Genomic DNA, 57671 nt, shown 5'->3' with positions numbered 1-57671 from the left:
TGATAGCTCGAGAACTCATTCGATAGGGTATTTTTCCTTAAAATAGAATTTTTCTTACTCTATAATGCGTGTTCAAAGCGAATACGCATTATTTTTTTTATTTTTTGGAAACTTTTATAGTTGTATTAGTTTTGTACAAATTATTAGTTTTGTGCAACTTTGTACAAACCTATGTTTACGGAACACTCCATTCAGCTATGGAAGACTATAATAAAATTATCGAATCGTTGGGCGTAAAGTTTATTAAGGCCCGCAACATTCGGATTTTGCAACCGATCACCATCAAAAACTTCTACGATGTTGAAAATACATTGTTGATTTTGTATAGTGGTGAAGTATCGATCGGCGATGAAAAAATAAAGGTGGAAGTTGGTGATATGCTTTTCATTCCGGGCGGTAAACATGTTACCGTTACCTATGGCGATCCAACAAACCCGAAAACCGTCTCGAACGAAGAGTTCATGACGCATCGCGAATCGTACTGGGAAGGTAACCATGACCCAAAATTGATTGGGCATTTACCGAACTCATTCGGCTATGTATCGTTCGAGGCTAAGGTATTCGATTCGGTTAACTTCTTCAACTCACTTGATGTCCCGCCTTTCATTATTAAGCGGGAAGAACATTTAGCCATTACCATCGACCAGATTCTGGCCGAGGAAATGACTGATCTGGCCGGTAAAGGTCGGATTATCAAGATTAAAACTGAAGAAATCGTTATCGAGGTTGTTCGGTACATTCTGAAGAATCACCTGTTTGTTGAGCAATTGGTAACGAACAGTACGTACTTCAAAGATCCTCGCCTGATCGACATCTTTGCTTACATCAAAGAAAATCTGGGTGGCGATCTTTCGAACAAAGTATTGGCTAACGTAGCTAACGTTTCGGAAGATTATGTGGGGCAGTATTTCAAAATGCTGACCGGTATCAATCCACAGGATTATATCGAATATCAGCGAATGGAAGCGGCTGTCGGTCTTCTACGAACAAGTAAGAAGAGCATTCGGGCTATTGGTGCCGAAGTTGGTTATAAAGACACTGCCTACTTCTGCCGACGCTTTAAGATGATGTTTGGCATTCCAGCTGGCAAGATGCGCCGTCGGGAATCGCTGATGAATGTATAAAAAGAGGGAGAAACGGGAAGAGGGTGGAAAGGACTGTAATTATTTTCCTTTCCACCCTCTCCTCCTTTCTCCCTTTAACGTACGTTTACCTCAATTGGTAGCGTATAAAACACGGGCACACGTTTACCACCAACTTCGCCAGGTTCCCAGCGGGGCATTTTTTCAATGGCGGTAATAATACTAGCCATAAAATCTTCCATACCCTTCTGTGTTTTTTTGTCGAGAGGTTTTGTCACTACGCGCACATCGTGTACATAGCCTAGCTCATCGACAATAAATTTGGCGGCTACCTGTCCAGTATTGTAATTTTTGCGCACCAATACCCCCGGCACCTTTATGTTTTCGGCCAGATAGAGGCTCAAAGCAGGTTTCCCACCTGGAAACTCAGGCTGTTGCTCAGCTACGGTATAAACCTTTTGGTTTTGGGCCTGTGCTGTTGACCAAACTGATGGTGCTATATAAACTGTGCCAGTCAAACACAGGGCTGCAAGAATAAATCGTTTCATGAATTAAGCGCGTACATCTAATTGATTAAACTCTCGCACTACAGTTGATAATTGCGGCAACAGATCGGGGTCTTGCTCGATACCATTTCCAATGACAATCATATCGGCGCCAGCTTTTAAGGCCTGATAAGCCTTTTCTCCTGAATTAATACCTCCGCCAACGATAACAGGTAAATCAACCACCGCTCGAACGGCAGCAATCATTTCAGGCGACACAGGCCGACGTGCTCCACTACCCGCATCCAGATACATAAGTTGTAGACCCAGCATTTCGCCAGCCATAGCCGTACAAGCTGCCACACCTGGTTTATCGTGAGGTAACGGCATTGTTCCGCTTATGTATGAGACAGTTGTTTGCGTACCGCTATCGACCACCATATAGCCTGTTGGTAGAATTTCAAGGCCACTTTTTTTAAGCAACGGGGCCGCAATAACATGTTGTCCAATTAAAAACTCCGGATTTCGGCCTGAAATCAAAGACAGGAATAGAATAGCATCGGCCGACGGTTCAATATGAAGCGGGTTTCCTGGAAACAGGATAACCGGTATGTTGGTATGCTGGCGAATGGCAGCAATCAATTCTTTGTGCAGATAATCGGTCACTAAACTTCCGCCAACCAGAAAAAAGTCAATGGGGTACTCAATTGTGCGGGAAAGTAAGTTAACTAAAGCGTTCTGCTCGATTTTATCGGGGTCGAGCAGAACGCCAATCGCCTTTTGGCCAGATAGCCTATTATTGCGCAGTGTAGTCAACAGGCTCGGTCGAAGCCCGTTCGTGATATTGTGTTGGTTCGGCAGTTGGATTGATGGCATTATTTGTACGGATGCGGGCTAAAAATCCAGTTAGCTGCTCGCGAGCGATATTTGTTAATACAGAGGTGATAATCCCTCCAATTAATCCACTCGCAGCTGCCGACTTATTTACTTTTTTTGCTTGCTGCCGGATAGCCTTATGAGTCGACGGTTGATCATGCTCTTCGTCATCGTCATAATCCTCCTCATCAAATTCGTCTGGTTCGCCATATTTCTCAGCGTACCGATACTCATCAGACTTCGGCAGAATAGCATTAACCACCAAATATACGGCTAAAGCGGCACCCGCGACAAATACAGCTGATTTCCCAACCTCGGTTGCATCTTCTTTTATCGACTCAACCCCATCGGTAATTGATGACTTAAATCGCTCAGTAGCAGCCATCAATTGCGCCCGACGGGCAGTTGTGTCGGCAAATAACACTTTAGGATCTTCCATTTTTAGTTATAGTAAATGTGTACAGGAGCTACACTTTATCAAATTAATTATTTGTTTATCAGAAGCTTGGCAAAAATTCCTGGTTTAATTAGAAATACGATTCGAGTCATTTAACGACGAACGAGTTTGCGCCATCAACTCCTCAACTGCTTCTGTTTTCTCCTCTTTTTTCTTCTCCTGGCTCTTTTTCATAGCGCTATAAGCCGCCACACGAATTTTTGCTTTGAAGAAATCTTTAGCAGCTAGCCAGAAAATGGTCATTACCAGGAAAAAACCAGCCACAATCAAAAAGCCCAGATACTTACTGTCTGTCAGCTGATTTATGTAAGCCGCGAGTAAAATAAACAGGAATATAAGCGTCATTGTACTGAGCAGCGCCAGTACGATACCATGTATCCCAACTACAACTCCTTCTTCTAGTTTACCCCGACTTTCTAATGTAAACAGCTCGATACGGGCTTCCAGATAACGGAATATATTCTCCCGAATTTCTTCCAGATGTTCCAACATGGTCGTTAATAATTAATTATGCTCTCCGGTATTTACAAATAACCGCTCAATTTGTTCAAAAAACCGATAAAAATAAAAACAGCTTCGGCGCCTGGTGCGCCGAAGCTGTTTCGATACTACTATTGATTGCTAACCAGATCTTAAGAGGATAGGCTAGCGTCCAAAATCAATGTTCCTAATCTACCTTCTGTTTATGCCAGACATAAGGTCATACACAAACGGCAGTTGATACAAACACTAACTAGCGTGACTGACGCAATTTAGCTTCAATCGTTTGTTGTGTGTGTGGCACTGCCCGTAGGCGCTCTTTCGGAATCAATTTGCCGGTGTCTTTGCAAATGCCGTAGGTTCCGTTTTTAATCCGAACCATGGCAGCGTCTAATTGCTGAATAAACTTCTGCAACCGAGCAGCTAACTGGCTCAAATTTTCACGTTCGCTGGTATCGGCACCATCTTCGAGCAGTTTAGAGTTACCTGATGTGTTATCGGTACCACTGTCGTTCCGTTTGCTAAGCGTTTCTTTAATATAATTTAACTCACTTCGGGTTGCGTCAAGCTTCTGACTAATCAGTACTTCAAATTCTTTCAGCTCTTCCTCCGAATACCGTTTTTTCTCGTCCATAACCATAGCTAAATCCTACGTTAGGTGGTGTGCTCTGTTTCAGCCACAAAATTAATGTTTTGTATCCGGTATTTCAATGATTCGTCTAATATTGATCGTTTTTTTCTTAAATTTTATCAAATTGACATTAGAACGTTTCTCAAACTAATCTTTGGCCTTGTCTTTCTATTTATATATAACCCTTTGGTAAATAAAAGAATTTATTATGAATCATTTGGTTTATTAACATTATATTAATCTTAGAAAAAATATACCTTTCACAATATAGACTATGATTTATTAAGTTTGTGGGACACTTCATCATCAAATTTGTTTTAAAACTGAAGTTAATCTAACGTCATGGGATATATTGAACCAGCCCCAATAAAAGATAAAGAGAATCCACTCGAATCAATGATGTCGCGCTTCGATGCTGCGGCCAAATTAGTGGGCATTTCAGACGAAATGTATGATATCTTAAAAGTGCCAGCCCGGCAGGTCATTGTAGGCTTACCGGTTACGATGGATAATGGCACAATAAAAGTGTTTGAAGGCTACCGGGTTATTCATTCCAACATTCTTGGACCTGCCAAAGGGGGCATCCGACTTGATCCAGCTGTTAATCTGGACGAAGTGCGTGCGCTGGCAGCCTGGATGACCTGGAAATGCGCCGTTGTCGACATTCCGTATGGAGGTGCCAAAGGAGGCATCGCCTGTAACCCGCGCGAAATGTCGGCAGGCGAAATTGAACGGCTCATCCGGCAATATACGGTAGCTATGCTCGATGTCATTGGACCAGATCGTGATATTCCAGCTCCCGACATGGGCACTGGCCCACGTGAAATGGCCTGGATCGTAGATGAATATTCGAAAGCGAAAGGGATGACCGTTAACAACGTGGTAACGGGCAAGCCACTTGTACTGGGTGGTTCATTGGGCCGTACCGAGGCAACTGGTCGTGGGGTTACGGTAGCAGCCTTGTCGGCGATGGATAAACTTCGCATGAACCCATATCGAACCACGGCAGCCGTTCAGGGTTTTGGTAATGTAGGTTCATTCGCGGCTGAATTGCTCCACGAACGTGGGGTTACAGTAGTTGCTGTAAGCGACATTTCGGGTGGTTATTACAACAAAAGTGGTATCGACATTACAGCGGCTGTCAGTTATCGGAACTCGAATAAAGGAACGCTGGAAGGTTTTGGCGGAGCTGAGAAGATATCGAATGAAGAACTGCTTTCGCTGGCAGTCGATGTGTTAGTTCCGGCTGCGAAGGAAGATGTCATTACGGAAGACAATGCAGCTTCGATTCAGGCCAAAATGATTGTAGAGGGTGCCAATGGCCCGACATCGGCCAGCGCCGACGAAATCATCAACAGCAAAGGCATATTAGTTGTACCCGACATTCTGGCCAATGCCGGTGGCGTTACGGTTTCTTACTTTGAATGGGTGCAAAACCGGATCGGCTACAAATGGACGCTCGACCGCGTTAACCGCCGGGCCGACCGGGTTATGAAAGACGCTTTTGACCGTGTATTTGAAACATCGCAACGATATCAGGTACCACTCCGTCTGGCAGCTTATATTGTTGCTATCGATAAAGTAGCAAGTACCTATAAATACCGTGGCGGCTATTGATTTAGTTTAAAATGTATGATGTATACGGTATGATGTATAATTTTGCTCGAACTTGATACATTAAGAATACATCATACATTATATATCACACATCTTTCTATGCGTTTACATCGCGAAGGCAATACAATAATGCTAACCACAGGCCTGGTTTTACTAGCCCTGAATTTGCTCGCTTATTTCTACCTGTTTTCTGACAGCCCAACAGCAACGACCTTATTGGCCGTGGTAAGTCTGGTTCTGTTTATACTGGTTGTGCAGTTTTTCCGGATTCCAAACCGGCAACTCACACTGGGCGACACGCAGGTGATTGCCCCTGCCGATGGCAAAGTTGTGGTGATTGAAGAAACCACCGAAGGCGAGTACTTTAAAGATCGTCGGCGGCAGGTATCCATCTTCATGTCTCCCCTCAATGTGCACGTTAACCGTAATCCGGTATCAGGCATTGTACGCTATTTCAAGTACTTTCCGGGCAAATATCTGGTGGCCTGGCATCCAAAATCAAGCACAGAAAACGAGCGCACAACGATCGTCATTGAAACCTCAACCGGTGTACAAGTACTTTTTCGTCAGATTGCAGGTGCCGTTGCCCGTCGAATTATCTGGTACGTGAAAGAGGGCCAACCCGTAAAACAGGGCGATGAGTTTGGCTTTATAAAATTCGGTTCGCGGGTGGATGTATTCCTGCCTTTAGATGCTGAAATTAAGGCTAAAATCGGCGACATTACCAAAGGGGGCGTCACGGTTATCGCCGAATTGAAAAGCTAAATTCAATATTTCAGGTTTCAAGTTCCATGTTGATCGTAGTCAACTTTAAACATGGAACTTGAAACCTTGAACTATACGATGCTTAACAGTTGCCCTTTTTCGGTTTCTGTTACAATTAATCCCAATTCTCCCGACGGATCATACACACAATTCGAGGGATTTTGGCCAGGTAGTGAAATATCACGCACAAAGCTCCCATCCGCCGAGAATACCCGAATAATACCTGCTCCAAACACAGCAACATAAAGATTCCCGTCGGGGCCGGGGGTCATGCCATCAGGACCCGGAATCGATGCACCTACAGGCGTATCGATTACATCTGCCCACACCCGAATTGTTTCCCAGCTCAATGACTCGGTATCCCAATAACCACTCCAGATGCGTTGCTGGTGCGTTTCAGCGATAAGTAACGTTTGATTATCTGGATAAAAGGCAAGTCCATTGGGGTAAAGTAAGCCATCGGCAATAATTTCAACCAGCCCATCGGCCGAATAAACCGCCACATAGCCCTGCTGGCCAGCGTCGGGCGGTCCCGGACAGGTAACGATTAAATTGTTTTGCTCATCGAATAACAAGTCGTTGGGCATATTCAGGGGCTGACCGCTAACATGACTAATCACTGTTTCGATTGTTTCATCATCCGTATGCAAACGCCGTATACAGTTCTGCCCTGAGTCGCAGAACCATAAGTCACCCCTGTTGAAAACTAATGAATTGGGGCGCCCACCCGTCTGAACACGTTTTGTTTTCCCATCCTTATATCGACAAAATAATCCTTCTCCTTCCTGCTCTACGCACCATAGGTTTCCATGAGCATCAAATGCAGGACCTTCCGGAAAACGTAAGCCTTCTGCCAGTACACGTATATCATCCATAACAAACTGTCGTTGAGTCCTTTTACTTTAGCCTAAATAGCCCTACTATCTATCTCAAAATCGGACTTTAGTCAAGCTCGATCATTCAGATTAAAGAGTCGTATGGGATTTTTGTTCACAAATTTTATCATACGAACACATAATCAACGACCGGCAAGTAAGCATTTGGCAGAGACGAACAACAGCCCTTACAATGAGTAGGCGACTTTGTAAGGGCTACGTTTTGTATACGGAAATTGGCAATCTGGAGTCACTGCTAAAAACGAGTTTATCAGTTTTTTCATACTCTCCCGGTTAGAACTCGGCGCAAAAAACACAGCATAAATGACCTGTGCCGGGTTTTAACTCGGGGAGTATGAAAAAGGGAAGGAGATATTTCGTCGATCAATTAGTTCAGCTCAACAATGCAATTGCTAGCCAGACTTCTTCACGCTATAGAAGCGCTAAATAAGCTAAGTTTCGCTCAACAATCTCAAAAATTACAACATCTGGCTTTTCAGAAAAAACTAATTCATCTGAGATCAAATTACTCCGCACGAGGTAAGATTTAAAAAAATAATTGGGGACAAATTGCGCCAGTGAGATCGTAAATGAATCGCCTATGAACAATAGGCTCGGCGATTTTTTATTCATACTTACGAATCGCTGAGAGGGCCACCCGCCCAATTCTGTATTATGAATACGGCCTGCTTCCTTAACTTGCAAATAAGGTGGGGCATCTATCTGATAATTAACCGTATCCGAAATATCCCGATTAAGTGCCATCATGGTGACTAAATCGCCAGAATAACCCTTTTTAGCACAAATAGAGTAGTCATTTTCTTTGGGTAAGGGCATATCAGGAAAATCCTGCCGAATACGATTAGCTAAAGACAGCGTAGCAATAAAAGCCCCATAATCATTCCAGTGCGTATCCGTTTGCATATACGTTTGGTGCCTGGATTTAGCAGCTAGTAAAGCCGGACGAACGTCAATAAGCGGGATGGTCGTATTTTTTAGCAAATACTGTTTTAAACGATCATAATTAGATATGACCCGATTATTTTGTAGGTAGTCAGGCAAATTTTCGGGGTAAATCGTGTACGAATCAGGCGGTATAAACAGATAAAACTTTATGCCCTGAGCAGCTAGCTTCCGCTGTTTGGCCGTCAATTTTTGTACAATTGTCTGTAAAGTCTGCAGCTCTATCGGCTGTAATCCCTGATGCTGATCGGCTACATTATTTAAATCATTACCAGGATAAAACCAGTTGTTCTTACCGAGAATGACTTTGTAAGGTAGTGGCGAAACGCCCAATACATCATATTTAAGATGGCTGTACTGATAAAAGAGCGCATTGCGCCAGCCAAAATTTTCTTTATAGTATTGATTAAACTGACTGATGTACGTGTTGACGTGGGGAAATTTGAAGGTTGGAAAAGGCGCCAGTATATGTTTTTCTGTGCTCTGAAAATCGGATGAAAAGCTAAACCATTGGTCAAGACCGGGCAAAATCAATAGGATAGCAAATCCGAACCCTGTAAGAAAAAAACGATATCTGGTTAGATTTTTTGGTTTAGGCGTATGGTGGGGGTCATTTTCCATAGAATTTGGGTGAACATCAAGAGTCGTTTTACTAGTTTCGGTGGAGATCATTGTCAAAAGCGGAAATAAATAAATGGATTATACGTATCCGCAGCTAAGTACATAACAGCCATAATAAATAAACCATACAGACCCAGAACATACACCGTATTCATTATGTATAACGCAGGTGTGTATACTAACCGTGCCTGTATACGAGACCACCAACGCTGAAAACGGAGATATACTGGCGTTGCCAGTACGAAGCCAAGTAGTAGTGTTGACCTCCTCCCAGGAAACTGGACCAACCTAAAGTAGAGAGTTCGGGCGATTTTTGATACCTTAAACCAATCAAACAATCGCTTATGAAGAAGACAAAATTCACCGAAGCGCAAATCGTTTTTGCGCTTCGCCAAGCCGACACCGGTACGGTCGTCGCAGAAGTTTGCCGTAAGATGGGCATCAGTGAGGCCACCTTTTATAATTGGAAAAAGAAGTACGGAGGCCTAGGGGTTCCCGAACTTCGACGGCTGCGTCAATTAGAAGAAGAGAACCAGCAACTAAAACAGTTGGTAGCGGACTTGAGCTTAGACAAACAGATGCTTCAGTATGTGGTCAAAAAAAAAGCTCTAAGGCCAGTTCAAAAGCGAGGGCTGGCCCAAAGCCTAATGTCTGACTATCGGATCTCGCAGCGTCGAGCCTGCGCAGTGCTTCTGCTTCGACGCTCGACCTGGTTTTATAAAGCCCATCGGCGAGACGATTCCATATTAAGAAAGCGCATACGCGAGATTGCCGAAACTAGGGTTCGATACGGTTGCCAACGCATTTTCACCTTGCTCCGACGTGAGGGTTGGCGGGATAATCACAAGCGTGTGCATCGGCTGTACCGCCTAGGAGGGCTGAATCTACGCAGTAAGCGGCCTCGACGCAACCGGGCAGCGGCTCATCGGCTTGAACGTCCCCAACGCTCCACTATTCATCAATGCTGGAGCATGGACTTTGTGGCTGATCAGTTGTTTGATGGTCGAAAAATCCGGGCCTTAACTATAGTGGATAATTATAGTCGCCAGTGCTTAGCCATCCATGTCGGCCTGTCATTAAAGGGTGAAGACGTGGTGAGAGTTATGAATCATTGATGTTACGCAGGCCATCCTTAGATTGACAGCTTACTGATTAAATTTAACAAAAATTACCTATGCACTTCGTATCGCCCGTTTTCGATCTGTATTCGGACTACCTGTTGGTTAATCAAGGCCAAACGACGGCGACCGGCTTGTCAGCTTTAGTCGAAGGCAAACTTTCCCACGATGCCATTACCCGAAGCCTCCATCAACTAAGCTATGGCTCGGCTCAACTCTGGCAAGTGGTGCGCCCCTTTATCGAACAAATTACCGACACCAACGCCGTGTTGACCCTTGATGATACCGTTGAAGCCAAAGCGTACATGAACCAAAATGCACTCATCCGCTTTCATTACGACCACTGTCAGCAAAAAGCACTTAAAGGCATCAACCAACTCACAGCCCTCTACACCGGCCAAGTTCATTCCCTACCCGTTGCTTATGAACTGATTGAGAAAGACCAGGCCATCCTAGACCACAAGACGGGTAAAACGAAATGGGTCAGTGGAGTCAGCAAGCAAGAACGTTTTCGCCGGTTGATCCACCAATGCTTGGTCAATAAGCTCATTTTTAAGTATGTACTGGTAGATTCCTGGTTTTCCTCTGCAGAGAATTTTGCTTATATCGCCGAACTAGACCAGCACTTTATTATGCCCTTGAAAAGCAATCGCAAGGTGGCACTTTCAAGGGCTGACCAACAACAGGGGCTGTATCGGTCGATTGAGTCATTAGCTATCGAAGCGCATCAATGCCTTGTCGTCTGGGTAGCCGGGGTGGATTTTCCCCTCTTGCTGACCAAGCAGGTCTTCAAACCGGGCCGCCGGAGCGGACGGGGATCGTGAACAGGGGGTGCTCTATCTGGTAACCAATGACTTGACGGCCGATACAGTCAGCATTCAAACGCAATATGCCCGTCGTTGGAAAGTAGAAGAATTTCACAAATCGATCAAGTCAAACACGGGTTATTCCCGCTCACCTGCCCACACGGTGCGCTCTCAGAGCAATCATCTTTTTCTATCCATGTTGGCCTTTGTTAAGTTGGAAGCCTTGCGGTTATCCACGTCAAAAAATCATTTTGCCTTAAAAAGTTTGCTGACGCTAAACGCGATGAAATTGGCCTTACGAGATCTAAACAGTCTCAAAAGTCAATCTACTCTATTAGCTAAGGCTGCGTAACATCAGTGAATCACTTAAAAATCGTAGATTTGGCTGTACCCGAACGGATTCAAGTGGACAACGGGAGTGAATTTATTTCGAAGGCACTGGACTTATGGGCGTATGATAACGGAGTAATGCTGGATTTTTCTAGGCCTGGTAAACCCACTGATAATCCACTCATTGAGTCATTCAACGGGAGTTTTCGTGACGAATGTCTGAACGCTCACTGGTTTTTATCACTGGAAGATGCTCGAGAAAAAATTGAGCATTGGCGGCAAGAATATAATGAGTTTCGACCTCACAGTTCACTCGGCGGACTGACGCCGGATGAGGTCGGAAAGGGCATTGAAAGAAGAACAAATGAACGTCCGATCCTCAATCTTTAAGCGGTCCAATATTCGGGGGGACCTCATTCTGGAGTACTAATGATTCAACAAGGCAAATCATTACGGGTAACGCTGATGTATATTCAGCTAAAGTTAGAGATGTAAATGGCTGCCTATCGGCACAGGCAGCTAGCACAACCGTGGAACTGCGTCCATTACCCGCTCCACCAACTGTAAATGTCATAGGTACGTATACACGGGAAGCTGTCAGTTCTTCGAACGGAACCCAGTTTCGCTGGTATAGAGGTTCCGATTCGTTATCGCTTCAATCGGCTATTATTAAAGCCAACCAGTCTGGATTGTACACGGCTCGCTCCTCCACAATTTACTCCCCAACCTTAAGTTGCTTTTCGCATCCCTCAACGCCTATTTCATTCACAATCGATTTAAGCAACAGAGGGCTTAGCATTTATCCCAATCCTACTCTTAATAAGCTTATTCTCTTGGAGACCCAAGAGAATCTGACGAATGCTACCGTAACAATTTTTAGAATGTGTTTGGGAATTGAGAACAATTGAGAGTCGTGCCAACTTTGTATCGACCAAAATGCAAAGCCGTGACCAAACAGTTCTCAAAACTGACCGACTCCCAATGGGACGCAATTTCGCCTTTTCTTAATCTCAAACGCAAACGAAAGCATGATTTACGCCAGATAATCAACGTCATTTTGTGGCTCCTACGAACTGGCGGACAGTGGCGTAACCTGCCTGAAGAGTGGCCTAACTGGCAGGCGGTTTATTATTACTTTGACCAATGGAAACAAGATGGCACCTTCGAGCGAATCAATACAGCCTTGAATCAACTGGATCGCCAACGAGTTGGGAAAGAAGCTTATCCTTCCGTCCTATGCATTGATTCACAGAGCGTTAAACTAAGTCCTATGATCTGTGAGTACCGGGGCACCGATGCCAACAAACGCGTCAACGGACGCAAGCGACAATTGGTAGTAGACACGCAAGGTCGCCTTTGGGTGGCTAATGTGCATGTGGCCAATCAAGCCGATGGCCCCGCTGCCATTTCGCTCATTGGTGATATTCTTTGGCGGGCAGGCGAGCGCTTAGAAAAAGTGTATGGCGATCAGTCGTACAATGGCGTTTTTGCCAACGCCTTATCGGACTGGTCAATTGACTTTGAGAAAGCATCGCGTCCCGAATCAGCCCAAGGTTTTGTGCCCGTTGCCAAGCGTTGGGTAGTCGAACGCAGCATTGCTTGGACTAATTTCTTCCGCCGAATCGTCAAAGATTACGAGTATACGTTATTATCTTCGGTGAGTTGGCTGTATTTGGCCAATATTCAACTAATGCTTCAGCGAATTTAACTTAGTTACCAAAGATAATTCCCCAACACGTTCTTAGTTTGACTGGCCAACATATTTTCACAACAACTGTAGCGGTCTTCGACGAGCGTAAACAGTTTGTTTTAACGGGGTTGCAGTCTGGGCCTTACATAATACGTGTGCAAGCTGCTAGTTTTGACGTTTCTAAGCGAATTTTGATTGGGCAATGAATTTAGTTTATATGGTTAATAAATAATCTGAGCCGTTTGAGTGATTTCTGCCTTGAATTATCGGAGAGATGGTCTTTATATATCTGTTCTCAAAGTTGCTTAAATTCCACTTATGAACCCATTGGGTACGTTTGGGATGCCGGCCAAATCCCAGTAGCCATTAATCGATTAGCCTTTTTTGAGGCAACTTTCAAGACATCCTTTTTGATAAATTACTGACTATCAATAAGCCGACAATTTAAACTATAAAACTCACCGCCCGCCGTAGCGCTTGCTTATCATGTAAATCGGCCTCCTCCCCCTTAGAAGTAGATTGCCTTACTCCACGAGCTTGTATGATCAAATAAATTTGATTTTGTTCAGGGCAAAAAACGTCATTTTTAATAGGAGCCAGCCGTGTTTGAATCGCGAAATATTGGTTTCGCCATACGTACGTGCACGGTAGCGAATTGGAATTTCAACGAACTTAAGATTAAGTTTTGCTGACCCAAAAATAAGGTCGAAGTCGCCGAAGGGATCAAAATCGCCGAAATAAGACCGGTTAGCAATAAGTCGCTCGTAGTTCTTTTTTGTTAACACTTTGGTACCACAAAGTGTATCTTTAATACGTTGGTTGAGCAACCAGGAGAAGGCAATAGAAAAGAATTTGTTCCCCAAAAGATTGAGGGTTCGCATGGCTTCTTTTTCCATTGGATATACCAAGCGGGTTCCGTTGATATATTCGCCCTTACCGCTAGCAATCGCTTCATAGAATTTAGGCAAATCTTCCGGCGGAACGGTCATATCGGCATCTAGAATCATTAGTATATCGCCTGTTGCCATGCCAAAGCCTTTTCGAACGGCATCGCCTTTTCCCTTGCCGTCCTGCTGAACGCACTTAATGTCATGGGTAGCACTATAAAGTGCTGTAATCCGTTGAATTTCAGCCCATGTATCATCGGTTGAATTGCCTTCTACGAAAATCAGTTCCGTATGTTTTCCCATCGCTGGAGTTCGGCGGACAATGGCATCAATATTTCCTTTTTCGTTCCGGGCCGGTACAATTACACTCACTGTCCGCTCAGTAGCAAAACGTTGATCCTGCATACTCCGAGCTACAATGTATGTACATAAGCCCAGGCGGTTGAACAGCGGAAGATTCGCGATGTATTTGTTGAATAAACCGGAAACAAGGGGTACGTAGCGAGGCAGTAGGAATTTCCGGCCATTCCGGACAACATCGAAGCCTGTTACATCTAGCAAATTTTCAATGTCGCCCCGATCTAGCCAATTTTGACGCTGTTCCGGCATTTTTAACCCAATCGCTTGAGCGATATTGAGTATAGGTGTCCACAACTGATTTCGGTAAGTAATCAAAATCCGGGTATCAGGATGGCAAACGCCGTGAAGTTGTTTGAATACTTGCTGAACATCGTCGAAGTGGCCAATTGTGTCACTGATCAGAACGATGTCGAATGTCTCGCCTGCTAAATTTAAGTGGTTAGCATCCGCAACCTTGAGTGTAAGATTGGGGTACTTTTTACGACCGTAATCGATTAAAGCTGACGAACTATCGATACCAACGCCCCGGCTGGGTTGTAATTGGTTTAATAGATACCCAGTGCCGCAGCCTAACTCTAGTATAGAGCTATTCGCGGGAATAGTATAGTTTAGAAAGTCGACTAAAATACGGTAATAATAGTTGTTACGTTGAATCCACTGTTCGCGTTCAGCCCCCTGTACGGATGATTGGGTAGTCGCTAAAGGTTCATCCTCAAGGTCAATGATTTCATTCATAATAAGAAAAATCCTGTGAAAGAAACTTAAAACTGTTGATAAAAGAGGCAAATAAAGCCTACTTTCGCAAGGAAATGAAGTCATATTATTGATATTCTTAGAAAACGATCCTCAACGCAACTGATAAATAGGCTTGTCCTACACTAGTAAATTATGCTTAAAAGTAACTGGCGATTGCTTGTCGGTTTTGTTATCGGTGTGTGTTTTTTTCTTTTTAAGGGCCTTCGCTTCCAAACGTTAGGCTACACATTTAATGACATGTATGCGTTTATTCAGATGTCGTGTAGCTATCTGGATGGCCGTCCATTTATGTACGACAACATCTGGGGATTTCACCATCGAATCCATAATTACTATACCATCCTGTTATGGGGACCGCTTTGCTATCTATGGGGAGCTTATGGTTTATTTCTGGTGCAAGCGAGCTTACTAACAGCTAGTTATTTACTTTTAAATGAGCGATTACGCATCCGGGACATTCCAGCTTGGGCACGCTATAGTGTCTTGATAGTTATTTTATTAGGACCTGTGGCATTCTGGCTCAATGATCATCCGAATATTGGTTGGCATACAGAATTGACGTATTTGCCCTTTGCTTTGTTCTTTGTGCTTGCTTTGTTAAGTCAGTCAGCATATCGGTCGATTTTGGTTATTCTAACTAGCTTATTGCTGGTCCTGGTAAAAGAAGACGGTGCTGTTTTGGCGGCACTCATTCATATAAGCTGGTTTGCCATGTCGTATTTGCAGCAATCGGGGCGCTCGTTACTAGGTTTGATTAAGCAATGGCGTTTTTGGGCTATTGGTCTAGGGTGGGTAGCTGTTTTCTTAATCGGCATGTTTTGGCTTTCAGCAAAGAATAGCGCTCCTGAACCTCGTTTACAGATAGCGCTTGCGCAGCTAGCTCAAAATGCAGGAACGAAGGCTTTCTGGAAGGAAATGCTCAAATTGTTTGGTGCGGTTGGGTTACTAATTAGCCCAGCGGCTGGATTGCTGCTCGTGTTAGCTCAGTCGCAACGTCGTTCAGTTGTGGTCAGTTGGGTGATTGTCTTTGGGTTAGGTTTGGGGATATTGATAGCCCTAAATTTTGTCCAGAGTGCTCTATATTACGGACAAACCCTATTCTATCTTGTATCGCTCACCTGGCCACCACGATTTGTACTTCTATGGGCTTTTGTAAGTGCTTTTTTGACCTTATGTATCGTATTTTCTGCTAATCGTTTGCCAGATCAGATTAGCTCGACTACACGAGTTACATTGATGGTACTCTGGTTAATACAGATTCCAATTTTGTATTGGGCGCGTCCTGATATTCCACCTTTGGCAGATTGGCTAAGTTTACTACGACATCAATTGGCTCCTGAAAAAAATGCTACTCTACTTCAGTCGGCTGATCTTGCAGTTGCCCAATGCATTGCCGACCAATTACCTCCGCGCTCGAGCGTATTTGTATCCGATTATCTAGTACCGTATTTTGATCAGCATTATGAAATCTGGCCAACAGGAAACGCCTATCGTCCCGCCGACATTGCTATTATACCAACAGCTGACCCGCAGCATTTAGCGGAAACCTCCTCAATGCCTAAAACCGATACATTGTTTCAATTGAACGCATATACGGTCTATACGAACCAATCCTTTACGCCCAAAATCAGTTCATGTTTGCCTATAAAAAAATAGGCGAAAACGATTGACTAATTTTATACTGGTAATCTTTACTAATTTTTCCTTTTGTAGAAAATGTCAGGTTACTTTTTGTCATTCCGACGCATTAGTAATCATCACCATCTAGGAATAAATCATTTAAGAAACGGGGATTTTGAGGTAATTGAGACCCTACCTTGTATATCTACTACAGTGATCGGATTACACCTAGTCTACTCGTGGTCTTGAAGGTTACCTTAACCACTTGGTACTTGACTCGATAGTAGATGTTGGTTGGGCATATGTAGACTCATCAGAGCGATTTGTTTGCCGCAAGGTACTATTTTGGAGCAAGTTACCAAAAGTTGAGCATCGCATCCGTCTCATTAAACGCTTGTGGCTGTTGCACAACTATTTTGAACCATGGTTTGCCGCAAATCTGCTTGCGGATTAGTTCAGAAAGCAGCCATTTTGCTAACCAAATGCCTCGTGTCCTGAACCCCTAAAAGTGAGCCAGTGAAAAGTAGAGTAAAACACTTAAATTTCACTGGTAAACAAAGGGAAAATGAAAGCAGGACGATTCTAGGAATCGCAGATTGTCGCGATTCTTAAGCAACAGGATAGCGGCCAAACAGTTGCTCAGATCACCCGTGAGCATGGAATCAGCGAGGCCACATTTTATAATTGACGAGCTAAATACGGCGGCATGCAGGTTTCGGAAGTCAAACGGCTGAAAGAATTGGAGGACGAAAACCGGCGGCTCAAAAATGGGGCCGCCCGAGCGGATGTACGCCGAGCTAAGTTTACAAAACGAAGTCATCAAGGAGGCTCTGGCAAAAAAGTGCCGGTCCGCCGTTGCGGTAGGGCCCGCTGAGCGTCGAGTAATGGTCAAGTGGATGGTTAATCAGAAACAGATTAGTCAACGCAAAGCCTCCGGGCCGCCGGTGCGGTCGTTGGGTGGGTCTAAGCCGTAATGCGCTGGCAGAACCAGTGGCCATTAAAGCGGAAGGCAAAGCACTGAGTAGTCGGATTGAGTAGTTGGATCGACGATACAAACAGTGGGGCGTACTGAAGATTTATCGCCGGTTGCGCAAGCAGGGAGAACTAGTGAATCATAAGCGAATCAGACGTTTGTACAGAAAGTTAGGATTAGGTTTACGGCGACGAACTAAGAAACGACTACCCGATGCTGTAAGTAAGCCGCTAACCAAAGCAACGGCTTGCAATCAATGCTGCCGGGCCGCCCTTTAGGTTTGTGGGCTGGTAATATTCTAAGATTTGGTAAGTTGCCAGTAGTCAACCAGAGTAGGGTACCCTATCGGGTCGCCGAGGACTCAGACCTATGCTCCGATTTAGTCCCACTCTGTTTTCCATTGCTGTAGACTCGGATAAAGAATTGGGTTGGTGGCCCACAAAAGGCGGTCGGCCGCTGCCGGTCGAGTAAAAGCAAGGAGTTGACGCTTCACTCAAAACTAACTAATCAGATGGACTTTTATCACTTCATCGGTATTGACATTGCCAAAGACACGGCACCGGCCGCCCGGCCTCGACTGGGCGGTTTATACCCAGCAACACGGTATCATTCTGAATATGCACACTGACAATACCCTCAAGGGAGTCAAAGAAGCTTTGATGCAGGTAAAGGCATTACCGAACTGGAACTTACCTCAGGCTGTGTTTTGCATGGAGCACACAGGAATCTATAACGCCCATTTGTTGGAGTTGCTCTACGAGCCAAAGCTCGCAATTTGGCTAGACGGGGCCGCCCGTGCGGTCGTCCTTGCAAATCAAACAAGCCGGAGGGATGCAACGGGGCAAGACCGACAAAGTCGATGCTCAACGCATTGCTCAGTATGCTTATGGCACCAGCCACCCGGCGTTTTCGCGATCAGATGCGGCTTTGGCAACCACCTCGGGAGGTAATGCAGAAACTGGCCGCTCTCAGTGCGACTCGTCAACGGCTTAACCAAGCCTACAACCTACTCGCAGTTCCTGTTGCCGAGCAAGATTCCTTTATAAGCCGTTCGCTACAAAGAACTTTGAAAGGTAATGTCAAAAAATCACTGGCCGCTCTCAAAGAAGAGCAAAAAGCAGTCGAACGACAGGTACATGAACTTATCCAGGCTGATGCCCGACTAAAAGACGGGGCCGCCCGTGCGGTTATTTGATTTAATGATATCGGTACCAGGCATTGGCCCCGTCATTGTTACCGAATTGCTGTTGGCCACTAATGAGATGCAGGCCATCAATGATCCTAAAAAACTGGCCTGCCATGCAAGGGTAGCTCCCTTCGCCTACCGCTCTGGCAGTAGCATACGAGGCCGGACGAAAGTGAGTTATCAAGCACGTAAACGACTGAAGGCCTTGATCCATTTGGCCGGGCGGCCGGTGCCGCACCATATCGACCATCCAGGTAACGGGAGACCTTCAGGACTACTATGCCCGCAAGTTGAAGGAGGGCAAGCCGAAAATGTTAGTCATTAATGCTGCTCGCAACAAGTTGATTCATCGCGTTTGTGCTGTTGTATGCCGGGGTGAAAAATATGACAAAAATTATACAACAACCCTTGCTTAATCCATAGAAATCGGAGCGGTCGCTGGATTTTACGTCGGATAATTTAACCGGTGGGCGCAAGTTCCGAACGCTGAATGTAGTTGACGATTACAATAGAGAGGCCTTGGTATCGAGGTGGATTATTCACTGCCAGCTCAGCGGGTTATCCGATTATTAGCTCAACTGGTTGAGCGGTATGGTAAGCCAGAGCGGCTACGGAGTGATAATGGTCCAGAGTTTATTAGCCAAGCGTTGCAGGATTGGTGTAAGGACCACACCGTTGATTTATGTTGGATCGAGCCGGGCAAACCCACCCAGAATGCCTACATTGAACGATTCAACGGAACGTTTCGGCGAGAAGTTCTAGATGCACATGTTTTTAGCAGTATCAAGCAAGTAAGACAAATAGTAGATGGGTGACTGTTGGAATACAACACTGAACGGCCCCACCAAGCATTAAAGTTTATTACACCAGTCGAATACCGACAGGCGGCTTAAAATCCAGCCAAAACTGGCTCACCGAACGGGGTAAGGACACGGCGATATATGGATAGTTGAAATTCTCTTTGAAATCAAAACCGAGCATCTTACCCAACCCAATGGCCATATCTGAGTAGCCCGAAAAATCAAAATAGATTTGAAGTGAGTAAGCGACAATGCCCAACCAGGCCGTTTCGGCAGCATAGCTATCAGCAGGAGCGTTAAAAATTGTATCGGCGACGCTGGCAAATGTATTCGCCAGCAGCAATTTTTTAATAATGCCAATAATAAATCGTTCGGCCCCCATACCAAATTTCTCGGGGGTAACAGTTCGCTCCGTTAATTCGGGAGCAATGTCACTATATCGAACGATCGGTCCCGCAATCTGGTGCGGAAACATAGCCACGTAGGTGCCATAGTCCAGAAAGCTCCGATTGGCCCGGATACGTCCCCAGTAAATATCAAGTGTATAGGAAATACCCTGGAACGTGTAGAAACTAATACCAATAGGGAGTACAACGGCTGGTATTGTCAAGTTCTCAGCCATTGGTATCGCCAGATTTTCGGCTAAACTGCGTATCGAACCGACAATGAAATTAGCATATTTGTAATAAAACAGCAGGGATAAGCTACCCCCTAACGACACCCACAAACCAATACGGCGGTAACCATTTTCAATAAGACGCCCTGCCGAAAAATTAATACATATGGATAGTAGTAAGACAAGTACAACGATATTCTCACCCCATGCATAAAACAGTAAACTGGCAAAAAATAAAAACGTATTACGCCAATAATTAGGCAACAAATAGTAAACCAGACTAAAGACTGGAAAATAGAGAAATAGAAAAATAGCAGAACTAAATAACATTCTAAATGGACGGTGGATTTGTACAAATATAGGAGACGCATTAATAAATCAGGTGCTACATTTCCTGACACTGTCCTAACGATTTGGCATAACCTGACATAATCGGTCTTCTTTGCGTGTGTAATTTGCGTTAGTACTATATAACCAACAAATGATTGATGTTTACTCAACGAAAGTTTATGTTCTGGTTACCAGCAGGAAAAATTACAGCAATAGCCTATCTTCTAATGATAGTAGTGGCTATAAGTAGCTGTGTTAAAGACTATCCTGCACAGGTCGGAAATATTATTCCACCCACGAATACAGCCACGCCAACATCTACAACTAGCTGTTCCTGTACAGGGGTATCATCTACAACGCCTACTAGTGGTACCACTATACCTGCCTCATCGACAACAGTTGCCGTTGACACGTTAGATGCATCCCCTCCCCACTTTTCTCCTAATGGTGGTAATTTCTATTTCAGCACAATAGTGAAACTGGCTTCTGATACGCTCCCTCCCCAGGCCGTGTATGAGTTTTCGCTCGATAATGGAACTACCTGGCAAATTGGGCAGCAATTTACCTTAACAACTGGTGGAAAGATTTTAACACGTTTCCGAGTCGGAAATAAGCCCTCACGGAGCAGGGCGGCCTCTTTTACGCTTTATTATCAGCGAATGCTGATTGTTGGTAATAGTATTATGAGCCACGCACCTGCGCCTGAAATAGGCTGGACTAATTTTAATGGCATGGCGGCTTCGGCCCCCGAAAAAGATTTCGTCCATTTGCTCACAGCCCGGTTGCAAACCTTGAATCCAGATATGACCGTTCGACTCCAGAGTGGCGCGGGTATTGAACTTGATTTTGGTAAATCGACCTATACGATGGATGAGTTCACAGAACCCCTTCAGACATTTAAGCCCGATTTGATTGTCGTTCGACTTGGGGAGAATGTAGTTGATGGAGATGTCCAGACCCGCAATTTTGAAGGGCAGTTCCGCCAATTCCTGGAACGTCTGAAACAACTTAGCAGAGGCTATAATCAGCCAGTTCAGATAGTTATATCGACGTGCGTATGGGAGCATCCAGCCACCGATGCTATACTCAAAAAGGTGGCTGCCGAAAATGGCTATCCACTCGTTGATTTGAGTTGTCTAATCGGGCAGCCACAATATTTCGCCAGTCAATATGCAAATCCTGGCGTTGCTGCCCACCCAAATGACACGGGTATGCAAAAAATCTCAGATTTAATTTGGGTTAAAATTCAATAAAGACTATTTGTTACCAAATATCAAAAAACGTTACTAATAGGCTTAAACAACCTTCATTAGCCGGAAATAGTGATTTCGAGGAGAATAATACGAACTGTTCACGCACAGACACTTCTAATAAAGATGGCACAGTTTTAGCAGGAATCTATTAGTGACTATACAGCTCATGATAGTGAATAAATTATTCCCTTTTTTCAAAATTCAATTCTTTATACAGTGTACGATCTTAGGCTTGTTAGGTTGTTTGTGTACAACAAACGCTTTAGCACAACCCTGCGATCCTCATTGCGTACTAATTACAGTTCGACGCATACTACCAGGATCAGGCGGAGGGGCTGCTCTGGCCGCTCCTTCATTCAAGCAATCATCTAACGTAATTCCTTTTGGAGACACGCTAAAAATTACGTCTCCTAGCCTTCCTGCAGGGGCCGTTATAGAATATTCCAAAGACAATGGAAGCACTTGGACAACTGGCGACCAGGTAGTGATCGACAATAAAGTAAACATTGTTGCTCGCGTGCGTTTGAATCAACAACTATCACCTTTATTGCAGGGAAGTTTTACCCCTTCTTATCAGCGAATGCTTGTTATTGGAAATAGCATTATGAGTCATGGACCAGCGCCCGATTTAGGCTGGTACAACTTTAACGGCATGGCGGCCTCTGCCCCGGAAAAAGATTTCGTCCATTTGCTTACCGCTCGACTACAAACCTTGAATCCAACCATGACCGTTCAGCTTCAGTCTGGTGTTGGTATTGAGCTTGATTTTGGCAAACCAACGTATGCTATGGATGAGTTCGATCAGCCGCTGCAAAGCTTTAAACCTGACCTAATCCTTATTCGCCTTGGAGAGAATGTAGTCGATGGGGATGTATCATCACGTAATTTTGAGGGGCAATTTCGTCAGCTACTGGATCGACTAAAGCAGGTTAGTACAACGAATGGGCAGCTAGTTCAGATAGTTATAACGACCACCGTTTGGGATCGCCCTTTAGCAGACGCTGCCATTCGAAAAGTAACCGCCGAAAAAGCGTATCCCTTGGTTGATTTAAGTAGTATGGTCGGCAAGAGTCAATATTTTGCCAGCCAATATGCAAACCCTGGGGTAGCCGCCCACCCAAATGATGCCGGTATGCAACAGATTTCCGACTTAATTTGGGTTAAATTTCAGTAAAATTGGCGATTAAGTTCAACCTGTCTAATTCCGAACTCACGTTAATTCCGATTGGAAATAACCCCAGCAGTTCGTCATTATTTGACCTAATAGAGGATTTTTTACGATCGAAAAGCCTGATTTCAGTCAATCAAAATGTGGCTAGTTGGCTAATGTTTCGTTCAACAATTTCAAGAACAAGAATAGTAGGATGTTCCGTATGAATGGCTTCATCGTCCAGCTTACCATCTCGTACAAAATAAGACTCTCGAAAATAGGCCGGCAAATACTGCATCATGCTAATGCTAAACGAATCCCCAATGAAGAGTAGTCGATCGGTTCCTGATCCAGCGAAACGGTGAGAGGGAAGGGGATTTTTTTCGCGAGGCACAACGGCAGTTTCCCGACTAGTCAGCTTATGCATTGGGCGGATTTCATAGGCAATTTTTTCGTCCACGTTATCCTGCAACATCAACATTCGGGTCAGGTCGCCATTTATGCCCGCCCATTGTTTTATATGGTAATCTGATTGCTGCACTGATGGCGTTGCTGGTTTATCCTGTCGGATACGATTCAGAAGTGCTACACAACCAACCAGCGTGCCATAATCATTCCAGTGCGTATCCGTCTGATAGTATACCCGATGCGTGCGTTTGGCAGCCAGGAGCGTATCCCGAATATCGATAAAGGGAACCGTTGTCTTCACCATGGCTCGCTTCAATACATCAAGTCGCGACGACTCGTTGCTTTGCTGTAAATGATCGGGCAGATATTCGGGGTAGATCGTATGCGAATCGGGGGCAATCATGACATAAAATTTAATCCCCTGTTTGGCCAACTCTTGCTGCCGTTTGGTCAGATGCTCCGCAATCTGAGAAGCCTCTTTGTCGGAAAGAGGCACTAATCCCCGGTGCTGGTCAACAACTTTGTTATAGCTATTGCCCAGATAAAACCAACCCTCCTTGCCAACAACAACTTTTTCGGGCAACGGAGATTGGCCTAATACCTTGTATTTCAGGCGGCTATACATATAAAACAATGCATTTCGACCACCGAAATTCTCTTTATAGTGCTGATCAAACCACACAACAAACTGCCGAACATGCGGAAAATGGAATGATGGCAGAGGTGCCGGCTGTCTGTTTTCGGTACTTTGAATCCAGGCAGATAGGCCAACTAGTTTATCGATTGTTGGCAATAACAAGAGTATAGCAAAACTAACAGCGACTATACGTGATCGTATTTGTATCATTAGTGAGAAGCGCTATCCTGTCAAAACCTAAAATAAATAAATGGATTGTAACTATCAGCGGCCAGATACGCTACTGATAAAACAAACAGCCCAACGAGCCCGACCACCACGTAGATCATATTGAGCGTAATCTGAGCGGGTAGTACAACCGCGCGTAACAATAGCCGATTCCAAATAACCTGAAAATGGTGATAAACAGGTGTGACTAGTATAATCCCAAGTAATAGTGACACACAAACCTCTGTATTAAGAAAATAGTTTAGTGGAAAAGCCACCCGACTCACGGAGCCCAAGCCCACCATTTTCTGTAAATAAACCAGTGCCGATGTCAAGTCTTCGGCCCGGAAGAATACCCAGCCGATCAGCACGATTAACAACGAGTAAACATGGGCAATGGGTGGCCATACTCGTTCCAGTTGTTTACTCAGCCCTGCCCGTTCGACCAATAGCCAGAGACCATGATAAAGACCCCAAACAATGAAATTCCAGCTAGCTCCGTGCCAAAGGCCCGTTACCGCGAACACAATCAGTAGATTGCGATAGGTTCGGATTTTACTGCCTCGATTACCTCCCAGTGGAATATAGAGGTAATCCCGAAACCAGCTCGATAGAGAAATATGCCAGCGTCGCCAGAAATCCTGAATAGAACGAGCGATGTACGGATAGTTGAAATTCTCTTTGAAATCAAAGCCAACCATTTTTCCCAGCCCAATGGCCATATCTGAGTAGCCCGAAAAATCGAAGTAAATCTGAAGCGAGTAAGCGATAATGCCCAGCCAGGCCGTTTCGGTTGGATAACTATCGGCAGGAGCATTGAAAATTGTATCGGCAACGCTGGCAAACGTATTGGCTAACAAAACTTTTTTAGCCATACCAATGATAAATCGTTCCGCACCGATACCAAACTTTTCGAGGTTAACCGACCGATCAGTCAGTTCAGGAGCAATGTCGGCATACCGAACAATCGGTCCCGCAATCTGGTGCGGAAACATAGCCACGTAGGTGCCATAGTCCAGAAAGCTCCGATTGGCCCGGATACGTCCCCAGTAAATATCAAGTGTATAGGAAATACCCTGAAACGTGTAAAAACTAATGCCAATTGGGAGTGCAATAGGTGCTAAAGTCAGTTTATCGGCAACGGAAAGGGCTAAATTCTCGGCCAACCCGTGTAACAAATTAACCAGGAAATTGGCGTACTTATAATAAAACAGTAACGATAAACTACCAATTAACGATAGCAGAACCCCCGTCCGTCGTTGTCCTTTTTCAACAAGCCATCCAGCCAGAAAATTAATGCACACCGACAATAACAATACCAGCACAACTTGCCCTTCGCCCCATGCATAAAACAATAAACTAGCGCCGAATAAAAAAGCATTCGTCCAGCGTATACCTAACCAGTAACGGGGCAGTAAGTAATAGATAATCAGAAAGAAAGGGAGAAATAAAAACAAAAAAATTGCCGAACTGAAGAGCATATCGCATACAATAAGTCAGGCCAAAGTTAGCGAAAAGGACCAGAATGCGAAAAGGGGTCAAAGAGCGGCTATGTCTCTCTGACCCCTTTCTGTATTTCCTTCGCGAATGCCTAAAAGAACGATAGCCGGAGCACAAATGGCGTGCCTCCATACACCTGATAGGAGATCGGATCGCTTGGTTTATAATTTAAGTTATATAAAGCCGTCAGGTTAACCCCAAATCGTCGGGAAATGGGCTGCATATAGGTAACCCCTACGAGTGGAGCTGTAACGGTACCGGTATAGGCACCCGCCACCTGATCTGTTTTGCTCTGATACGTGGTACTTTGTAACTCACCATGCAGGTACAGGTTGGGTAGTATACTTGGAATAAACTCATACATTAGGAAGCCTCTACCGCCATACTGGTTGATGGTAACCCCCTGATTTGCATAAATGTACCCTGGCTTGTAGCGTGTGTACGTATATGTAGCACTAACGCCAACAATTAAATGCTCGGTAGCCTGATACGCTACAACAGGCGCAACCCCTATGCTAAATGGATTGCCGAATTGAAATCCATTAATCCCGCCCCCAAACCGGAGTCGTTGACCAAATGGCAATGGGCGCCCTTCGGGTGTTTGTGTTTTTAGTGGGTCACGGCCCTGGTCCCGACGATCATCGGGGTCTTCGGTAAGTTGACCGAACGCCAGACTGCTACTCAACAAAGCCGCAATAAACAGTAACTTTCGAATATGATTCATGTTGGTTTTGTACAAAATAAAAACTTATACTAAGTAACGAAATTAGAACGTAAATTCTTTTACTTCAGGGTCATTCAGCAAACGATTAATGCATTTTTCATGATTTTTTTCGGAGCCATCAACACGCCAGTGTCCAATTATTTCGGTTCCAATACGCTGCTGTTGATTTCGTGTTGGATGGAGCCCACACTCCTCAAAGAACGCTTCGTATTGGTTCAATGTCCTGTTGTGGAATGCCGTTACAATTTTATAATCCCGCGTTTGGTTCAACTTCTGTATCCGGTTAGCAAAACCAACCAATAACAGCAACGAGCCCAAAATAAACACGAACCCCACAATGGCAATGTCGTAGTGTCCTGCGCCTACGCACATACCTAACGCAGATACGGCCCAAACCGTTGCAGCCGTTGTCAGACCTTTTACGCGACTATCTTCCCGAAAGATGATACCAGCCCCCAGGAAGCCAATCCCATTCACAATATTAGCCGCAATCCGATCACCAGACCCGCCAATTCGTCCCGAAACCATCGTGAACAGGGCCGAGCCAACGCAAATCATAATCATGGTGCGAAACCCAGCGGCTTTGCCATGATATTCGCGTTCAATGCCAATCAGTCCACCAATGATCAGCGCGACGCTCAACCGAATCATGTCTTCTTCTGCAAAATTCATTTGTTTCGTTAGCTAGTAGAGGACCCACAAGAACCTAATAACGTTGCATTTGTCGGGTAAGAAAAGCAATCAGGAGAAACCATATTTCGAAATAATCCGTTAAAATCTAGATAGAGTTTATCCTCATTAACACCGAATGACCCAGACCACGGAAACCGAATTTCGGAATCATACCGGAGAGCCCATACGTTCTGTAGACAATCTTGATCCCAAGCAGTTTATCATCATTAAAGGGGCGAAAGTACATAATCTAAAAGGAATTGATGTAGCCATACCCCGTAACAAATTAGTTGTTCTGACCGGCCTATCGGGTTCGGGAAAGTCTTCTTTGGCATTCGATACGCTGTTTGCCGAAGGACAACGGATGTATGTCGAAAGTTTAAGCAGTTATGCGCGGCAGTTTTTGGGCCGAATGGAAAAGCCTGAAGTTGAATACATTAAGGGGGTTTCTCCGGCAATTGCCATTGAGCAAAAAGTTTCGACCCGAAATCCACGCTCTACCGTAGGCACGTCCACCGAGATTTACGACTACCTGAAATTGCTTTTTGGTAGAGCCGGTGTTACTTACTCGCCTATTTCAGGCCACGAAGTTCGTAAAGATACCGTCACGGATGTCGTTAATTACATGTATGGTTATGAAGCCGGACAGCGGGTCATGATCATGGCTCCCTTGCGGGTTCGAGAAGGCCGGACGCTGGCTTACGAGCTAAATATTTTGCTTCAAAAAGGCTATACGCGAATTGTAGCCGACGGAAACGTGCTGCAGATTGAAGATGTTTTAGAATCATCAGGCGATAATCCGGAATTAGCTGTCGAACAACGTTTATCGGCTAACGCTTTGGAAATCCTTGTCGACCGCGGCACTGTGCTTTACGATGAGAACGGGCAGCCCGATGAAGACAATCAATATCGATTCTCGGATTCTGTACAGACAGCCTTCAACGAAGGCGAGGGTAGCTGCCGGGTCGATATAGTTGGCAGAGAGTCGAGGATTTTTTCCGATAAGTTTGAATTGGACGGCATTGTCTTTGAAGAACCCAGCGTCAATCTGTTTACGTTCAATAACCCTTATGGCGCCTGCCGACGCTGTGATGGGTTCGGCAAAGTGTTGGGTATCGACCCTGACCTGGTTATTCCAGACAAGAATCTGTCTGTTTTCGAAGGAGCCATTGCACCCTGGCGTAGTGAGAAAATGAGCGAGGAGTTTTTGAAACCGCTTCTCAAAAATGGCATCCGTTTCGACTTCCCAATCCACCGCCCTTATAAAGACTTAACGCCAGCCGAACAGGAGTTACTCTGGACGGGTAATACCTACTTCGACGGGCTGAACTCGTTTTTCGACTATGTTGAAAGCCAGACATTCAAAGTCCAGTATCGGGTGATGCTATCCCGTTATCGGGGTAAAACGACCTGTCCGGAATGCCGGGGATCGCGTTTACGGAAAGATGCGAGCTATGTAAAAGTAGGCGGAAAATCCATTACCGATCTAGTCCTGATGCCGCTTACCCATGTAACCGCTTTTTTCCGCGATCTTGAGTTACCGCAGACGCAACAACAGGTTGCCAATCGGATATTGATTGAGATTCGGAATCGCTTAGACTATATGGAGCGGGTTGGGTTAGGCTATTTGACACTCAATCGTTTAACGAATACCTTATCGGGTGGCGAATATCAACGCATTAAACTGGCAACGTCATTGGGTTCTGCGCTGGTTGGTTCTATGTATATTTTGGATGAACCAAGCATCGGTCTGCATCCACGCGACACCAAACGCCTTGTAAGTGTTCTGGAATCCCTTCGCGACATGGGCAATACGGTGATCGTAGTCGAACACGAAGAAGAAGTCATGCGAGCCGCCGATCAGCTCATCGATATTGGCCCCGATGCGGGTTCGCTGGGTGGTCATCTGGTCTTTCAGGGAACGTGGGCAGATGTAAATAATGAACAATGTAAAATGGAGAATGAAGATTCCTCTGATCCTACTTATCCATCATCCACTATTCATTATCCGTTCCAATCACATACCCTCGACTTTTTAACGGGTCGGGAAACGGTGCCGGTGCCGTCTTTCCGTCGCAAATCGGCGAATTTTATTGAACTGAAGGGCGCGCGGGAAAACAACCTGAAAGATGTCGATGTCCGCTTCCCGTTGAATACGCTGACCGTTGTAACAGGTGTGTCGGGTTCGGGAAAGAGTACCCTGATTCGGAAAGTGTTGTATCCAGCGTTAATGCGTCAAAAAGGCGATGCGGCCGAAGAAGCCGGTAAGTACGATTCGCTAACAGGTTCGCTTGAGCGAATTTCAGCCATTGAAATGATCGATCAGAATCCGATCGGCAAATCGAGTCGCTCCAATCCGGTTACTTACATCAAGGCCTATGACTATCTGCGTCAGGTCATGGCCGATCAACCGCTATCGAAATCTCGTGCTTATAAACCCAGCCATTTCTCGTTCAACGTAGACGGCGGTCGGTGCGAGGTTTGCCAGGGTGAAGGCGAAGTGAAGATCGAGATGCAGTTCATGGCCGATATTTACCTCAAATGCGAAGGTTGTGGCGGAAAACGCTTCAAACACGAAGTATTGGAGGTGATGCTACACGATAAAAATGTGTCGGATATTCTGGACATGACGGTCGATGAAGCCATCGATTTCTTCCGGGAGTTCGAACCCAAGATGGCTGACAAGCTCAAACCTTTGCAGGATGTCGGTCTTGGCTATATTGGGCTTGGGCAATCGGCCAACACGCTATCGGGTGGTGAGGCTCAGCGAGTGAAGCTGGCGTCTTTCCTCGGCAAAGGCAATCCGAACAAGGGCGGTACATTGTTCATCTTTGATGAGCCAACGACCGGTTTGCATTTCCACGACATTCGGAAACTGTTGGCGGCTATCAACGCGCTTGTCGATCAGGGCGATTCGGTAATCATTATCGAGCACAATATGGAAATCATTAAAAACGCCGACCATATTATTGACCTTGGCCCTGAAGGTGGTGAAACGGGTGGTTACGTAACCTTTACGGGCACACCTGAAGAAATGGTAAAGCTCACCAACGGGAATTACACCGCCGACTATTTAAAAGGCAAAGTGTAAGCGATTCAAATGTCCGTTAGCCCTTAACTACGAAGGGCTAACGGACAAAAAAGTACGTCTAGGCTACAAGCTAACTTTCGCGTAATTTCGCAGCAGTAAACGTACCTGCTGCTTCATGTCCACATTTTCAAAATGGGTTTTTCTGTTCGTCATCTGGCCCTTCGTTGCGGTAGCGCAACTCCAGATTTCACACCCAATGGCACGTCTTGTTGTACAGCGGGGAACAGACGGCACTGGACGAATGTATCTATCTGGACGACTCACCGGGGCTGTTGATCGGGTAGAAGCTCAATTAACGCCTGTGGCAGCCGGGCAAGGAACCGCTACAGCCTGGCAAACCGTCCAAACCAATCCGACCAACAACATTTTTCTGGGGTATATAACGGGTACTGGTGGTTGGTATGTACTGACTGTTCGCACCATTGTAAACAATGCAGTAACCGCCCAAGCGACAGTTCAACCCGTTGGCATTGGTGAAGTTTTTGTTACGGCGGGTCAATCAAATGCACGTGGCCTGGGTATCGGCGATAATGACCTTGGCACCAATACTGACCGTGTCAATGCCATCGATTCCATTAATCATTACTACCCGCCTAATGGGCAAGCCCTTGTCTCTTCTGGTGATCCTTCGCCCGTACCTGTTTACAAAGCATTAACAGCTACAAAACGCGTCTTTCCGATGGCCGAAAGCTCGTGGGGCTGGGGCGAGTTAGGTGATTACATTGTCAATCGATATAATGTGCCTGTAACCTTCTATGTAACAGGCTGGGATGGCTCAACAGTCGACAACTGGGCCAGTACGGCCAATGGTATCCCAACTTGTAACCGGTACAATTGTAGTTCAGGCAATTGGCCAAATCTACAGCCCTATACCAATCTGAAGAACGTGATGCAGTATTATCTGTCAATATCGGGTGCTCGAACTGTGCTCTGGCATCAGGGAGAGGCTGAGTATGGCGATAACACAACGGGTAGTATCCCCAATTATGTGACTAATTTAAAGACCGTTATCCAGAAGTCACGGCAGGATTTCGGCGGTAAAAATCTTTCCTGGATGGTGGCACGCGTTTCGTTCGATGGCAGTACAACACGACCCGAGGTAATTGCAAAGCAACAGGAAGTTATTAATACGGCGGGCTTAAATGTATTCCAGGGACCTTACAACGACACTATTCAGCTGCGTAATGCGGGTACAACCGATGTACACTTTCGGAACATTAGTCGCCCATCTCCGCATCCGCAATACTATTTAAATCCGAACACAATTCCGCAAGACATGGGACTTTCGCGGTTTGCCCGCAACTGGAACAACAGCCTCGACAATGCTTTTTTCCAGAACGCGCAACCGATCACTCCCACTCAATTTGCCGTTACGGGAAATCTGGCAAGTTATGTAACGCCTGGGGCTTCGCTAACCGTCACCTTTACAACACTGGGCACATTCGATTCGGGAAATCAGTGGCAGGTGCAGCTACTTGATTCACTAGGACAATATAAAAGCGTATTAAGTAGTGGCGCCACAAGCCCGATTCAGGTAACCTTGCCGAGTAATCTGCAAAGTGGTCATTTCCAGATTCGGGTTGTCTCCACATCGCCAGCCATGCCAGCGGTGCCCTCCAATTTATTTCTCATTACAACCACACCGCCACAACCCCAGGCAGATGTAAGTTTGGCTATGGCGGTTACGAACCGAACCCCTGACCTAAATAGTCCTGTTACGATTAGCCTGTTCGTTCGTAACGATGGCCCCGATCCGGCGACAGGTATCATCGTGCGAAATCGACTGCCAGCGAATCTGGCCTTTATATCGTCTACTGATTTTTCTTCAAGCAGCACCGTATTAACTAGTTCGCCCATAAATCTTTCTGCAGGCACGACTCAGTCGCTCAGCTTTATTGCCCAACCAACGGCCCTTGGGACGTACCAAAACGCGGCCGAAATTGCCCAGGCAACATCTGTTGACCCAGACAGCCAACCAAACTCGGGCACAGGCGATGGGCAGGACGATATGGCACAGCTAGACTTTCGAACTCGTCAGGATGGAGGTAGCGTGTTTACCTCGCCTAATCCAAATCAGGTCCCACTACCCAATGTGATTGGTAATCAGCCTACTCCCGACCCCGCCAAAGCCGACGTGAGCATTAGTCTAATCGTTAACAACCGTACCCCTCAAGTGAATGACGTAATTAGTTATTCGTTGACGATCAGTAATCAGGGTGGTTTAACCGCAACAGGGTTGAGCGTAACGGCTTATTTACCCGCTGGTCAAACCTTCGTTTCGGGTGATGATTTTGGGCTATCGGGCGGCAATCCTGTTGGTGGCATTAGTAGTCTGGCAGCTGGTACTAGTTTTACACTCGTATTTCGAGCAAAAGCAACGGCTGTAGGGTATGGTCTATGCACAGCCCAACTAACAGCCGCGAGTGTTCCAGATCCAGATTCCACGCCCAATAACGGAACCACCAATGGCGAAGACGATACCGCCCAGATAGATGTTCGTGTCCGGTAAATGGATGCATTGATATGATACTCTAACTGAACGACTTAGGCCATTTCTTCGTTAAAATTACATTTATCATTGATTTCCATAGTACAAAAACGAGTTCGTCTGCTTTTAGGAGCAGGTGATATATACCTGCGTTGGTTATATGAAAACTCAGTGGATACTTGTTGGTACAGCAGGGGCGGCAGTTGCCTTACTGCTCTCGTCGTTTCTTGGCATTTTCGAGAAACGAGTGGACTACAATACCCAAATCAAGCCCTTACTCAATAAAAACTGCATTGCCTGTCACGGAGGAGTCAAAAAAGCCGCCGGTTTTTCGCTGTTATTTAAGCAGGAAGCACTCGCTCCCGCCAAATCGGGGAAACTCGCTATTGTCCCTGGCGATGCCGATGCCAGTGAGATGATTCGGCGGCTCACCCTGACCGATCCCGACGAGCGCATGCCTCTTGACCACCCTGCCCTAAAACCCGACGAAATTGACCTTCTCCGAAAATGGATTGATCAGGGAGCCGAATGGGGTGACCACTGGGCATATCAGTCGGTAGAAAAGCCCGACGTTCCCACAATTGGTACATTGCTGAGCCGTCTGGGAATAACCAATAATGCCGAAACGGATTGGGCTAAGAATGAGATTGATAACTTCATTCTGGATAAACTAAAGCAGGATCAGTTAACACCTTCGCTCGAAGCCGACCGAGCTACCTTGATTCGGCGAGTTTCGCTTGATCTTATCGGGTTACCGCCAACAGAAAAAGAAGTCGCCGATTTCGTAGCTGATAAATCACCAGAAGCTTATGAAAAAGTGGTCGATCGGCTGCTAAAATCCCCTGCTTATGGCGAGCGCTGGACGGGCATGTGGCTCGATCTGGCCCGTTACGCCGACACCAAAGGCTATGAGCGCGATCCGGGTCGTAAAATCTGGCGCTACCGGGATTGGCTCATCAAGGCTTTTAATCAGGACAAACCCTTCGACAAGTTTACGGTTGAGCAGTTGGCGGGCGATTTACTGCCGTCGCCAACTGACGATCAGCTCATTGCCACAGGTTTTCATCGAAATACGATGACTAATGATGAAGGCGGCACGCAGGATGAAGAATTCCGAACTGCGGCTGTGCTCGACCGGGTCAACACAACCTGGGACGCATTTAATGGAACCACCTTCGCCTGCATCCAATGTCATAGCCATCCTTACGACCCGTTTACCCACGACGAGTATTACAAATTCCTCGCCTTTTTCAACAACTCCCGCGACGAGGACGTAACAAGTGATACGCCTACACTCCGATTCTACAAGACCGAAGATTCACTTAAACTCGTTGGTTTACAGAAGTTCATTGCAGCCAGCATTCCAAATTCGAAACAGGCACAAGCGAATATTGAACAAGTCACGCACCTGCTCCGCACCATTGAGCCGAAGATCAATTCCCACGATTTTGATCAATATGTCAATGCTTCGCTCCTCAATGCTAAATACTTCGGATTTCAGGGCAAAGGTTCGTGCCGGATTAAAAATGTAACGCTGACGGGTCGCCCGCGCTTGCTGCTCAAATGGGGTACCAAAGCAACCAATGCCACGGTTACCATTCATCAGGATAAGCTGGATGGCCCAATTTTGGCAAAAATTCCAACGCCAAATCCTGGAAAGGACACGGTTCAGATGATTCCATTACCCCCAATTCAGGGGCGACATAGCTTGTATCTATCGCTGGATAGCCCAGAAAAACCGAAAGATTGGGTACAGATCAAATGGGTTGCGTTTACACCTGTTTTGCCGGGTCAGCCTCAAAACGCCGTTGGCGAAAAAGATAAATTATTGCTCGATCTGCTGAATACGGATGTCGAGCAAACGCCCATCATGCTGGATGGCTCCGGCGACCTCGCCAGAGAAACCCACGTTTTTGACCGAGGTAACTGGATGGTGAAAGGAAAACGAGTAACGCCCGACGTGCCGAAGTCATTTCCGGCGATGGACCCCAAACTCCCTAAAAATAGGCTTGGCATGGCCCAGTGGATGGTTAGCCGGGAGCATCCGCTTACGGCTCGTGTGGCTGTAAACCGTTTCTGGGAACAGCTATTCGGTACAGGTATTGTCGAAACGGTTGAAGACATGGGAACCCAGGGTATTCAACCCACTCATCGCGAATTGCTCGATTATCTGGCTGCAGAGTTCATGGAAACAGATCAGTGGAGTGTAAAAAAGTTGCTAAAAAAGATGGTGATGTCAGCAACCTACCGGCAACAATCCAACGCTTCTCCCGAAATGCTGGCAAAAGATCCGTTTAATAAGTTGCTGGCTCGCGGACCGCGTGTTCGATTGTCATCCGAAGCGGTGCATGATCAGGCGTTAGCGGTTAGTGGTTTATTGAGCTACAAAATGTACGGTCCCAGTGTGATGCCTATGCAACCCGATGGCATCTGGCAGTCACCTTACGATGGTGAATCCTGGAAACAAAGCACTGGCGAAGACCTCCACCGACGCGCCCTGTACACCTACTGGAAACGAACGGCACCTTACCCCTCAATGGTAACGTTTGATAGCCCCAGCCGGGAATTTTGTCAGTTGCGTCGTCTGCGAACCAACACGCCTTTGCAAGCTTTGGTAACGCTCAACGATCCAGTTTATGTAGAGGCCGCGCAGAATTTGGGAGAATATATGCGTACGCACGGCTCATCGCCAGAGCAACAGATTCAGGCGGGTTTCCGGCAGGTCATGCTCCGTGATTTAGCTCCTAAAAAACTGGCGGTGCTGGCTAAGCTCTATCGAAGTACCGAATACTATTACCGTCAGAAGCCCGGCGAAGCCGAAAATTTGCTGGATCACCCTGGTTTCGATTGTAAAAAGGTTTCCCCTCAATTGGCGGCCTTGACAGTAACAGCGAATACAATGCTAAATCTGGATGAGGTGATTACGAAAGAATGATTGGTTGTTTTACCCCACCCCAACCCCTCCCCTGAAAAAAGGGGAGGGGCTAGCAAAGTGATAGGGAAGTTTCTGATGCTTAAGGAGTAATTTAATTGGAAAGAGTATGGGCCAGTTAATACATAATCGGAAAGCGATAGAGGTATTTCGACGAGAATTGCGAAAGAATCCAACTCCTTTTGAATCATTACTTTGGGATCGACTAAGAGGGAGTCAATTGGATGGCCGTAAGTTTCGACGACAACACAGTGTAGGCGTTTATATACTTGACTTCTATTGCCCAATGGAACGCCTATGTGTCGAAATTGATGGCAGTGTGCATACAAACAATGATGCTATTCTTCACGATAAGGATCGAGATGCCGCGTTGACTCAGTTACAAATAAGGACATTACGCATTAGCAATGCTGAAATAGAAACAGATATAGAAGCAACGCTTACTAAAATTAAAGCCTGCTTTAACAACTAAAGATCGCACATTCCCCCCTCCCCTAAAAAAAGGGGAGGGGCCGGGGGTGGGGTCATCAAGACAACACCATGAACAAACTCCTTCACGAACTTCAACAGGCAGCTGCCGAACGCGAAACACGGCGGCACTTTCTGCATACTTGTTCAACTGGACTGGGCGCTATGGCCCTTAGCTCTGTTCTTAGTAGCTGTGGGTTCTTCGGAAAAAGCACACCACAAGACAATACCGTTGGGAGTGTACTATCTGGAGAACCCACAGCCCCTCACCCATCGCAGTTCGTGCCCAAAGCAAAGCGGGTTATTTATATCCATATGGCGGGTTCGCCCAGCCAGTTGGAGTTGTTCGATTATAAACCCGAACTGGCAAAGTACAATGGCAAAGATTGTCCGCAGGCTCTGCTCGAAGGAAAAAAGTTTGCGTTCATTCGGGGTACTCCGAAAATGCTCGGTCCACAGGGAAAATTTGCCCAACACGGACAATCAGGGGCTTGGGTATCCAACTATTTACCCCATTTGCAGGGTGCTGTCGATGATATAACATTTCTGAAGGCCATGCACACCGACCAATTCAATCACGCACCCGCTCAATTGCTGATGCACACGGGTAGTGCGCGGCTGGGCCGCCCGAGTATGGGCTCATGGGTAACGTATGGGCTTGGCACTGAAAACGACAACTTACCTGGCTATATCGTGCTGGCTTCGGGCGGGAAACAACCCGATGCAGGAAAATCGGTTTGGGGAAGTGGCTTTCTACCAACGGTTTACCAGGGCGTCCAATGTCGGACTGATGGCGATCCTGTTCTTTACGCATCCGATCCATCTGGTATGAACCGCAATATTCGGAAGCAAACCATCGACGCCATTAGTCAGATCAATCAACAACAATACGACGATGTTAAAGACCCCGAAATCCTGACCCGTATTGCTCAATACGAACTGGCGTTTCGGATGCAGATGTCCGTTCCCGATGCGATGGATATCAAGAGCGAGCCCCAGTATATTATGGATAGCTACGGAGTCGATCCCAATAAAGGCTCATTTGCCCGAAACTGCCTGTTAGCACGCCGGTTAGTTGAGCGAGGAGTTCGGTTTGTACAACTTTTCGATTGGGGTTGGGATACCCACGGCACCAGCGCCGACGGTTCAATTGATATTGGTCTGCACGCAAAATGTAAGGAATCAGATCAGGCCGTAGCTGCTTTACTCAACGATCTCAAACAACGTGGCTTGCTGGACGATACGCTGGTTGTTTGGGGTGGCGAATTTGGCCGGACACCCATGCAGGAAAATCGCGATGGGCAAACTTTACCGTTCATGGGCCGCGATCACCACCTCGATGCGTTTACTGTCTGGATGGCGGGCGGTGGTGTCAAAAAAGGCTTTTCGTTCGGCGAAACCGATGACATTGGCTACTACGGCGTGAAAGACAAAGTGCATATTCACGACCTGCAAGCCACGATTCTGCACCTGTTAGGTTTCGACCATACCAAACTTACCTACCAGTTTCAGGGGCGACCGTTCCGACTAACCGATGTGGCCGGAAAGGTTGTCAAGCCAATTCTGGCATAATCTGGAACGCATCTAACGCTAATTGGGCTGATTTACGCGGATAAAATCTGTGTAGATCAGCCCAATTAGCGTTAGATGCGTTCTTATAATTTAGCTGTCGATTGGATTTCTAGACAAAATGTGCTCTTAACAGTTATGGTAAAATAGACACAATTTGTTAACCAGGAACGGTTGGATTCAGTAATGGATACTCGTTTCTTCGCCTTTTCAGAAAGAGCCGTGATAAAGCAAAATATTCTCTCGTGGCTATATCTCTTCGGGGCAGCAGCCTGCGAAATGGCCTGGACATACTCACTCAAATACATAAGCTGGGACGACCTGAAATCCCTCCGCTGGGCCACGTTCTATCGGCTCGATGGCGGCCTGCCCGTCCTGCTTCCGTGGCTGGCCTATGTTGTTTTTGGGATTGTTAATACGCTGATGCTGGCGGCCGCCATGCGCACGATATCCACAACAACCGCCTTTGCAGTCTGGATGGCCGTATCGCTGGTATTTATTAAAGCAGCCGACATTGTCTGGCTGAAGATAAGCTGGTCGTGGAGTGAATTATTCTTTATTCTGGTGATTACCATCGGCATTATAGGCCTGCGGATGGTTGGCCCAGCCGATGTTAACCCCTAACCATCTCTTTTATTCCAACACCTTGGGCACTTCAAAAAACTGCTCGTCGTGCTGAGGAGCGTTGGCCAGCGCCTTCTCGCGAGACAAGTGATTGCCTACCACATCCTCCCGTAACACATTGGTTTCAGCGGAGATGTGCGTTAACGGCTCAACGCCTGTTGTATCTATTTCGTTAAGTTGCTCCATCCAGGTTAATACACCGTTCAAGCTGCTAAGCAGGTCGGCTTCTTCTTCGGGCCGAACTTCGAGCCGGGCCAAGTGGGCAATTTTCTGAAGAGTTTCGTGATCGACTTTCATGGTCAATGAGTGATTGAGTGATTGAGTGGTTGAGTGTGCGCCGAGGTCATGCAGCTACTTTCTTTTCCTTCATCAACTCATCGTTTATAATTTTATACGTTTCTTCTTTTAATCGTTCTACATCATCCTGCGTCATGCCTGTTGTGTCAATAGGTGGATGAATGACGGCTCGCAAGGGATGCCAATGAAAGCGAACGGGACTTTTGTCGGGCAGAATCTGGTAGTTATTCAACAACGAAACGGGCACAATGGGTACCTGTTGCTGAATCGCCATTGTGAACGCACCATCTTTGAACGGCACCATCTGGGGCGGTTCAGTAGCACGGATTCCTCCTTCTGGAAAAATCATAATGCTTCGTCCCGATGCCAACGTCCGAATCGACTTCGCTAACGAATAAGCCCGACTATTTGGCTGGCTACGATCTACCTGAACGTGCAGTTTCGCAAACATATATCCTAGCAAGGGAATGTGCTTCACATCACTTTTCCCAACGAAGGCGTAGTAGTTTTTCACAATTACGCCCATTGCCGCTATATCCAGGTACGAAAAATGGTTCGCACAAAATACATACGTCTGCTTCGGATCAGGCTTGAAGCGACGATCGACCCGCACCCGAATACCAATCCCGATAAAAAACAACATCCCCCAGATGTAGTTGATCTTATGGGCAATAGGCTTCCATGCCTCGCGCTGCAAAAACACAAACTGGAACGGAAACAGCACGATATACAATGCCACAAAATAAATAGCGCACCAGATTGTGTAGAGTAGCCGCATGATGTAGCTTTTGTCATGCTGACGAAGGAAGCATCTTAAATCATCCTAATAGGTCAGTAAGGAAATTCAAGATGCTTCCTTCGTCAGCATAACAAAAAAGTTAATGTTTAAAATGCCTCACGCCTGTCGTAACCATTGCCAGGCCGTGCTGATTGCAATAATCGATCGAGTCCTGATCGCGGATAGAGCCACCGGGTTGTACTACGGCTGTAATGCCAGCCTGACCCGCAATTTCAACGCAGTCGGGGAATGGGAAGAATGCATCGGATGCCATCACTGATCCGTTCAGATCGAAACCAAACGAGTGCGCTTTTTCGATGGCTTGCCGTAATGCATCGACACGAGACGTTTGTCCAACACCGCTGGCCAGCAATTGACCTTCTTTAGCCAGAACAATCGTATTTGATTTTGTGTGTTTACACACTTTAAGAGCAAATTCCAGCGCCCGATTTTCGCTATCCGTTGGCGCTTTCTCCGTAACAACTTTAAACTGACTGGTTACCTCGGTCTGATTGTCTTTGTCCTGCTCTAGTACGCCGTTCAAAATCGTTTTGAACATAACCGTTGGCAGATTCACCGAATTACGTTTTAGCAGAATCCGGTTCTTTTTGGACTTGAGTAGGCTTAGTGCCTCGGTTGTGTAATCGGGAGCGATCAGAATTTCCATGAAGAGCTTATTCAGTTCTTCAGCCGTTTCCAGATCGACCGGCGCATTGGTAATAACCACACCACCAAAAGCGGAAACCGGATCACAAGCCAGTGCGTTCAAATAAGCTTCTTTGCTAGTTGGTGCTATCGCAATACCACAAGCGTTGGTATGCTTGATAATGGCAAACGCTTTCGCTTCGTCTGCAGCAAACTCGTCGATCAGGCTTACACAGGCATCAACGTCAACCAGGTTGTTATAAGACAACTCCTTTCCGTGTAGCTTGTCGAACATGGCTTCCAGATCGCCGTAGAATGTGGCCTGCTGATGCGGGTTTTCGCCGTACCGCAGATGATTGGCTGGCAGCGCTTTGAAATCGTAAATAGGCCCGGTTGTACCCGCACGTTGTGTTGTTCCGGCAAAATAAGACTGGATAGCCGTATCGTAGTGCGAGGTCGTGGCGAATGCTTTTCCGGCATACTCCCGACGGTCGCTCAGATCGGTAGCACCATTTTTCTGGGTTAACAGATCGACAACATCACCGTACTGGCTACGTGACGATACAATTAGGACATCATTGTAATTTTTGGCAGCCGCCCGAATCAGCGAGATTCCACCGATATCGATTTTCTCAATAATGTCCTCATCCGATGCGCCGGAGGCAACAGTTTCTTCGAACGGATACAAATCCACGATGGCCAAATCAATGGGCGGAATTTGGTGGCGCTCAGCCTGGGCAACGTCTTCAGCAACGTCGCGCCGATACAAAAGACCGCCCATAACGGCTGGGTGCAAGGTTTTTACGCGCCCACCAAAAATAGACGGATAGCCGGTCAGATCTTCAACGGCCGTAACCGGAATACCGAGTTGCTCGATAAATGCCTGGGTACCACCCGTCGAATAAAGTTTGACGTTCTGTTCGTTTAATAAACGGACTAAAGGCTCTAGACCGTCTTTATAAAAAACGGAAATCAGCGCAGAGGAGATTTTGAGAGACATGGACTTGGCCGAAACAGGCTCCGGCTGTTTCAGTAGAATAGGTACAAGTTATGCGAAACAGCCGGTAGCCTGTTTCGACTTGAAGTGCAAAGATAACCAAAGGTCTTAACTTTGTCTGCCCGAACACGGCAGGCCAACCTTGGCCAGACATTCTTTTATCGATGAGTACGTTTAAAAAATTAGCGAGCGATACAGCGCTTTATGGTATTAGTACGATTCTGGGGCGATTACTCAATTACGCACTCGTACCGATTCAAACCTACGCCTTCCAAAAACCATCGGCTATGGCATCCAATGTCGAGCTGTATGGCTGGATTGGGGTATTGCTCGTTGTGTACACACTTGGTCTGGAAACGGCTTTTTTTCGATTTATTGCCCGTTCCAAAAATCAGCCTATCGAAGAGAAAAACCGCATTTTTAACCAGTCATTGAGTATTGTTGCCTGTATCAGTGTAGTATCTTCGCTGCTTCTGTACAGTCTGGCCACGCCCATCACAAATTGGCTACACTATCCTGGCCAGGAGCGATTTGTGCAATGGTCGGCGCTACTGGTTGCCATTGATGCCATTGTGGCGATTCCCTTTGCCCGACTTCGGGTCGAGAATCGAGCCCGCGAGTTTGTTGGCGCAAAAATTACGAACATCGTTATTGTCGTTGCGCTGAATATCTTCTTCCTGATTTTCGCCAAAGACATTTATGAAGGTAAATACCTCACCTCATTACAACCAATAGCCGATTTAATCTACAACCCCAAGATTGGTCCTGGCTATACCTTTCTGGCCAATTTAATCGGCAACGCTCTTTACTTTATTATTATCCGAAAAGCATTTACCGGATTCCGATTCCAGTTTGATAAAGCACAAAGCTGGGCACTGCTGGCTTATGCCTTCCCGATTATGCTCACCAATCTGGCAAGCGTGCTGAATTTACTGACCGACCGGCTATTCTTACGCCATTTACTTCCAGCGGGTTTTTATCCCGGCTTATCATCAGAAGCCGTGCTAGGTATTTATGGGAACTGCCTGAAACTATCCGTTTTTATGGCGCTGGCGATTCAATCGTTCAAGTTTGCTGCGGACCCATTCTTTTTCTCGCAGGCCGAAGACAAAAACGCACCAACCTTGCTGGCTAATGTTACGAAGTGGTTTATCATCGTTTGCGTACTGATCTGGGTTGGTGTCAGCCTGAATCTTGATTTACTTGGCCAGTTGTTTTTGCGGTCAAAAGAATACCGGGTTGGCCTCAATGTCGTGCCGCTACTTTTGCTGGGCAATCTGCTGCTGGGCGTTTATTACAACATTTCGTTCTGGTTTAAACTGAGCGACAAAACGAGCTACGGCACGCTGATTACCGTTATTGGAACTGCTGTAACAATTGGCCTAAATTTGCTGCTGATACCCGTTATAGGGTATATGGGTTGCGCTGTGGCGTTTTCCGTATCCAGCTTCGTTATGATGTTGATCTGCTACCTATTGGGTGAAAAGTATTATCCGGTGCCTTATCATGTTGGCTCGGCAATCGGCTATGTACTTGGCGCAGGCTTATTGATTTACGCATCCTGGCACTTTCCAATTTCGAACCTTTGGGTGGCTGTGCCTGTCCATACGGCTCTATTCGGCCTCTTCCTTATTCTGATCATTTTCATCGAACGCGATACGTTTCAGCCAGCACTGGTACGCTTCCGAAATCGCAGGAATAAACCTGACAAGATTAATTCGTAGTTTAAAACCGACAAAAATGCCCCGATTTGCATCTGAGGTGTATTTTTATCGGTAAATTGCAAGATAATCTGGTTATTCTGCCACCGTAAAACGGCACATTCCTTTTCATGAAACCAACCTCTCGAAATAGCGCATGGCTGTTGCCCATCGCATGCTTGTGTATACTTACTTCATGCCGTGAAAAACCCCTCTTTGAGCGGCTCGACTCTTCCGAAACGGGTATAACCTTCGCCAATACGATTACTGATAGCGATACGCTCAACATTCTTAATTACCAGTACATATACAATGGTGGTGGCGTTGGTGTTGGCGATTTCAATGGTGACCAAAAACCAGATGTGTTCTTCGCCGGAAATCAGGTTTCGAACAAACTCTACATTAACGAAACGGAATCGCCCGATAGCAAACTGCACTTCAAAGACATTACGCAGTCGGCGGGGGTTGATGGCGGGGGCCGGTGGTGCTCGGGCGTATCGGTTGTTGATATCAATGCCGATGGCAAGCTGGATGTATACATATCCACTACGCTCAAAAAAAAGGGGGTACAGCGCGCTAACCTGTTGTATGTCAATCAGGGAAATGATGCAGATGGTTCGCCTAAATTCCGGGAAATGGCCGTCGATTATGGCGTTGCCGATACAACCTTTACAACGCACTCTGCCTTTTTCGACTACGATAACGATGGCGACTTAGACCTGTTCGTACTTGTTGATCAGATTGCCGATCCTAAAAACCCAAACAACCTGCGTACACGAGTAGACGACGGCACTTCTGTCAACACCGACCGCCTGTATCGGAACGATTTCGACCCTAAACGGGGTCATGCATTCTTTACGGATGTGACCAAACAAGCTGGCGTTCTGGCTGAAGGCTATGGACTCGGCATGAACATTTGCGATATCAATCGGGATGGCTGGAAAGACATTTACGTAACCAACGATTTCGCGACGAATGATGTGCTCTACATTAATAATCACAATGGCACGTTTACCAATCGCGCACACGAGTCGTTCAAACACACCAGTTCATCGGCCATGGGAAATGATGTGGCCGACATTAACGGCGATGGTCTAGCCGACATTATAGCCGTCGATATGTTGCCCGAAGACAACCTGCGCAAAAAGAGTTTGATGGGCCCCAGCAGCTACTATGCCTATCAGGAGTGGGACAGACTAGGCTATGAGCATCAGTATGCCCGTAATACCCTGCAACTGAATCAGGGCGTACGACCTATTGATACATCGCACGTGGGCATGCCTATTTTTAGTGAAATCAGTATGCTATCGGGGGTAGCCGAAACCGAATGGAGTTGGGCACCACTGCTAGCTGATTTTGACCACGATGGCTACCGGGATTTATTAATTACCAACGGTTTCCCCCGCGACGTAACCGACCGCGATTTTACGAATTATTACAGCTCCGTCAATACGTACCTGAACGATGGACTTCGCAAGGAATTGACCGAAAAAATACCCAGAGTGAAAGTTAGCGACTATGCGTACCGAAATCGGGGTAATTCTGGCGGTCCGGTTTTTGAGAACGTAACCGACCTTTGGGGATTGAGTGAACCAAATTTCGCGAATGGAGCCGCCTATGCCGATTTTGATGGTGATGGCGATCTCGATTACATCGTCAATAATATCGACGACGAAGCGTTCGTCTACCGAAATACCCTGACCAATAAAAAATCCGAACAGGCGCATTATCTCCGCATCCGATTCCAGGGCGACGGAGCCAATGTAATGGGTTTGGGAGCCATCGTTGAGTATGAATTACCCGATGGCCGAAAAGAATTTTATGAACATACGCCGTACCGGGGCTTCCTGTCGAGCGTTGAACCCATCGCGCACCTTGGTTTAGGCAAGATCAAGACCATCAAGAATCTAAAAGTAACCTGGCCGGGTGGACGTGTCCAGATTTTCCCGGATGTCAATGCCGATCAGACGATTACAGTGAAGGCAACTGATGCGAAGCCGGGAGAAGCCAATGAGATTGTTGCGGCTCCTAAAACCCTATTGAAAGACGTTACGGCCGATTTAGGCATCACCTACAAGCATGAGGAAACCGACATCATTGACTTCAATCTGCAAAAAACCTTACTCCACAAACTCACGGAATACGGCCCTGCATTAGCCGTAGGTGATGTAAATGGCGATGGTTTGGCAGATATGGTTGTTGGCGGAAGCTCTAAATATTCAACCGAATTGCTGCTTCAGCAACCTAATGGGCATTTTGTTCTGAAGCCACTACCAACCAAGCTATCCGAAGATGCCGGGCTTCTGTTGTTCGATGCCGATGCTGATGGCGATCTGGACTTGTATGCCGCTAGCGGAAGTCCTGAATTTCCAGTCGACCAAATAGCCGCAGCATTGCGCCATCGGCTTTATGTGAACGACGGGAAAGGCAACTTTACTCTAGATGCCAATGCATTGCCAAACTTCCAGCTCAATGCTTCCTGTGTAAAAGCATCTGACTTCGACAAAGATGGTGACCTCGATTTATTTGTTGGCGGTCGGGTTGAGCCATACAAATACCCGATGGCTGTTCCTAGTTATATTCTCCGTAACGACAGCAAAAAAGGGCAACCTCATTTTACCGACGTCACGAAAGAAGTAGCTCCAGTTCTGGCAAAAGGCGGTCTGACCTGTGATGCTCTCTGGACAGATTTTGACAATGATGGCGACGAGGATCTCCTATTGGCCAGCGAATGGGCACCACTCACGATGCTCAAGAATGACAAAGGTCATTTGCAGCCGCTCGACAACAGTGGCCTGTCCGATAAACTGGGCTTCTGGAACTCCCTGACACCCGGCGATTTCGACAACGATGGCGATATAGATTATCTGGCGGGCAATATGGGCCAAAACACCCTACTCCGCGCCAGCACCGAACGGCCTGTGCGTATCTACGCTGGCGATTTCGACAACAACGGTTTCTACGACGCATTCCCAACCGTTTATTTCAAAAACGCCAAAGGTCAATACGAGGAATATCCGTACTTCGGCTGGGACGATATGATCAAACAGATGATCGGGATCAAAAAGCGATACCTCAAATACGCTCCCTTCGGCCAAGCCACCATCAGTCAGATCTTAACCGAAGACGAACGCAATCAGGCACTGAAACTGACCGCCAATTATACGCAGAGCAGCTATATTGAAAATAAGGGCAACGGAAAATTTGAGATTCGGCCTTTACCAATTATGGCACAGACAGCCCCTCTATTTGGCATGACTGCTCAGGATGTTGATGGCGATGGAAATCTGGACGCTGTCCTTGTGGGCAATGAACACGGTAGCGATATGGTGGGAGGCCGCATGGATGCCTTTAATGGGCTGGTGCTGAAAGGCGATGGCAAAGGTGGGTTCTCACCACTTACGATGGACCAAACTGGCTTCTTTGTTCCGGGTAATGCCAAAGCGCTGGTTAGTTTCCCCGACGCTCAGGGTCATTGCCGACTGGCGGTAACTGAGAACCGAGGTCCGTTACGGGTATTTGCCGTACAACAACCGCAAACATTTGCCCCGATAGATACCAAAGCAACATCCGTTACGATTCGCCTGAAAAACGGACACACCCGACGACAGGAAATTCCGTTCGGAACTTCGTTCTACGGACAATCAGCGCGGGGGGTTTGGTTATTACCGGGAGAAGAGCTTGTAAAGAAGTAGGTCAATATTTTTTGTCATTTCGACTTCAGGAGAAATCTCAACATTGCGTATTAGTCAAGCTTGAGATTTCTCCTGAAGTCGAAATGACAAAAAAAATCAATCTTCCCGAACTCGGATATTCGCCGGTACTACGCTAGCGCTCCGCGTTCGTACGGCCGATGTCATGAAGAAGCCGGTGGCTTTTCGGCCGCTGGCATTATCGTTAATGATGTTGGTTGGCACATTGACGGGTGGTGTGGCAAATAGCCCCCCGTTGGTAATCTGCGTTCGTGTCTGCTGCCAGAAGTTAATGGCCTCCAGCGTTAGCGAATGGAGTTCAACCGTCACGTTATCGTTCAGCGCATACAGGCTATCTGGATTGATGGCCCGGCGAATGGGTACAATAAACGTGAGCCCATCTGTAACGCCATTATTGTTACCCCGAAATCCACCATCCTGCGACGTAATGATGTTATTCGGTTTATTTTGCAGCTCGCCATTGCGGAAAAACCGAACCCGGTAATAGTCCGTTTCGTTCGGTATATCGTTGGCATAAAACTCCGCCCGGTAGCCTTCTATCTTGGATAACGGACTCCGTTTTCGCTTCACAAAAATAATCGAGTCTATGGGTGGAACCGGATTTACTTTCGAACTAGCCCGATAGGTTTCACCCTGATAACCAATGGTAAGTTGATACGTCCGGCCAATGTGCCCTAGTGTGTCTTTACCCGTTGGCTGCCACACATAATACCCTGTATTTTTCGCATCCAGAAAACGATACGTCTTTCCTGCGTCGTCTGTTACAGTAACCGTTGCACTGGTAGCCGCAGGTGGCGTACTACTATCAAAATAAGCCGCTGTCTGCGTCAGAATAATCGTTTGCGAACCGGGCTGATTGGTCAGAATACCCTGCACCGAAAGATGAACAGGGCCGGTATCGAGTTGGGCATCAATAACTGTCGTGCAGCTATCCAGACTGAGAATAGCTACAGCGAGAAGTGAAAATAGCAGAATTGATTTCATTAGAATTTGAAATTATACGTCACCGAAGGAATGATTGTCGCAAATACGGAGTACCGAATGGCCTGAGTAACCTGGGGATTGTCGGCGTTCGGCTGGAAATACACCGAGAACGCATTTTTACGCGCGTAGGCGTTATAAACCGAGAAAACCCAGTTGTCCTCTTTACGTTTGCCGGGTCGTTTGCGTCCTTGTAAGGTTGCTGCCAGATCGAGCCGGTGGTAAGCAGGAATCCGGTAGTTGTTGCGGCCTTCGTAGATAGGCTCTACGTGCCCATCAAACACAAACCGGCCCGTTGGGAAGGTACCGGGCGTACCACTGGCATAGGTAAATGTGGCCGAGAAATTCCAGCGTTTCGCATTAGGCGGGTCGAACAACAACACCGAGGTTAAGGTGTGGCGTTTGTCGTACCGGGTTGGGTACCAATTGTTATTGTTGATACCATCCACCTGCCGTTCGGTTTTGGCCAACGTGTAGCTAATCCAGCCATTCACGACACCCGTGTTTCGTTTCACGAAAAACTCAGCGCCGTAAGCCCGGCCTTTTCCACTCAGCAAATCACCTTCGAGGTATTTATTCAGGATCAGGCTAGCCCCGTCGATGTAGTCAATCTGGTTTTGCAACCATTTGTAATACACCTCAACCGACGCTTCGAATTCATTCCCTGAGCGCCCAAAGTTTTTGAAATATCCACCAGCAATCTGGTCTGCAATCTGTGGCTTAATATTATTGGTCGAGGGTGTCCAGATATCCAGCGGAGTTGACGCTGTGGTATTAGAAATCAGGTGAATGTACTGCGCCAGCCGATTATAACTCAGCTTTAGTGAGCTGTTATCAGTCAGATCGTACTTGGCGGCAAAACGGGGCTCCCAGTTTCCATAGGTTTTTATGACATCACTCCCCTTATAATCCACTGTTGTAACCACCTCACGCCGGGTTCCGAGCGGCACATTCGTCTGGAATGTATAGGCCTCACCCGGTCCTTTGTACTGAAAGAGGGAATACCGCAGCCCGTACTGGAGTTGCAGTTTAGGCGTTGTTTGCTGCTCGTTACCAATGTAAAGCGCGCTTTCGAGGGCATGTTTATTCGCAATCCCGAACGAGCGAACGCTTCCCGCACTGGCGGCCGTAGCGGTACCGGGCTGGAAGTCATGCACGATGGCCTGTCCGCCAAAGGTGATCGTGTTCTTACCCAGAAAAAAGGAGAAATCAGGTTTGATACTATAATCCAGAATACGGGAATCCGTTTTGAAATAGTCGTTTGGCGTTTTCTGTTTCAGGTCGGTGTTCAGCGAATAATCGTAGTTGCTGTAATAAGCCGTTGTGTTCAGAAACAGGCGATTACTAAATACGTGATTCCAGCGGGCAGAAAGCGTAGTGTTGCCCCAGTTGAATCCAAAATCTGACCCGAATACATCGCGGCCTAGATAGCCCGATAAAAAGACGGTATTTTTATCGTTGATGTGGTAATTGCCTTTCGCCGTCAGATCGTAAAAATAGAATTTCGCTCCTTTTAGATCGCTGTTCAAAAAAGGCTGAGCCAGAATATCGGCATATGAACGACGGGCGGCCACAATGAACGATCCTTTGCCCTTGAACAGTGGGCGCTCATACGACAATCGACTAAATATCAGGCCAATTCCGCCATTTACCTCTGGTTTCTTGGCATTCCCTTCTTTCAGACGAACATCCAGAATTGAGGCAATCCGTCCGCCATAGTTTGAGGGAATACCACCTTTAATCAGCTTTACATCTTTTACCGCATCGGGATTAAAAACCGAGAAGAAACCAAACAAGTGGGATGAATTATAAACCGGAGCTTCGTCCAGCAGCACCAGATTCTGGTCGATACTGCCGCCCCGAACGTTGAACCCAGTGGCCCCCTCACCTACTGTCGATACGCCAGGCAACAATTGAATACTTCTGATTACGTCAACTTCCCCTAACAGCGCCGGAATCCGTTTCAGCGTTTTCACGTCAATCTTGTTGACGCTCATTTCAATATTCTTGACGTTGTCGTCTTCACGTGTTGTCGAAACAACAACCTCCTGAAGCTGCTTTCCCTCCTGTTTCAGTTCAAGATCAAGGCGAACGTCATGCGCAGTCAGGTCAACTACTTTGGTCTGTTTTTCGTAACCAACGTAGCTGATCACAACGTTATAAGTACCTGCTGGTAACGTGACTGCGAAGAATCCATAGCTATTTGTGACGGCCCCGGTGCTGGTTTCTTTTACATAAACCGATACCCCAATCAGGCCCTCGCCATTAGTCGCATCTTTAATATACCCACTTACTGTGAAGCCAGCAGATCGGGCACCTTTTTCCTGCCCTTTACCAATGGTATTCGTCGTTAGTGAGCCTTGTGCCAGACTGCTTTGGAGAGGCAGACAAATCAGTAGTAGACCGTATAACCAGTGTATAGAACTATGTTTCATTGCGTTAGTTATAGACCGCCTATCCAGAAATGGCGGTTCAGATTGTTAACGCAAAAGTATGTCTACTCCTATTAAGGTTAGGCAAAAATTAGATAAAGTAGCTAAAACAGGCGCTGAACGGTAGTTGCCATTGGACAAAACCAATAAGTAGCGCGGACGGTCCACCGTTGCGGTGGACCGTCCGCGCTACTTACTGAGCCTTAATAACCGCAATTAGTTTCTGTAATTCTTTAAAGCGTTTTTCGTCTGGCTCAGGATTGGTAATCGGCAGTTTTTTGAGTTCTTCGATGATAATTCGACCTACCAGTAACCGCATATTCTTTTTATCATCGGCGGGGATAACGTACCAGGGGGAATTATCGGTAGCCGTTTCAGAAATGCAGGTTTCATAAGCCTCCTGATAATCGTCCCAGAAATCCCGCTCTTTGACATCACCCTCCTCAAATTTCCAGTTTTTCTCCTGATCCTGAATCCGGGCAATCAGCCGATCGGCCTGTTCTTCTTTCGAAACGTGCAGATAAAACTTAACCGTTGGAAAGCCATTTCGGTACAGAAACTGCTCCATATCCCGAATGGCTTCGTAGCGATGCTTAAAGAGTTTATCTAAATCTTCGGTCGCTTTTTCGGGTAATCGCTGACTCAGTGTCAGGATTTCAGGGTGAACTTTCGTCACCAATACTTCTTCATAATACGACCGATTAAAAATCCCGATCATGCCGCGTTCGGGCAGTTCGCGCCAGCTACGCCATAAAAAATCGTGATCAAGTTCCTGGTCCGTCGGGCGTTTGAATGAATAGACCCGAACGCCAGCCGGATTGGTACCCGTAAATACATGCTGAATGGTTCCATCTTTTCCGGCAGCATCCAATGCCTGAAACACAACCACCAATCCATAGCGATTGTGGGCATACATCCGCTCCTGCCACTTATCAATTTCTGCTGCCTGCTGCCGAAGTAAGGCCTCATAATGAGCGTCGTCTTCATAGAGGTCATCTACTTTGGTCGGCTCTTTTTTCAGTTTAAATGATTTGTCGCCATCATGGCGGAATCGATCGATTTTGAAGTCTTTCACAGGCAGTTGGCGCAAACTTTACGCGAGTAAGTACTGTTAATTAGTCAGGCAAATTAACCGAATAAAACCTATAAGGTTTGCAAAACCCAGGAGGTTTATAGAATTACGATTTATGACGACAAATCAATCGGCCAATCTGGCCAAAGCAACATTTGGAACAGGCTGTTTCTGGTGTACAGAAGCCCTTTATGAATCGCTGGATGGGGTTATTGATGCCGTATCGGGCTACGAAGGTGGTCATAAAGTCAATCCTACGTATAAAGAGGTTTGCACTGGTGAAACTGGCCATGCCGAGTGTGTAGAAATCACGTATGACCCCAGCAAAATCACGTATCAGGAAATGCTGGAAGCCTTTTTCCGGAGCCACGACCCAACGTCATTGAATCGTCAGGGCAACGACATTGGTACGCAGTATCGGTCTGTGATTTTTTATCATAACGATGAACAAAAGCAACTGGCCGAAACAGCCAAAGCGGAACTAGATAAATCAGGCGCTTATGATAAGCCAATCGTAACGGAAATTACCCCCGCCGAAACGTTCTACGAAGCCGAAGCTTACCACCAGAGCTATTTTGCCAATAATCCTAACCAAGGCTATTGCGCGTTCGTAGTTGCGCCCAAAGTAGACAAGTTCCGCAAGGTTTTCAAAGAGAAATTGAAACCTGCTTTACAAAACTAAGGCAACTAGTAAAAAAATACCCTAAGCCCCTGAAAATGGGGCTTTTTTGTTGCCTATATTTCCACTTACTACTAGTTTGCTATAGACTTGTTTAGTTATAATCTGTACCTTTGACGTATCCGGGATACAAGCAACATTACTGAAGGTACAAATGAAAGTCACCCTGCGCGAGAAGCCAATCAACGACGGACGCAAAAGCCTCTACCTTGACTTCTACCCGGCTATCCCTCACCCTGAGACAGGAAAGCCCACACGCCGGGAGTTCTTAGGGTTATACGTGTATGAAAAGCCACGAATTGATCTGGAGAGGAGGCACAATAAAGAAACCCGCTTATTAGGCGAAAACATTTGCGCTCAGCGGCAGCTCGCCATTCAGAGCGGACACTACGGCTTTTTAAATAAGGCAGTAGCCAATGCTGATTTTCTAACTTGGTTCAAGGGGCAGGCTGAAACGGAAAAGCAAAAGCGTAGTCTTGGCAGCCGAAATAATTGGATGAGTGTTTATCAACACCTGGAACACTTTAGTGAAGGCAAGCTACTGGCCAATGATGTGACCGAGGATTTCTGCAAGCAGTTTCGCCAATACCTCACCACGGCCAAAACGCTTAACACCGTCCGCTCTGGCAAGGGTGAGCTTTCCCATAATTCGGCCGTTGGCTATTTCACCATATTTAAAACGGCGCTGAAGCGGGCAGTCGATGCCAAGGTCCTAGAGTTTAATCCAGGCGAGCGGGTTAAGCGATTAGCGGTCAAGGAAACCCAGCGCGAATTTTTGACCATGGCCGAACTTCAGGCTTTGGCTAAGGCAGATTGCGATTTGCAGGACCTAAAACGGGCAGCTTTGTTCTCTGCTATGACTGGGCTTCGCTATAGCGATATCGAAAAGCTCAATTGGTCGGAGGTATACACTAGTGAAGGCGAACATTCACTACGGTTTACCCAGAAAAAGACTGAGGGTGTTGAAACCCTACCAATGTCTGATTCAGCCTACGCACTGCTTGGTGACCGAGCTATAGGCTCTGAAAAAGTTTTCCCCAATCTGGCTTACTCGGCCTGGCAGAACCTTAAACTGCAGCAATGGTGCCTGAGGGCTGGCATTACCCGGAACATTACCTTCCACGCCTTTCGACATACGTTCGCTACGCTGCAATTATCACTCGGCACTGACCTTTATACCATTTCTAAAATGCTCGGGCATCGGGATATAAGTACGACCCAGATATACGCTAAGGTGGTAGATAAGGCAAAGCGTGAAGCCGCGGAAAAGATTAAGTTGATCATCTAAAAAGTGATTTATGGAAGGCCCATTTACAAAATATCCGGGGAGACCAGTACGCCCGTACGCGCCAGAAGTCATGGAGAATTACCAGGAGCCAGAAAACTTCCCAAACTCCTGTTCATATCATAAAGATGTCTTGAATTTTGCAGAGGCTTACTTTGAGTCCTTACTAAGCAATAGCGAGCAGTTTCAACAATTAATTGCACTCCCATCTTTCAATCTTGAAGATTACATATATGAAGGGGCTGCCCTCGATATTGTATATCGGTTTTCCTTTACGCAGCACCATATATCCCAGCATTTAAATAAGCCAGATTGGTTTGATGAGATCACGAATTATATCGACTACATTATTGAAAGCCTAGGCAAACCTGCTTTGGGCTTAGATATATATATCCATGCTCTAGCATTTTACCTTGAAAATGAAGTCAAACTTTCCAATCGAGATAAAGTAGAGGCTTTGCTTGATTTTATATTGCCCAAAACAGAAGATGCTATTGAAGACGTTGACCTTAACGAGCTTTTTAATACTTATCAGAAATGGCTTACTTTTTTTCCGTTCGAGCTTAAGCCCTTTTCTCATTTAAAGGACGATTACCGGAATCCGCTCCCAATTCTAATTGAAAATGGAGTTCACAACCCCTATACAAAAAAATTTAGGGTCCGATTCAAAACTAGAAAGCAATTATTAGGATGGTTGTTAGAAAAGACAGAACGAACTCTAGCTGCCGCCGAATCTGAGAAACTTATTGAGGCTGGATTAATTCAAGACAAAAATTCACATCATGCTGACCTGTTTCGTGAAGCCCACCGTGTCAAACAGAAAGCCTTACTTAATAGATTCTCCAAACGCGAAGCTCAATACGTTAAGATTATTGGTGAATGGCTAAAGAATGAAAAGGAATACTTTGAAGGATATATTCCGAAACATTCTAATATAGTTCAAGGGAAATCTATTAATGCTAATTCAATAGAAAGCAAGAATCATAATGAAGGCTTTCTGACTATTAGAACGGATATCATTACGAATCTATACGAAGTGTTGAGTCCGTTTTTCCCAGATGCTGCAGAAAACGCCTTAATGAACCTACTCAGAGGAGAGCAGAACGGACAGGAAAAATTGCTATTCAAAGAAAATGGGAACAAGCTCGCATTTCTATTTAAGGAGCTTTATGATAATTCTGTAATGACAGGTCACTCGAAGATTGAGGTTGAGCAATGGCTACTGCGCAATTTTCAATACTATGACTTACGCCAGAAGAGCAATAAAGACTTTACTCCAGCCTACCTAAACGGAATAATATCAACCAATGGGAAGGAATGCAAAAGCCCAATAGCCTTGGTAGAAATTGTTGATGGGAAACTAAGAATTGCGCCTATCAGACGAAACACAAAAAAATATTCAAAATTTTAGTAGGGTTGTAGTAAGGTAAACTATAACCGTATTGTAACCCTACTAAACACCCCTATACTATTGCAGCAAGTTATACGAAAACACTTGTTGCAATGGAAGCAATTACGTCATTCGACCAAGTTCCTGCCGCGCTAAATTACCTTATCAATGAGGTAGGCATTTTAAAAAAAGCCCTCGCTGAGCGAGATAGCTCCACTTCAGAACCAGACAAATGGTTCAACCTCGAAGAGTTTTGTAAGTACCATCCTGCCAAGCCAGCTCCAACTACAGTCTATGGCTGGGTGAGTCGTCGCGCCGTACCTCACAAGCACGACGGTAAGCACCTTTTATTCTTAAAGTCAGAGATTGATTCCTGGCTAAAAGAGAAGGGACGTAAGACAACTGCCGAAATAGAAGCACTAGCGCGTCAGCACCCGACACGTAGTCGAAACCAATCTAGCGTTACCACAGCCTAATCCCACCCAAAACAAAACCGCCAACGGGGGCAACCGAAGGCGGCTAAACATTGATTTTATGATGACTAACTTCCAGCAGGACAAAGGTATATCTTTTGTAGAGGATTTTATAGGACATGCAGCAAATCTTGTAGATGAAATTGATCAACTACCAGGCTCTGAAATAGTCGTATTAGAACCCAACTACGAAGAGGCTTTTGATATATGGCTGTTTAAATACAACAGCAAGATAGAGCGCTGGCTTTTTTCGGGAATCTATCTGAATGGCCTTTTTGATCGGCTTGATAGGCAGGGCTACTATAAGAAATATAATCCGGATGGCAAAAGCGTATTCTTTCTACAGGACGAGCACAACTTGATTAGTGAAGTACTGCCTGTAAATATGCGAGATAGCATCAGGGAGTACGTTGATAGGAACCAGGAAGTTATAAAGACGGACAAATACTCTGTCCTTTATTCAAAGCGGACGGACCGGCTACACTGGACGAACAATTCCCTTTTTAACGACAAAACCCTGCAAGGACTACAAACCCATTTAAAGCCAATACTTCAGGACGATGCGACAACGTGTTATCTGCCTTTTTTGAATGGTATTATACGCGTCACAAAAGAGGGGATTGATTTAAAATCCTACTCAACACTCGGAAATGTCTGCCTTTGGAAAAGTCAGGTCATTCAACGTAAGTACAAGCCAGAGCTCACTACAGAGTGCCACTTCGCGCATTTCGTAGCTAACACTTGCAATGATGAGCCAGAACGCATTTTAGCCTCACGAACCGCTTTAGGCTATATATTACACTCCTATAACCGACCTTCAGAAGGACAGGCTATTATCTGCTGTGATGAAGAACTGACAGACAAAGCAAAGCCACAAGGTGGAACGGGTAAAGGTGTATGGGTAAATGCAGCCAAACAGATAAGACCGGGGGCCTATATCGACGGAAAGAAGTTTGACCCAGATCATCAGTTCAGTCTCCAAGCGGTAAACAGGTCAGATCGTTTTGTGTGGCTTGATGACGTAAAAAACAATTTCAGCTTTGATCGCTTCTTTTCAATTTTAACCGGTGGGTGGACAATTGAGAAGAAGAATCAGCCATCCTTTACGATTCCCGCGCGAGAGGGACCAAAACTGGTTATCTGTACCAACACGGCACCCAATAATGAAGGCTCCTCCAATATTCGGCGCCAATTCATTTTAGAGTTCTCTGACTACTACAAAAAGTTGATAAAGCCCGGGGCTCAACCTATACGGGATATACACGGCTGCGAGTTTTTTGCTGACGAATGGGATGCCGACGAATGGGCGCGCTTTGATCGATTTATGGTTGAGTGTGTTTACCTCTACATGAAAAATGGACTTGTTCCCTATAAGACTCATAATGTCAGCGCAAACCGGCTTATTCAGACAACTAGTGATGAGTTCTTTACATGGGTCACGACTCACGAAGAAACAGGGTTACAACCAAACCAATCTTACAATCGACCTCAGCTATTAACTGAATTTAGGCAGTTTGCTGGAATGTCTGAAAAGGAGCTGCCATCACGCCGGTTTACAGAGTGGATCAAGCGATATTCAGATAGTCAGGGATGGAAGTTCAAGCTTGGCTCCAGTAACAAAAACCCCTCATTTATACTCGAATCTAAACCCTAAAATAGGGGAAGAGGGGAACAGTATTCTATTACAAGCCAACACCCCCCCCCCCCACGGGGGGGAGTCCCGGTACAATGTAAACCTCTTCCCCTCTTCCCCCTCCATTCATGCCAACTCTCATTAATTCCTTCCGGTATAAATTGCCAAAAAAGGCCGTAAAAGGCGATTGTCCCGAGTGTGGCCCCAAACACCGCCGAACACTTAGTCGATACATTGATACCCAGACAGGCGACCCTTTACCAGATACATACGGCCGATGTGATAGGGAAAGCAATTGCGGTTATCACCTCAGCCCATATCACAAAGGTACGTCGGGTCTATCCTACCATGATGAGCAAAAAGCCGTTGAGGGTATTGGCCATATCCCTAAAGATTGGTTCCGGATAGCTGGCAAACAGAAGCGTAACGGTATTCCCAGGAATGGCTTCATTCAATGTTTGATGCAAATGGAGGGCGCTAGCTCCGAACAGGCTGAAAAGGTAGCCGCCTTTATATTTGACAAACCTGACCGTGATGCATCACCAGTAGTCGAGCCACCGCAGGTATTTTGTATTCCTGAGGACATCTACAAAGCTTCTCTTGGACACTATGACCGCAATCAACTCGCTAGATTGCTCAAGCTCCACTTAGGTCAAGAAACGGCGAATGCTTTACTGGAACGCTTTCTTATTGGCACCTCCAGTCGATGGCCAGGAGCCTGCGTATTCTGGTACATTGATGAGCAGAACCGTAAACGGGGTGGACAAATCAAACTATTCGGCGATGATTTTCACACGGCCAAATACAAAGATCATCAGGGCGAAACCCGCAGCAAAACCAGTTGGGTACATTCAGCGCTGGCGCACCGACTTAGGGAAAATAACCTACCTTATCCCGAATGGCTAACGGCGTATATGGATGGGCAAAATGCAGTCGAGAAATCACCATGTCTGTTTGGGTTACCACAACTAAAAACTGCTCCTGTTGAAAAGCCAATAGCTATTGTCGAAGCTCCCAAGACCGCAATACTATGCAGTCATTATTTCCCTGACTTTATTTGGATGGCAGTTGGTGGAAAGTCATATCTGAACGCTGATCGTCTGGCCCCCTTGAAGGGTCGTAAGATTGCGCTATTCCCTGATTTAAATGCCTATTATGATTTAGCTAACGAGAAAGGCCAAGTCAATAAAGGCTGGTTAAGCAAAGCTGAGGAATTAAGAGCTAAAGGGTTTTCCCTTACTGTAAGCGATTTTTTAGAGCAACGGGCAACCGACGAGGACAGGGCCAAAGGCTTGGATCTGGCTGATTATCTATTAAGGCCAATTGCCAATACAAGACCTATTCTTACTTTTCCAAACGGAGAAAAAGTTTTTGGAGAAGTTCTCACGTTTGAGCCTTGCGAAACTTGCCCCGATGACTGGCTCGAAACCAGAGAAAATGGAGTAAGTTACCCTACCCTAATCCCTAGTATTCGACGTGAACTTTATGCATATGCTTTAGGGCTTTTATCTGATAACCTTCCGTTGTATCAGTTTAGCCAGTCGTAGAT

General features: G+C 46.1%; 49 protein-coding genes and 2 pseudogenes (1 of these 51 only partly in view). 31 read left to right on the top strand and 20 right to left on the bottom strand.

Going from position 1 to position 57671, the window contains the following annotated elements; translation table 11 throughout:
* On the top strand, positions 1 to 26 hold the 3' portion of the coding sequence (locus H3H32_RS31215) for an acyl-CoA dehydrogenase (protein ID WP_182464541.1). The gene continues 1114 nt to the left of window position 1, outside the view; 26 of the gene's 1140 nt are visible here — the last part of the coding sequence; the start codon falls outside the window, past its left edge; its stop codon occupies positions 24 to 26.
* Between the two features lie 171 nt (positions 27 to 197).
* On the top strand, positions 198 to 1124 hold the full coding sequence (locus tag H3H32_RS31210) for an AraC family transcriptional regulator (RefSeq protein WP_182459648.1): 927 nt from the start codon (positions 198 to 200) through the stop codon (positions 1122 to 1124).
* A 74-nt stretch (positions 1125 to 1198) separates the two neighbouring features.
* Here the strand turns inward: H3H32_RS31210 and H3H32_RS31205 are convergent, their stop codons facing one another.
* The 5 genes from H3H32_RS31205 to H3H32_RS31185 all read right to left on the bottom strand — a co-directional run bounded on the left by H3H32_RS31205 (position 1199) and on the right by H3H32_RS31185 (position 4020).
* Entirely contained in the window at positions 1199 to 1630 is a 432-nt protein-coding gene (locus H3H32_RS31205) for an energy transducer TonB (protein WP_182459647.1), read from the bottom strand.
* Positions 1631 to 1633: 3 nt separating this feature from the next.
* A complete protein-coding gene (locus H3H32_RS31200) occupies positions 1634 to 2443 on the bottom strand; it encodes a phosphoglycerol geranylgeranyltransferase (RefSeq protein WP_182459646.1) in 810 nt (269 codons plus the stop codon).
* Positions 2364 to 2882 carry a hypothetical protein gene (locus H3H32_RS31195; protein WP_182459645.1) on the bottom strand — a complete coding sequence of 173 codons (519 nt, stop codon included), beginning with the start codon at positions 2880 to 2882 and terminating at the stop codon, positions 2364 to 2366. The genes H3H32_RS31200 and H3H32_RS31195 overlap by 80 nt, the downstream gene beginning before the upstream one ends.
* Positions 2883 to 2966: 84 nt before the next feature.
* Positions 2967 to 3392 carry a phage holin family protein gene (locus tag H3H32_RS31190; protein WP_182459644.1) on the bottom strand — a complete coding sequence of 142 codons (426 nt, stop codon included), beginning with the start codon at positions 3390 to 3392 and terminating at the stop codon, positions 2967 to 2969.
* 241 nt (positions 3393 to 3633) lie between these two features.
* The gene (locus H3H32_RS31185) at positions 3634 to 4020 is read right to left on the bottom strand and encodes a TraR/DksA family transcriptional regulator (protein WP_182459643.1); all 387 of its coding nucleotides are present in this window, start codon (positions 4018 to 4020) and stop codon (positions 3634 to 3636) included.
* 333 nt (positions 4021 to 4353) lie between these two features.
* On the opposite strand from H3H32_RS31185, the gene H3H32_RS31180 reads away from it, so the two are divergent.
* A complete protein-coding gene (locus H3H32_RS31180; protein ID WP_182459642.1) occupies positions 4354 to 5628 on the top strand; it encodes a Glu/Leu/Phe/Val family dehydrogenase in 1275 nt (424 codons plus the stop codon).
* Positions 5629 to 5727: 99 nt separating this feature from the next.
* Positions 5728 to 6393: a phosphatidylserine decarboxylase family protein gene (locus H3H32_RS31175; RefSeq protein ID WP_182459641.1), complete on the top strand. Its 666-nt coding sequence runs from the start codon at positions 5728 to 5730 to the stop codon at positions 6391 to 6393.
* 71 nt (positions 6394 to 6464) lie between these two features.
* Here the strand turns inward: H3H32_RS31175 and H3H32_RS31170 are convergent, their stop codons facing one another.
* Positions 6465 to 7268, bottom strand: a complete 804-nt coding sequence (locus H3H32_RS31170; protein WP_182459640.1) for an SMP-30/gluconolactonase/LRE family protein — start codon at positions 7266 to 7268, stop codon at positions 6465 to 6467.
* A gap of 432 nt (positions 7269 to 7700) precedes the next feature.
* Complete coding sequence (locus H3H32_RS31165) at positions 7701 to 8903, bottom strand: alginate O-acetyltransferase AlgX-related protein (RefSeq protein WP_182459639.1); 1203 nt, start codon at positions 8901 to 8903, stop codon at positions 7701 to 7703.
* 293 nt (positions 8904 to 9196) lie between these two features.
* On the opposite strand from H3H32_RS31165, the pseudogene H3H32_RS31160 reads away from it, so the two are divergent.
* From H3H32_RS31160 to H3H32_RS38470, 6 genes and pseudogenes are all read left to right on the top strand, one after another.
* Positions 9197 to 9961 (top strand): annotated as a pseudogene (locus tag H3H32_RS31160) (IS3 family transposase); the annotation flags it as partial.
* A gap of 65 nt (positions 9962 to 10026) precedes the next feature.
* A complete protein-coding gene (locus H3H32_RS31155; RefSeq protein WP_182459637.1) occupies positions 10027 to 10794 on the top strand; it encodes a transposase in 768 nt (255 codons plus the stop codon).
* 7 nt (positions 10795 to 10801) lie between these two features.
* Positions 10802 to 11128: a transposase gene (locus H3H32_RS38355; RefSeq protein WP_182459636.1), complete on the top strand. Its 327-nt coding sequence runs from the start codon at positions 10802 to 10804 to the stop codon at positions 11126 to 11128.
* A gap of 38 nt (positions 11129 to 11166) precedes the next feature.
* Positions 11167 to 11496 (top strand): annotated as a pseudogene (locus H3H32_RS31145) (integrase core domain-containing protein); the annotation flags it as partial.
* A 556-nt stretch (positions 11497 to 12052) separates the two neighbouring features.
* On the top strand, positions 12053 to 12814 hold the full coding sequence (locus tag H3H32_RS31140) for an IS5 family transposase (RefSeq protein WP_182459635.1): 762 nt from the start codon (positions 12053 to 12055) through the stop codon (positions 12812 to 12814).
* Positions 12815 to 12852: 38 nt separating this feature from the next.
* Positions 12853 to 13002: a T9SS type A sorting domain-containing protein gene (locus tag H3H32_RS38470; protein WP_508614168.1), complete on the top strand. Its 150-nt coding sequence runs from the start codon at positions 12853 to 12855 to the stop codon at positions 13000 to 13002.
* Positions 13003 to 13341: 339 nt separating this feature from the next.
* Here the strand turns inward: H3H32_RS38470 and H3H32_RS31135 are convergent, their stop codons facing one another.
* Positions 13342 to 14778 (bottom strand): glycosyltransferase, encoded by a 1437-nt coding sequence (locus H3H32_RS31135; RefSeq protein WP_182459634.1) that lies wholly within the window; start codon positions 14776 to 14778, stop codon positions 13342 to 13344.
* A 153-nt stretch (positions 14779 to 14931) separates the two neighbouring features.
* On the opposite strand from H3H32_RS31135, the gene H3H32_RS31130 reads away from it, so the two are divergent.
* Complete coding sequence (locus H3H32_RS31130; protein ID WP_182459633.1) at positions 14932 to 16455, top strand: glycosyltransferase family protein; 1524 nt, start codon at positions 14932 to 14934, stop codon at positions 16453 to 16455.
* A 508-nt stretch (positions 16456 to 16963) separates the two neighbouring features.
* On the opposite strand, the gene H3H32_RS38450 is transcribed toward H3H32_RS31130, so the two are convergent.
* Positions 16964 to 17311 carry a hypothetical protein gene (locus tag H3H32_RS38450; protein WP_445265554.1) on the bottom strand — a complete coding sequence of 116 codons (348 nt, stop codon included), beginning with the start codon at positions 17309 to 17311 and terminating at the stop codon, positions 16964 to 16966.
* A 146-nt stretch (positions 17312 to 17457) separates the two neighbouring features.
* Between H3H32_RS38450 and H3H32_RS38345 the strand changes: the two genes are divergently transcribed.
* From H3H32_RS38345 to H3H32_RS31110, 4 genes are all read left to right on the top strand, one after another.
* The gene (locus H3H32_RS38345; RefSeq protein WP_182459632.1) at positions 17458 to 17670 is read left to right on the top strand and encodes an IS3 family transposase; all 213 of its coding nucleotides are present in this window, start codon (positions 17458 to 17460) and stop codon (positions 17668 to 17670) included.
* Positions 17671 to 18251: 581 nt separating this feature from the next.
* The gene (locus H3H32_RS37645) at positions 18252 to 18587 is read left to right on the top strand and encodes a hypothetical protein (protein WP_240543550.1); all 336 of its coding nucleotides are present in this window, start codon (positions 18252 to 18254) and stop codon (positions 18585 to 18587) included.
* Positions 18588 to 18591: 4 nt separating this feature from the next.
* Positions 18592 to 18903, top strand: coding sequence for a transposase (locus tag H3H32_RS37640; protein WP_240543549.1), 312 nt, complete (start codon positions 18592 to 18594; stop codon positions 18901 to 18903).
* A gap of 205 nt (positions 18904 to 19108) precedes the next feature.
* Entirely contained in the window at positions 19109 to 19393 is a 285-nt protein-coding gene (locus tag H3H32_RS31110) for an integrase core domain-containing protein (RefSeq protein ID WP_182459631.1), read from the top strand.
* Positions 19394 to 19439: 46 nt separating this feature from the next.
* Here H3H32_RS31110 and H3H32_RS31105 read toward each other — a convergent pair whose 3' ends face one another.
* Positions 19440 to 20324, bottom strand: coding sequence for an MBOAT family O-acyltransferase (locus tag H3H32_RS31105; protein ID WP_182459630.1), 885 nt, complete (start codon positions 20322 to 20324; stop codon positions 19440 to 19442).
* Between the two features lie 179 nt (positions 20325 to 20503).
* Between H3H32_RS31105 and H3H32_RS31100 the strand changes: the two genes are divergently transcribed.
* Positions 20504 to 21577 (top strand): SGNH/GDSL hydrolase family protein, encoded by a 1074-nt coding sequence (locus tag H3H32_RS31100; protein WP_240543548.1) that lies wholly within the window; start codon positions 20504 to 20506, stop codon positions 21575 to 21577.
* A gap of 244 nt (positions 21578 to 21821) precedes the next feature.
* Positions 21822 to 22751, top strand: coding sequence for an SGNH/GDSL hydrolase family protein (locus tag H3H32_RS31095; protein WP_240543547.1), 930 nt, complete (start codon positions 21822 to 21824; stop codon positions 22749 to 22751).
* Between the two features lie 130 nt (positions 22752 to 22881).
* On the opposite strand, the gene H3H32_RS31090 is transcribed toward H3H32_RS31095, so the two are convergent.
* The 4 genes from H3H32_RS31090 to H3H32_RS31075 all read right to left on the bottom strand — a co-directional run bounded on the left by H3H32_RS31090 (position 22882) and on the right by H3H32_RS31075 (position 26875).
* On the bottom strand, positions 22882 to 23982 hold the full coding sequence (locus H3H32_RS31090) for an alginate O-acetyltransferase AlgX-related protein (RefSeq protein ID WP_182459628.1): 1101 nt from the start codon (positions 23980 to 23982) through the stop codon (positions 22882 to 22884).
* Between the two features lie 20 nt (positions 23983 to 24002).
* Complete coding sequence (locus H3H32_RS31085; protein WP_182459627.1) at positions 24003 to 25460, bottom strand: MBOAT family O-acyltransferase; 1458 nt, start codon at positions 25458 to 25460, stop codon at positions 24003 to 24005.
* A gap of 110 nt (positions 25461 to 25570) precedes the next feature.
* The gene (locus H3H32_RS31080; protein WP_182459626.1) at positions 25571 to 26203 is read right to left on the bottom strand and encodes a hypothetical protein; all 633 of its coding nucleotides are present in this window, start codon (positions 26201 to 26203) and stop codon (positions 25571 to 25573) included.
* 42 nt (positions 26204 to 26245) lie between these two features.
* The gene (locus H3H32_RS31075) at positions 26246 to 26875 is read right to left on the bottom strand and encodes an MgtC/SapB family protein (RefSeq protein ID WP_182459625.1); all 630 of its coding nucleotides are present in this window, start codon (positions 26873 to 26875) and stop codon (positions 26246 to 26248) included.
* Between the two features lie 136 nt (positions 26876 to 27011).
* On the opposite strand from H3H32_RS31075, the gene uvrA reads away from it, so the two are divergent.
* The 6 genes from uvrA (at position 27012) to H3H32_RS31045 (ending at position 38047) form a co-directional block, all read left to right on the top strand.
* On the top strand, positions 27012 to 29966 hold the full coding sequence (gene uvrA / locus H3H32_RS31070; protein ID WP_182459624.1) for an excinuclease ABC subunit UvrA: 2955 nt from the start codon (positions 27012 to 27014) through the stop codon (positions 29964 to 29966).
* A 115-nt stretch (positions 29967 to 30081) separates the two neighbouring features.
* Entirely contained in the window at positions 30082 to 32475 is a 2394-nt protein-coding gene (locus H3H32_RS31065; RefSeq protein ID WP_182459623.1) for a DUF11 domain-containing protein, read from the top strand.
* Positions 32476 to 32614: 139 nt separating this feature from the next.
* On the top strand, positions 32615 to 35389 hold the full coding sequence (locus tag H3H32_RS31060; protein ID WP_182459622.1) for a DUF1553 domain-containing protein: 2775 nt from the start codon (positions 32615 to 32617) through the stop codon (positions 35387 to 35389).
* Between the two features lie 106 nt (positions 35390 to 35495).
* On the top strand, positions 35496 to 35858 hold the full coding sequence (locus H3H32_RS31055) for an endonuclease domain-containing protein (protein WP_182459621.1): 363 nt from the start codon (positions 35496 to 35498) through the stop codon (positions 35856 to 35858).
* A gap of 68 nt (positions 35859 to 35926) precedes the next feature.
* Positions 35927 to 37426: a DUF1501 domain-containing protein gene (locus tag H3H32_RS31050; RefSeq protein WP_182459620.1), complete on the top strand. Its 1500-nt coding sequence runs from the start codon at positions 35927 to 35929 to the stop codon at positions 37424 to 37426.
* 219 nt (positions 37427 to 37645) lie between these two features.
* Positions 37646 to 38047 carry a DMT family transporter gene (locus H3H32_RS31045; RefSeq protein ID WP_240543546.1) on the top strand — a complete coding sequence of 134 codons (402 nt, stop codon included), beginning with the start codon at positions 37646 to 37648 and terminating at the stop codon, positions 38045 to 38047.
* 9 nt (positions 38048 to 38056) lie between these two features.
* Here H3H32_RS31045 and gatC read toward each other — a convergent pair whose 3' ends face one another.
* The 3 genes from gatC to purH all read right to left on the bottom strand — a co-directional run bounded on the left by gatC (position 38057) and on the right by purH (position 40767).
* The gene (gene gatC, locus H3H32_RS31040; protein WP_182459619.1) at positions 38057 to 38344 is read right to left on the bottom strand and encodes an Asp-tRNA(Asn)/Glu-tRNA(Gln) amidotransferase subunit GatC; all 288 of its coding nucleotides are present in this window, start codon (positions 38342 to 38344) and stop codon (positions 38057 to 38059) included.
* 46 nt (positions 38345 to 38390) lie between these two features.
* Positions 38391 to 39122, bottom strand: coding sequence for a lysophospholipid acyltransferase family protein (locus H3H32_RS31035; RefSeq protein ID WP_182459618.1), 732 nt, complete (start codon positions 39120 to 39122; stop codon positions 38391 to 38393).
* Positions 39123 to 39222: 100 nt separating this feature from the next.
* The gene (purH, locus tag H3H32_RS31030) at positions 39223 to 40767 is read right to left on the bottom strand and encodes a bifunctional phosphoribosylaminoimidazolecarboxamide formyltransferase/IMP cyclohydrolase (RefSeq protein WP_182459617.1); all 1545 of its coding nucleotides are present in this window, start codon (positions 40765 to 40767) and stop codon (positions 39223 to 39225) included.
* A 161-nt stretch (positions 40768 to 40928) separates the two neighbouring features.
* Between purH and H3H32_RS31025 the strand changes: the two genes are divergently transcribed.
* Positions 40929 to 42488, top strand: coding sequence for a polysaccharide biosynthesis C-terminal domain-containing protein (locus H3H32_RS31025; protein ID WP_182459616.1), 1560 nt, complete (start codon positions 40929 to 40931; stop codon positions 42486 to 42488).
* 107 nt (positions 42489 to 42595) lie between these two features.
* Positions 42596 to 46159 (top strand): CRTAC1 family protein, encoded by a 3564-nt coding sequence (locus H3H32_RS31020; protein ID WP_182459615.1) that lies wholly within the window; start codon positions 42596 to 42598, stop codon positions 46157 to 46159.
* A 96-nt stretch (positions 46160 to 46255) separates the two neighbouring features.
* Here the strand turns inward: H3H32_RS31020 and H3H32_RS31015 are convergent, their stop codons facing one another.
* The 3 genes from H3H32_RS31015 to H3H32_RS31005 form a co-directional block, all read right to left on the bottom strand.
* Entirely contained in the window at positions 46256 to 47161 is a 906-nt protein-coding gene (locus tag H3H32_RS31015) for a DUF4249 domain-containing protein (protein ID WP_182459614.1), read from the bottom strand.
* Positions 47161 to 49593, bottom strand: coding sequence for a TonB-dependent receptor (locus tag H3H32_RS31010; protein ID WP_182459613.1), 2433 nt, complete (start codon positions 49591 to 49593; stop codon positions 47161 to 47163). The genes H3H32_RS31015 and H3H32_RS31010 overlap by 1 nt, the downstream gene beginning before the upstream one ends.
* A gap of 190 nt (positions 49594 to 49783) precedes the next feature.
* Positions 49784 to 50665, bottom strand: coding sequence for a PPK2 family polyphosphate kinase (locus H3H32_RS31005; RefSeq protein WP_182464537.1), 882 nt, complete (start codon positions 50663 to 50665; stop codon positions 49784 to 49786).
* 112 nt (positions 50666 to 50777) lie between these two features.
* On the opposite strand from H3H32_RS31005, the gene msrA reads away from it, so the two are divergent.
* The 6 genes from msrA (at position 50778) to H3H32_RS30975 (ending at position 57669) form a co-directional block, all read left to right on the top strand.
* Complete coding sequence (gene msrA, locus H3H32_RS31000) at positions 50778 to 51344, top strand: peptide-methionine (S)-S-oxide reductase MsrA (RefSeq protein WP_182459612.1); 567 nt, start codon at positions 50778 to 50780, stop codon at positions 51342 to 51344.
* A 151-nt stretch (positions 51345 to 51495) separates the two neighbouring features.
* Positions 51496 to 52629, top strand: a complete 1134-nt coding sequence (locus tag H3H32_RS30995; protein ID WP_182459611.1) for a site-specific integrase — start codon at positions 51496 to 51498, stop codon at positions 52627 to 52629.
* A gap of 10 nt (positions 52630 to 52639) precedes the next feature.
* The gene (locus H3H32_RS30990) at positions 52640 to 54037 is read left to right on the top strand and encodes a hypothetical protein (RefSeq protein WP_182459610.1); all 1398 of its coding nucleotides are present in this window, start codon (positions 52640 to 52642) and stop codon (positions 54035 to 54037) included.
* 92 nt (positions 54038 to 54129) lie between these two features.
* Positions 54130 to 54492, top strand: coding sequence for a helix-turn-helix domain-containing protein (locus H3H32_RS30985; protein WP_182459609.1), 363 nt, complete (start codon positions 54130 to 54132; stop codon positions 54490 to 54492).
* 58 nt (positions 54493 to 54550) lie between these two features.
* Positions 54551 to 56143 carry a hypothetical protein gene (locus H3H32_RS30980; RefSeq protein ID WP_182459608.1) on the top strand — a complete coding sequence of 531 codons (1593 nt, stop codon included), beginning with the start codon at positions 54551 to 54553 and terminating at the stop codon, positions 56141 to 56143.
* A gap of 107 nt (positions 56144 to 56250) precedes the next feature.
* Entirely contained in the window at positions 56251 to 57669 is a 1419-nt protein-coding gene (locus H3H32_RS30975) for a DUF6371 domain-containing protein (RefSeq protein ID WP_182459607.1), read from the top strand.
* Positions 57670 to 57671: the final 2 nt, after the last annotated feature.

This window comes from Spirosoma foliorum, assembly GCF_014117325.1.
Lineage (GTDB): Bacteria > Bacteroidota > Bacteroidia > Cytophagales > Spirosomataceae > Spirosoma > Spirosoma foliorum.
Note: the sequence above shows the minus strand (reverse complement) of the source record. Positions and strands in the feature narration are given on the sequence as shown.

What these genes read in the sequence shown, in the direction of transcription:
- H3H32_RS31210 (WP_182459648.1), top strand. Translation starts at nt 198, where the DNA reads ATGGAAGACTATAATAAAATTATCGAATCGTTGGGCGTAAAGTTTATT.
- H3H32_RS31205 (WP_182459647.1), bottom strand. Translation starts at nt 1,630, where the DNA reads ATGAAACGATTTATTCTTGCAGCCCTGTGTTTGACTGGCACAGTTTAT.
- H3H32_RS31200 (WP_182459646.1), bottom strand. Translation starts at nt 2,443, where the DNA reads ATGCCATCAATCCAACTGCCGAACCAACACAATATCACGAACGGGCTT.
- H3H32_RS31195 (WP_182459645.1), bottom strand. Translation starts at nt 2,882, where the DNA reads ATGGAAGATCCTAAAGTGTTATTTGCCGACACAACTGCCCGTCGGGCG.
- H3H32_RS31190 (WP_182459644.1), bottom strand. Translation starts at nt 3,392, where the DNA reads ATGTTGGAACATCTGGAAGAAATTCGGGAGAATATATTCCGTTATCTG.
- H3H32_RS31185 (WP_182459643.1), bottom strand. Translation starts at nt 4,020, where the DNA reads ATGGTTATGGACGAGAAAAAACGGTATTCGGAGGAAGAGCTGAAAGAA.
- H3H32_RS31180 (WP_182459642.1), top strand. Translation starts at nt 4,354, where the DNA reads ATGGGATATATTGAACCAGCCCCAATAAAAGATAAAGAGAATCCACTC.
- H3H32_RS31175 (WP_182459641.1), top strand. Translation starts at nt 5,728, where the DNA reads ATGCGTTTACATCGCGAAGGCAATACAATAATGCTAACCACAGGCCTG.
- H3H32_RS31170 (WP_182459640.1), bottom strand. Translation starts at nt 7,268, where the DNA reads ATGGATGATATACGTGTACTGGCAGAAGGCTTACGTTTTCCGGAAGGT.
- H3H32_RS31165 (WP_182459639.1), bottom strand. Translation starts at nt 8,903, where the DNA reads ATGATCTCCACCGAAACTAGTAAAACGACTCTTGATGTTCACCCAAAT.
- H3H32_RS31155 (WP_182459637.1), top strand. Translation starts at nt 10,027, where the DNA reads ATGCACTTCGTATCGCCCGTTTTCGATCTGTATTCGGACTACCTGTTG.
- H3H32_RS31135 (WP_182459634.1), bottom strand. Translation starts at nt 14,778, where the DNA reads ATGAATGAAATCATTGACCTTGAGGATGAACCTTTAGCGACTACCCAA.
- H3H32_RS31130 (WP_182459633.1), top strand. Translation starts at nt 14,932, where the DNA reads ATGCTTAAAAGTAACTGGCGATTGCTTGTCGGTTTTGTTATCGGTGTG.
- H3H32_RS37645 (WP_240543550.1), top strand. Translation starts at nt 18,252, where the DNA reads ATGCTCAACGCATTGCTCAGTATGCTTATGGCACCAGCCACCCGGCGT.
- H3H32_RS37640 (WP_240543549.1), top strand. Translation starts at nt 18,592, where the DNA reads ATGATATCGGTACCAGGCATTGGCCCCGTCATTGTTACCGAATTGCTG.
- H3H32_RS31105 (WP_182459630.1), bottom strand. Translation starts at nt 20,324, where the DNA reads ATGTTATTTAGTTCTGCTATTTTTCTATTTCTCTATTTTCCAGTCTTT.
- H3H32_RS31100 (WP_240543548.1), top strand. Translation starts at nt 20,504, where the DNA reads ATGTTCTGGTTACCAGCAGGAAAAATTACAGCAATAGCCTATCTTCTA.
- H3H32_RS31090 (WP_182459628.1), bottom strand. Translation starts at nt 23,982, where the DNA reads ATGATACAAATACGATCACGTATAGTCGCTGTTAGTTTTGCTATACTC.
- H3H32_RS31085 (WP_182459627.1), bottom strand. Translation starts at nt 25,460, where the DNA reads ATGCTCTTCAGTTCGGCAATTTTTTTGTTTTTATTTCTCCCTTTCTTT.
- H3H32_RS31080 (WP_182459626.1), bottom strand. Translation starts at nt 26,203, where the DNA reads ATGAATCATATTCGAAAGTTACTGTTTATTGCGGCTTTGTTGAGTAGC.
- H3H32_RS31075 (WP_182459625.1), bottom strand. Translation starts at nt 26,875, where the DNA reads ATGAATTTTGCAGAAGAAGACATGATTCGGTTGAGCGTCGCGCTGATC.
- uvrA (WP_182459624.1), top strand. Translation starts at nt 27,012, where the DNA reads ATGACCCAGACCACGGAAACCGAATTTCGGAATCATACCGGAGAGCCC.
- H3H32_RS31065 (WP_182459623.1), top strand. Translation starts at nt 30,082, where the DNA reads ATGTCCACATTTTCAAAATGGGTTTTTCTGTTCGTCATCTGGCCCTTC.
- H3H32_RS31060 (WP_182459622.1), top strand. Translation starts at nt 32,615, where the DNA reads ATGAAAACTCAGTGGATACTTGTTGGTACAGCAGGGGCGGCAGTTGCC.
- H3H32_RS31055 (WP_182459621.1), top strand. Translation starts at nt 35,496, where the DNA reads ATGGGCCAGTTAATACATAATCGGAAAGCGATAGAGGTATTTCGACGA.
- H3H32_RS31050 (WP_182459620.1), top strand. Translation starts at nt 35,927, where the DNA reads ATGAACAAACTCCTTCACGAACTTCAACAGGCAGCTGCCGAACGCGAA.
- gatC (WP_182459619.1), bottom strand. Translation starts at nt 38,344, where the DNA reads ATGAAAGTCGATCACGAAACTCTTCAGAAAATTGCCCACTTGGCCCGG.
- H3H32_RS31035 (WP_182459618.1), bottom strand. Translation starts at nt 39,122, where the DNA reads ATGCGGCTACTCTACACAATCTGGTGCGCTATTTATTTTGTGGCATTG.
- purH (WP_182459617.1), bottom strand. Translation starts at nt 40,767, where the DNA reads ATGTCTCTCAAAATCTCCTCTGCGCTGATTTCCGTTTTTTATAAAGAC.
- H3H32_RS31025 (WP_182459616.1), top strand. Translation starts at nt 40,929, where the DNA reads ATGAGTACGTTTAAAAAATTAGCGAGCGATACAGCGCTTTATGGTATT.
- H3H32_RS31020 (WP_182459615.1), top strand. Translation starts at nt 42,596, where the DNA reads ATGAAACCAACCTCTCGAAATAGCGCATGGCTGTTGCCCATCGCATGC.
- H3H32_RS31015 (WP_182459614.1), bottom strand. Translation starts at nt 47,161, where the DNA reads ATGAAATCAATTCTGCTATTTTCACTTCTCGCTGTAGCTATTCTCAGT.
- H3H32_RS31010 (WP_182459613.1), bottom strand. Translation starts at nt 49,593, where the DNA reads ATGAAACATAGTTCTATACACTGGTTATACGGTCTACTACTGATTTGT.
- msrA (WP_182459612.1), top strand. Translation starts at nt 50,778, where the DNA reads ATGACGACAAATCAATCGGCCAATCTGGCCAAAGCAACATTTGGAACA.
- H3H32_RS30995 (WP_182459611.1), top strand. Translation starts at nt 51,496, where the DNA reads ATGAAAGTCACCCTGCGCGAGAAGCCAATCAACGACGGACGCAAAAGC.
- H3H32_RS30990 (WP_182459610.1), top strand. Translation starts at nt 52,640, where the DNA reads ATGGAAGGCCCATTTACAAAATATCCGGGGAGACCAGTACGCCCGTAC.
- H3H32_RS30985 (WP_182459609.1), top strand. Translation starts at nt 54,130, where the DNA reads ATGGAAGCAATTACGTCATTCGACCAAGTTCCTGCCGCGCTAAATTAC.
- H3H32_RS30980 (WP_182459608.1), top strand. Translation starts at nt 54,551, where the DNA reads ATGATGACTAACTTCCAGCAGGACAAAGGTATATCTTTTGTAGAGGAT.
- H3H32_RS30975 (WP_182459607.1), top strand. Translation starts at nt 56,251, where the DNA reads ATGCCAACTCTCATTAATTCCTTCCGGTATAAATTGCCAAAAAAGGCC.